At 68.3% G+C, this 57671-nt stretch carries 46 protein-coding genes, 3 rRNA genes and 4 pseudogenes (2 of these 53 only partly in view); 19 read left to right on the top strand and 34 right to left on the bottom strand.

Translation table 11 applies throughout. The features are described from left to right. Positions 1–1098: the 3' portion of an arginine--tRNA ligase gene (argS, locus tag HUV60_RS14130; protein WP_257850907.1), read on the top strand. It extends 678 nt beyond the left edge of the window; the window shows 1098 of its 1776 coding nt (coding positions 679–1776); its start codon lies off the left edge, out of view; the stop codon is at positions 1096–1098. A gap of 109 nt (positions 1099–1207) precedes the next feature. Here the strand turns inward: argS and HUV60_RS14135 are convergent, their stop codons facing one another. Further along, entirely contained in the window at positions 1208–1660 is a 453-nt protein-coding gene (locus HUV60_RS14135) for a peptidoglycan-binding domain-containing protein (protein ID WP_042175845.1), read from the bottom strand. 281 nt (positions 1661–1941) lie between these two features. Between HUV60_RS14135 and HUV60_RS14140 the strand changes: the two genes are divergently transcribed. Further along, on the top strand, positions 1942–2778 hold the full coding sequence (locus HUV60_RS14140; protein WP_257850906.1) for a peptidoglycan-binding protein: 837 nt from the start codon (positions 1942–1944) through the stop codon (positions 2776–2778). Further along, complete coding sequence (locus HUV60_RS14145) at positions 2775–3731, top strand: helix-turn-helix domain-containing protein (protein ID WP_078878609.1); 957 nt, start codon at positions 2775–2777, stop codon at positions 3729–3731. Before HUV60_RS14140 ends, HUV60_RS14145 begins: the two co-directional genes overlap by 4 nt. Positions 3732–3763: 32 nt before the next feature. Here the strand turns inward: HUV60_RS14145 and HUV60_RS14150 are convergent, their stop codons facing one another. The 4 genes and pseudogenes from HUV60_RS14150 to istA all read right to left on the bottom strand — a co-directional run bounded on the left by HUV60_RS14150 (position 3764) and on the right by istA (position 9290). Next, on the bottom strand, positions 3764–4903 hold the full coding sequence (locus HUV60_RS14150) for a glutathione-independent formaldehyde dehydrogenase (RefSeq protein ID WP_257850905.1): 1140 nt from the start codon (positions 4901–4903) through the stop codon (positions 3764–3766). 407 nt (positions 4904–5310) lie between these two features. Continuing rightward, positions 5311–6339 (bottom strand): annotated as a pseudogene (locus tag HUV60_RS14155) (ISAs1 family transposase); the annotation flags it as partial. Between the two features lie 633 nt (positions 6340–6972). Next, on the bottom strand, positions 6973–7764 hold the full coding sequence (gene istB, locus HUV60_RS14160; RefSeq protein ID WP_037722867.1) for an IS21-like element helper ATPase IstB: 792 nt from the start codon (positions 7762–7764) through the stop codon (positions 6973–6975). Continuing rightward, a complete protein-coding gene (istA, locus tag HUV60_RS14165; protein ID WP_257850903.1) occupies positions 7764–9290 on the bottom strand; it encodes an IS21 family transposase in 1527 nt (508 codons plus the stop codon). Before istA ends, istB begins: the two co-directional genes overlap by 1 nt. Positions 9291–9971: 681 nt before the next feature. Here istA and HUV60_RS14170 point away from each other — a divergent pair. The 3 genes from HUV60_RS14170 to HUV60_RS14180 all read left to right on the top strand — a co-directional run bounded on the left by HUV60_RS14170 (position 9972) and on the right by HUV60_RS14180 (position 12138). Beyond that, on the top strand, positions 9972–10100 hold the full coding sequence (locus HUV60_RS14170; protein ID WP_257850902.1) for a hypothetical protein: 129 nt from the start codon (positions 9972–9974) through the stop codon (positions 10098–10100). Between the two features lie 74 nt (positions 10101–10174). After that, on the top strand, positions 10175–10918 hold the full coding sequence (locus HUV60_RS14175) for an ATP-binding cassette domain-containing protein (RefSeq protein ID WP_257850901.1): 744 nt from the start codon (positions 10175–10177) through the stop codon (positions 10916–10918). A 26-nt stretch (positions 10919–10944) separates the two neighbouring features. Next, complete coding sequence (locus HUV60_RS14180) at positions 10945–12138, top strand: DUF7224 domain-containing protein (protein ID WP_257850900.1); 1194 nt, start codon at positions 10945–10947, stop codon at positions 12136–12138. A gap of 876 nt (positions 12139–13014) precedes the next feature. On the opposite strand, the gene HUV60_RS14185 is transcribed toward HUV60_RS14180, so the two are convergent. From HUV60_RS14185 to HUV60_RS14215, 7 genes and pseudogenes are all read right to left on the bottom strand, one after another. After that, entirely contained in the window at positions 13015–14547 is a 1533-nt protein-coding gene (locus HUV60_RS14185) for an ISKra4 family transposase (RefSeq protein ID WP_269441184.1), read from the bottom strand. Next, the gene (locus HUV60_RS14190) at positions 14544–15032 is read right to left on the bottom strand and encodes a hypothetical protein (RefSeq protein WP_257850898.1); all 489 of its coding nucleotides are present in this window, start codon (positions 15030–15032) and stop codon (positions 14544–14546) included. The genes HUV60_RS14185 and HUV60_RS14190 overlap by 4 nt, the downstream gene beginning before the upstream one ends. Before the next feature lie 133 nt (positions 15033–15165). Continuing rightward, positions 15166–15787 (bottom strand): annotated as a pseudogene (locus HUV60_RS14195) (transposase family protein). 105 nt (positions 15788–15892) lie between these two features. Beyond that, the gene (locus HUV60_RS14200; protein WP_257850897.1) at positions 15893–16312 is read right to left on the bottom strand and encodes a hypothetical protein; all 420 of its coding nucleotides are present in this window, start codon (positions 16310–16312) and stop codon (positions 15893–15895) included. Between the two features lie 819 nt (positions 16313–17131). Next, positions 17132–17377: a helix-turn-helix domain-containing protein gene (locus HUV60_RS14205; protein WP_257850896.1), complete on the bottom strand. Its 246-nt coding sequence runs from the start codon at positions 17375–17377 to the stop codon at positions 17132–17134. After that, complete coding sequence (locus HUV60_RS14210; RefSeq protein ID WP_257850895.1) at positions 17377–18006, bottom strand: hypothetical protein; 630 nt, start codon at positions 18004–18006, stop codon at positions 17377–17379. The genes HUV60_RS14205 and HUV60_RS14210 overlap by 1 nt, the downstream gene beginning before the upstream one ends. 321 nt (positions 18007–18327) lie before the next feature. Next, positions 18328–18909 (bottom strand): hypothetical protein, encoded by a 582-nt coding sequence (locus HUV60_RS14215; protein ID WP_257850894.1) that lies wholly within the window; start codon positions 18907–18909, stop codon positions 18328–18330. A 473-nt stretch (positions 18910–19382) separates the two neighbouring features. Here HUV60_RS14215 and HUV60_RS14220 point away from each other — a divergent pair, with 473 nt between their 5' ends. Then, the gene (locus HUV60_RS14220) at positions 19383–20678 is read left to right on the top strand and encodes an ISAs1 family transposase (protein WP_257850893.1); all 1296 of its coding nucleotides are present in this window, start codon (positions 19383–19385) and stop codon (positions 20676–20678) included. On the opposite strand, the pseudogene HUV60_RS14225 reads toward HUV60_RS14220, so the two are convergent. After that, positions 20671–21510, bottom strand: a pseudogene (locus tag HUV60_RS14225) (HARBI1 family protein). The gene HUV60_RS14220 and the pseudogene HUV60_RS14225 sit on opposite strands and share 8 nt — an antisense overlap. A 68-nt stretch (positions 21511–21578) precedes the next feature. Here HUV60_RS14225 and HUV60_RS14230 point away from each other — a divergent pair. Next, positions 21579–22172, top strand: coding sequence for an ISAs1 family transposase (locus HUV60_RS14230; RefSeq protein ID WP_257850892.1), 594 nt, complete (start codon positions 21579–21581; stop codon positions 22170–22172). Further along, positions 22169–22381 (top strand): hypothetical protein, encoded by a 213-nt coding sequence (locus tag HUV60_RS14235; RefSeq protein ID WP_257850891.1) that lies wholly within the window; start codon positions 22169–22171, stop codon positions 22379–22381. Before HUV60_RS14230 ends, HUV60_RS14235 begins: the two co-directional genes overlap by 4 nt. 81 nt (positions 22382–22462) lie before the next feature. On the opposite strand, the gene hemB is transcribed toward HUV60_RS14235, so the two are convergent. After that, positions 22463–23455: a porphobilinogen synthase gene (gene hemB, locus HUV60_RS14240; RefSeq protein WP_257850890.1), complete on the bottom strand. Its 993-nt coding sequence runs from the start codon at positions 23453–23455 to the stop codon at positions 22463–22465. A 946-nt stretch (positions 23456–24401) separates the two neighbouring features. Here hemB and helR point away from each other — a divergent pair. From helR to HUV60_RS14260, 3 genes are all read left to right on the top strand, one after another. Then, positions 24402–26579 (top strand): RNA polymerase recycling motor ATPase HelR, encoded by a 2178-nt coding sequence (gene helR / locus HUV60_RS14245; RefSeq protein ID WP_257850889.1) that lies wholly within the window; start codon positions 24402–24404, stop codon positions 26577–26579. Between the two features lie 375 nt (positions 26580–26954). Beyond that, on the top strand, positions 26955–27134 hold the full coding sequence (locus HUV60_RS14255) for a DUF397 domain-containing protein (protein ID WP_443047293.1): 180 nt from the start codon (positions 26955–26957) through the stop codon (positions 27132–27134). 71 nt (positions 27135–27205) lie between these two features. Then, positions 27206–28372, top strand: coding sequence for a pyridoxal phosphate-dependent aminotransferase (locus HUV60_RS14260; RefSeq protein WP_257850888.1), 1167 nt, complete (start codon positions 27206–27208; stop codon positions 28370–28372). Between the two features lie 181 nt (positions 28373–28553). Here HUV60_RS14260 and HUV60_RS14265 read toward each other — a convergent pair whose 3' ends face one another. Then, complete coding sequence (locus HUV60_RS14265) at positions 28554–29156, bottom strand: TetR/AcrR family transcriptional regulator (RefSeq protein WP_062192678.1); 603 nt, start codon at positions 29154–29156, stop codon at positions 28554–28556. A gap of 87 nt (positions 29157–29243) precedes the next feature. Between HUV60_RS14265 and HUV60_RS14270 the strand changes: the two genes are divergently transcribed. After that, positions 29244–29975: an SDR family NAD(P)-dependent oxidoreductase gene (locus HUV60_RS14270; protein WP_257850886.1), complete on the top strand. Its 732-nt coding sequence runs from the start codon at positions 29244–29246 to the stop codon at positions 29973–29975. Positions 29976–30028: 53 nt separating this feature from the next. Next, complete coding sequence (locus HUV60_RS14275) at positions 30029–30487, top strand: nuclear transport factor 2 family protein (RefSeq protein WP_257850885.1); 459 nt, start codon at positions 30029–30031, stop codon at positions 30485–30487. Positions 30488–31042: 555 nt separating this feature from the next. On the opposite strand, the gene HUV60_RS14280 is transcribed toward HUV60_RS14275, so the two are convergent. The 5 genes from HUV60_RS14280 to HUV60_RS14300 form a co-directional block, all read right to left on the bottom strand. Continuing rightward, the gene (locus HUV60_RS14280) at positions 31043–32758 is read right to left on the bottom strand and encodes a bifunctional uroporphyrinogen-III C-methyltransferase/uroporphyrinogen-III synthase (RefSeq protein WP_257850884.1); all 1716 of its coding nucleotides are present in this window, start codon (positions 32756–32758) and stop codon (positions 31043–31045) included. Further along, positions 32755–33753, bottom strand: coding sequence for a hydroxymethylbilane synthase (gene hemC / locus HUV60_RS14285; RefSeq protein WP_257850883.1), 999 nt, complete (start codon positions 33751–33753; stop codon positions 32755–32757). The genes HUV60_RS14280 and hemC overlap by 4 nt, the downstream gene beginning before the upstream one ends. Then, positions 33750–35525 (bottom strand): glutamyl-tRNA reductase, encoded by a 1776-nt coding sequence (locus tag HUV60_RS14290; protein WP_257850882.1) that lies wholly within the window; start codon positions 35523–35525, stop codon positions 33750–33752. The genes hemC and HUV60_RS14290 overlap by 4 nt, the downstream gene beginning before the upstream one ends. Beyond that, a complete protein-coding gene (locus tag HUV60_RS14295; RefSeq protein WP_257850881.1) occupies positions 35522–36316 on the bottom strand; it encodes a redox-sensing transcriptional repressor Rex in 795 nt (264 codons plus the stop codon). Before HUV60_RS14295 ends, HUV60_RS14290 begins: the two co-directional genes overlap by 4 nt. A gap of 301 nt (positions 36317–36617) precedes the next feature. Then, positions 36618–36896, bottom strand: a complete 279-nt coding sequence (locus tag HUV60_RS14300; protein ID WP_257850880.1) for a glutaredoxin family protein — start codon at positions 36894–36896, stop codon at positions 36618–36620. 211 nt (positions 36897–37107) lie between these two features. Between HUV60_RS14300 and HUV60_RS14305 the strand changes: the two genes are divergently transcribed. The 3 genes from HUV60_RS14305 (at position 37108) to HUV60_RS14315 (ending at position 40763) form a co-directional block, all read left to right on the top strand. Next, the gene (locus tag HUV60_RS14305) at positions 37108–38019 is read left to right on the top strand and encodes an HAD family hydrolase (RefSeq protein ID WP_257850879.1); all 912 of its coding nucleotides are present in this window, start codon (positions 37108–37110) and stop codon (positions 38017–38019) included. Positions 38020–38444: 425 nt separating this feature from the next. After that, on the top strand, positions 38445–39278 hold the full coding sequence (locus HUV60_RS14310; protein WP_257850878.1) for an ECF subfamily RNA polymerase sigma factor, BldN family: 834 nt from the start codon (positions 38445–38447) through the stop codon (positions 39276–39278). A gap of 231 nt (positions 39279–39509) precedes the next feature. Then, positions 39510–40763, top strand: a complete 1254-nt coding sequence (locus HUV60_RS14315; protein ID WP_257850877.1) for a DUF5667 domain-containing protein — start codon at positions 39510–39512, stop codon at positions 40761–40763. A gap of 85 nt (positions 40764–40848) precedes the next feature. Here HUV60_RS14315 and HUV60_RS14320 read toward each other — a convergent pair whose 3' ends face one another. The 11 genes from HUV60_RS14320 to HUV60_RS14370 form a co-directional block, all read right to left on the bottom strand. Beyond that, positions 40849–42006 carry a lysophospholipid acyltransferase family protein gene (locus HUV60_RS14320; protein WP_257850876.1) on the bottom strand — a complete coding sequence of 386 codons (1158 nt, stop codon included), beginning with the start codon at positions 42004–42006 and terminating at the stop codon, positions 40849–40851. Positions 42007–42019: 13 nt separating this feature from the next. After that, positions 42020–43087: an NAD-dependent epimerase/dehydratase family protein gene (locus HUV60_RS14325; RefSeq protein ID WP_257850875.1), complete on the bottom strand. Its 1068-nt coding sequence runs from the start codon at positions 43085–43087 to the stop codon at positions 42020–42022. A 116-nt stretch (positions 43088–43203) separates the two neighbouring features. Continuing rightward, on the bottom strand, positions 43204–43302 hold the full coding sequence (locus tag HUV60_RS14330; RefSeq protein WP_003948845.1) for a 30S ribosomal protein bS22: 99 nt from the start codon (positions 43300–43302) through the stop codon (positions 43204–43206). 155 nt (positions 43303–43457) lie between these two features. Beyond that, positions 43458–43670 (bottom strand): helix-turn-helix domain-containing protein, encoded by a 213-nt coding sequence (locus HUV60_RS14335; protein ID WP_062193679.1) that lies wholly within the window; start codon positions 43668–43670, stop codon positions 43458–43460. Between the two features lie 129 nt (positions 43671–43799). Continuing rightward, positions 43800–44585 (bottom strand): phosphatase, encoded by a 786-nt coding sequence (locus HUV60_RS14340; protein WP_257851730.1) that lies wholly within the window; start codon positions 44583–44585, stop codon positions 43800–43802. A gap of 239 nt (positions 44586–44824) precedes the next feature. After that, positions 44825–45997: an acetoin utilization protein AcuC gene (locus tag HUV60_RS14345; RefSeq protein ID WP_257850874.1), complete on the bottom strand. Its 1173-nt coding sequence runs from the start codon at positions 45995–45997 to the stop codon at positions 44825–44827. Beyond that, positions 45948–47183, bottom strand: a complete 1236-nt coding sequence (locus tag HUV60_RS14350) for an MFS transporter (RefSeq protein WP_257850873.1) — start codon at positions 47181–47183, stop codon at positions 45948–45950. The genes HUV60_RS14345 and HUV60_RS14350 overlap by 50 nt, the downstream gene beginning before the upstream one ends. A 60-nt stretch (positions 47184–47243) precedes the next feature. Further along, positions 47244–47894, bottom strand: coding sequence for an HAD family hydrolase (locus HUV60_RS14355; protein ID WP_257850872.1), 651 nt, complete (start codon positions 47892–47894; stop codon positions 47244–47246). 62 nt (positions 47895–47956) lie between these two features. After that, positions 47957–48073: ribosomal RNA gene (gene rrf / locus HUV60_RS14360) — 5S ribosomal RNA — on the bottom strand. 97 nt (positions 48074–48170) lie between these two features. Beyond that, positions 48171–51293: ribosomal RNA gene (locus HUV60_RS14365) — 23S ribosomal RNA — on the bottom strand. Positions 51294–51603: 310 nt separating this feature from the next. Continuing rightward, positions 51604–53131 (bottom strand): 16S ribosomal RNA (locus tag HUV60_RS14370). The 16S, 23S and 5S rRNA genes sit together here, the layout of an rRNA operon. An 883-nt stretch (positions 53132–54014) precedes the next feature. On the opposite strand from HUV60_RS14370, the pseudogene trpS reads away from it, so the two are divergent. After that, positions 54015–55034, top strand: a pseudogene (trpS, locus tag HUV60_RS14375) (tryptophan--tRNA ligase); the annotation flags it as partial. 122 nt (positions 55035–55156) lie between these two features. Then, positions 55157–55744: a cysteine hydrolase family protein gene (locus tag HUV60_RS14380; RefSeq protein WP_257850871.1), complete on the top strand. Its 588-nt coding sequence runs from the start codon at positions 55157–55159 to the stop codon at positions 55742–55744. Between the two features lie 80 nt (positions 55745–55824). On the opposite strand, the gene proC is transcribed toward HUV60_RS14380, so the two are convergent. From proC to HUV60_RS14395, 3 genes are all read right to left on the bottom strand, one after another. Further along, a complete protein-coding gene (gene proC / locus HUV60_RS14385) occupies positions 55825–56637 on the bottom strand; it encodes a pyrroline-5-carboxylate reductase (protein WP_257850870.1) in 813 nt (270 codons plus the stop codon). Positions 56638–56768: 131 nt separating this feature from the next. Further along, the gene (locus HUV60_RS14390) at positions 56769–57560 is read right to left on the bottom strand and encodes an ABC transporter permease (protein ID WP_257850868.1); all 792 of its coding nucleotides are present in this window, start codon (positions 57558–57560) and stop codon (positions 56769–56771) included. Then, positions 57557–57671, bottom strand: partial view of an ABC transporter ATP-binding protein gene (locus HUV60_RS14395; protein ID WP_257850867.1) — the final stretch only. The gene runs 743 nt beyond the window's last position; only the last 115 of its 858 coding nucleotides appear in the window; its start codon lies beyond the right edge, outside the window; its stop codon occupies positions 57557–57559. Before HUV60_RS14395 ends, HUV60_RS14390 begins: the two co-directional genes overlap by 4 nt.

A 57671-nucleotide genomic window follows, 5' to 3' on the forward strand; every position in this document is an offset into this window, starting at 1 on the left:
CGCCGGGTGGTCGACCTCCAGGCGGGCGATCCGCAGACGCTCGCCATCTGGCAGAAGTTCGTCGACGAGTCGAAGATCTACTTCTTCTCCGTCTTCGACAAGCTGGACATGGAGATCCAGGACGCGGACATCGTCGGCGAGTCCGGCTACAACGACATGCTCGCCGAGACCTGCCGCCTGCTGGAGGAGTCGGGCGTCGCGGTCCGCTCCGAGGGCGCGCTGTGCGTGTTCTTCGAGGACGTCCTGGGCCCGGACGGCAAGCAGGTCCCGCTGATCGTGCAGAAGTCGGACGGCGGCTACGGCTACGCGGCGACCGACCTGTCGGCGATCCGCGACCGTGTCTTCCACCTGAAGGCCGACACCCTGCTGTACGTGGTGGACGCCCGGCAGGCGCTGCACTTCAAGATGGTCTTCGAGACCGCGCGCCGGGCCGGCTGGCTCGGGGACGGTGTGACGGCGCTCCAGCTGGCGTTCGGCACGATCCTCGGCAAGGACGGCAAGCCGTTCAAGACCCGCGAGGGCGAGACGGTGAAGCTGGTCGACCTGCTGGACGAGGCGATCGACCGCGCCTCGGCGGTGGTCCGGGAGAAGGCACAGGACCTGTCCGGGGAGGAGATCGCCGAGCGGGGCACCCAGGTGGGCGTCGGCGCGGTGAAGTACGCGGACCTGTCGACGTCGGCGAACCGGGACTACAAGTTCGACCTCGACCAGATGGTCTCGCTGAACGGCGACACGTCGGTGTACCTCCAGTACGCCTACGCCCGCATCCAGTCGATCCTGCGCAAGGCCCCCGAGGGCGTACACCCGTCGGCGCACCCGGAGTTGGCGCTGCACGCGGCCGAGCGGGCGCTGGGCCTGCACGTCGACGCGTTCGCGGAGACGGTGGCGGACGCGGCCCGCGAGTACGCCCCGCACAAGCTGGCCGCGTACCTGTACCAGCTGGCGTCCCTGTACACGTCGTTCTACGACAAGTGCCCGGTGCTGAAGGCCGGGTCGCCGGACCAGGTGGCCAACCGCCTGTTCCTGTGCGACGTCACGGCCCGCACGCTGCACCGGGGCATGGCCCTGCTGGGCATCAGGACGCCCGAGCGGCTCTGATCGCCCCTGACCGGAACGGTCGCACGCACGGGTCCGTGGCCCGTCCTCTCCCCCGAAGAGAGGACGGGCCACAGCCGTTCAGCCGGTCAACCGGCCGACCGGCTTCCGGTCAGCTGGAGTTGGCGTTGGCGAACCGCTTGAACGCGGCCTGGGTCCCCGAGCCGGCGATGCCGTCGATGGCGCCGGTGTAGCCCCAGTGTGCCTTCAGCAGTCGCTGCAGCGCCTTCACCGTGTTGGGTCCGACGATCCCGTCGATCGCGTCGTTGTAACCCCAGTACGCCCTGAGACCGCGCTGGAAGGCCTTCCAGCTGTTGGTGCCGAGCTGGCCGTCCCTCGCCCCGGTGTAGCCCCAGTACGTCCGCAGCCAGTCCTGGACCTTCTTGGCCTCCGCCGTGCTCAGACCGAGGTTGACCACCGCGAGCGGAGCGACCGCCTCGGCACTCGCCACGGCCTTGGTGTCCTGCGCCGGTGCCGCGAAGCTGGTGCCCGCGGTGGCCAGGCCACCGGCGGCTATCCCCACGGCCGTGGTGACGCTGACGAGTGCCTTCGTCATGGCTCGCATTCGTTTCCCCCTTCGAATGGGCGGCGCCGACCGGAGCGGCCGGCTCGGCAACGACACTGCCGGACCGGTGCCGGGCCCGGCCATGATTGCCTCAGAAGTGACGACGGCACGGGACGCCCCCTCCTGCGACCTGCGGGGATGTGCTCCGCCGGGAAGGTGCCGCGGGAGGGGCCGTGGCCGAATCGGTGCGGGTGCGGGAACCGCCTCCCCGGGCACACCGTTGATGCTGTTGCACAATGCGACGGGGGACCGGAACCGAGCACACGTGTGCGGGGGGGGACATGTCGCGCTGGAAGGCCCTGCCCGCTGAACTCGACCCGAGCGCACGCAACCTGGTGGTGCGTTTACGGTGGCTGAAGGACCACAGCGGACTGAGCCTGCGCCAGCTCGCGTCGAAGAGCGGATACAGCGCCTCGTCGTGGGAGCGCTACCTCGGCGGCAGATCGCTGCCGCCGAGAGGGGCCGTGGAGGCACTCGCCTCGATCAACGGCGAGGAGCCGTCCCGGCTGCTCGCCGCGTGGGAGGTCGCCGCCGAGGCCTGGAACGGACGCACGGCAACGGCACCTCCGGCTTCGACTGCGGATACGGCTCCGGCTCCGGCTCCGGCGGCGGCGGCGGCGGAACCGATCACGGCCGTGCCCGCGGAGCCCCCCGGGCCGACCGCCGGCCACACGGCTGATCCGGTGCGCGGGAGGGCCTTCCAGGTCGCGGTCGCCGCAGGTGTGGCGGCCCTCCTGCTGGCCGCGTCGGCGGCTGCGGTCCTGGTCGGCCGGATGGGCACGGACGGCGGCGCCGCGACGTCGCCCACGTCGTCGGCCGCGGCGGCGATGTCGTCACCGTCGGCCGTACCCGGGTACACCTGCCGGGTGGAGCGGGTCGACGGTCTCTGGTACGCGGGGCAGAGCGACACGAAGGAGGAGCTCCTGGCGAACGGCTACGCCGGGCCGGAGGTCGCCGAGGTGCAGTGCCTGCTGGAACGCGCGGGTTACGCGCCGGGGGACATCGACGGCATCTACGGCCCGTTGACCGAACGCGCCGTCACCCGCCTGCAACGGGACGCCGGTCTGGTCGTGGACGGCATCGTCGGCCCGCACACCTGGGGGGCCTTGCGGGGATGAGGTCGCCGAACGGTTCCGGAGACGCGCGGCGCACACCCCGTACGCCGAGTGCACCTGCTGGTACGCCGTCACCGGAGCGTGCCCGGCTGACCGCCGCCCTGCGGGACCTCAAGGAACGCGCGGGCCTGAGCCTGACCCGGCTGGAGGAACGCACGCCGTTCAGCAAGTCCTCCTGGGGCCGCTATCTCAAGGGCGAGACGCTGCCGCCCCGGGAGGCCGTGCGGGAGCTGTGCCGGCTGGCGGGGGAACCGGCCGCACGCTGCCTGGCCCTGTGGGAGCTCGCGGAGTCGGAGAGCAGCGGCCGGGCGGCCCAGGCCCGTGCCCCGGCGCCGGCCGCACCACCGGAACCCGGCCCGGCACCGCCCGCACCCCCGGCGCCCGCCCCGGCCGACCCGTCGCGGCCTGCGGACGGACCGGAGCCCCGCAGAGGTCCCCGGCGCATCGCGTCCGTCATCGCGGCCGTGCTGGCGGTGGCCGCCGCAGGCATGACCGCCACCGTCCTCCTCCTGCCGTCCGACCGGGCACCCGACGAAGCCCGGGCACCGCTCACGGCCGGAACGGGCAGCGGCACGGGAACCGCGACCGGGACCGCCCCACCCCCGCCCCGCTGCCGGGGGGCCGCCTGCGAGGGCAGGGACCCGGTGAACATGCTCTGCGGCTTCCCCCCGGACACCCTCATCGAGCACCGCACCGCCTCCGGCGCCCACCTGCAGGTGCGGTACAGCTCCGAGTGCGGAACGAGCTGGGGCCGTGTCTGGGGCACCCGGGTGGGCGACCGCGTCGAGCTGACCGCGGCCGGCCCGACCCGCTCCGCCGAGGTCACGGATGCCCTGGACGCGAAGGCGTACGTCTACACGCCCATGACGAGATCCCGCCCGGGCACCGTCGTACGAGCCTGCTTCCGCTCCGCGACGGCCCCGGGACGGGAGTGCTTCGAGGCCACGGTCCGCTGATCACGCTTCCGAAGGGCCGCAGGCCCGGACGGTCAGGGGTGCAGCACGACCTTCGTGTAGCCCTCGATCCGCTTGTCGAACTTGTCGTAGGCCGACGACGCCTGGTCCAGGCCCAGTTCGTGGGAGACGACGAAGCTGGGCTTCGCCCTGCCCTCGATGATCATGTCGCGCAGTTGCCGGTTGTAGCGCTTCACGTTGCACTGGCCCGTCCCGATCCGCAGGCCCTTCTCGAAGAGCTTGCCGATCGCGACGAGGAGCATGCCCTGCTTGGCCTGCTCGTCCGGTGCTCCCGGGTCGGCCGGGACGTAGAGTCCGGGCACGCCGAGCGCTCCGGTCGGCCTGACCGTGCCGACGAGCGCGTTGAGCACGGTCGCCGGTTCCTCGTGCGTGTCCCCCGGTGTCGTCGCCGTCGCCTGGTAGCCGACGGCGTCCACGCCCTTGTCCGTGCCGGCGCCCCCGGTCTGCTCCTTGATCTGCTCGACCGGGTCGCCCTTGGAGAAGTCGACCGGCACCGCGCCGATCTCCTCGGCCTTCTGCAGCCGCTCGGCGACCCGGTCCACGACGAACACCTTCTTCGCGCCGCGCAGCAGAGCCGAGTAGGCGGCCATGAGCCCGACCGGGCCCGCCCCGTACACCGCGACGCTCTCACCGGGGCTGACCTGGGCGAGCTCACAGCCGTGGTAGCCGGTGGGAAAGATGTCGGCGAGCAGGATGAAATCGCTCTCGTACTCCTTTCCCTGAGGTAGTTTCAGGCAGTTGAAGTCCGCGTAGGGAACGCGCAGGTATTCGGCCTGGCCGCCCTGCCAGGGCCCCATGGAGACATAGCCGTAGGCGCCGCCGGCGAAGCCGGGATTGACGGTCGTGCAGTATCCGGTGAATCCCGCGGCGCAGTTGGTGCAGAACCCGCAGGCGACGTTGAAGGGCATGACCACGCGGTCGCCCTCCTCGATCGCGGTGACGCCCTGACCGACCTCCTCGACGATTCCCATGTTCTCGTGGCCGAAGACGATGCCGGGCTCGGCGCCGGTCCGTCCCTCGTACATGTGCAGGTCGGAGCCGCATATCGCGGTGGAGGTGATCCGTACGATCACGTCGTTCGGGTGCTGGATGCGGGGCTTCTCCGCATCCTCGACCTCGACGCTGAACGGCCCCTTGTAAACGACGGCTTTCATGATCGCGCCCTTCGTTCGACAACGCACGTCCGATCACACGCCCGCCCCGATTTCCCGGCGTGACCTATTCCTCATGGTTCTTCGGTCCACACCATCAGGCAAGTCGGTAATCTCACCGTGAACGCAGTTCGGTGCGGAGCGGTGCAAAAATCCGTGCCGCGTCGGCACATCATGAGGGTGAGCGAGAAGTGTCAGCACAACGACTGGGGACCCTGCCAGGGCTTCGGCGTAGTCACGTGACGTCCGGTTCGTGATCATCCGAGACCGAGGAGTGTGAGGGGGCGGCGAGGGTCGCGGGCGTTGCGGCGGAGGCCGGCCGCGATGTTCTTCACTCCGGCCATGCGGAGGACTCCGATGGCGAGGTTGCGCCATGTGGCCATCACGCGGGGCGCGTTGCCGGTCCGCAGTTGGGAGGCGTCCTCGGCGAAGGTGGTGTCGCGGACATGGTGCAGGGCCTCGATCTTCCAATGGTCGCGGACGAGTTCGGCGAGCTGGGCAGCGGTGGCCTGCTCGGCGGTCAGGCTGGTGACGGCGTAGACCGTCTTGACGGTGGTCTTGCCGGTCTTGCGGTCGGTGCGCCGACGCTTGATCTGGACGGCCTGGCGGGCTCCGGGGAAGAGGAGGCTGTTCACGGTGGCGGCCTTGATCCGACGGATCTCCGAGCGGCCGTGGGCGATGCCCCGGGTGCGTCCCTGAAGCGGGATGTCCTTCCAGGGAAGGGACTTCAGCTGGCGGCGCAGCTTCTTCTGGTTGCCCTTGACGATCACGATGTAGTGGGCACCCCGGCCGAGGAGGTAGTCGGCGTGCTCGCGCTGGGTGTGCATGGCGTCGCTGGTGACGACGACGCCGACCAGGTCGGCAACGGTATCCAGCAGCGGCTGGAAGCAGGTGATCTCGTTCGTCTTCTCGCCGACGTCCAGCTGGCCCAGGACCAGACCGGTGGTGTGCTCCAGTGCAGCGAACGGATGGATCTTGCGGCCCTTCGCCTTGGCCGCGCCGCGCAGGCTCTTGCCGTCCACTGCGAGGCCGCGCAATCCGGTCACCTTCGGGCGGCGGTCGGCGAGCCAGCTCCCGACAGCCAGGTCCAGCGCGTCGCCGTCGATGCGGGCCAGCAGCCGGCGGACCGTGGTCTCTGCGGGCAGGACCCGCCTGGGCAGAAGCGGATCGGGGTCGGCACCGACCTGTTCCAGCACGTAGCCGGGGGCATCGGCGATCCATTCGCCGACCGCCAGCAGCGAGGTCGCACCGGCCAGCACCGCGCACGCCGTGAGAGTGAGTACGACAGCCAGGCGGTGGCGCACCCCACGCGGATCGCGCGGGTCCGGCACCTCGGCCAGCCGCTCCAGTAGGCCCGGGACCTCCTCGGGGCCGACCTGCGGATTCTCACGCAGTTGGTCAAGGGCAGGCGGGATCAGAGATGATGCGTCGGCAGGCACGGTCTTCCACTTGGATCACGGGGCGTAGAGAACTCCATGATCTTGGAAGCCGTGCCTGTCACGTTCCGAGAGCACCGCTGAGCAGGCAGTTCGCCACGAACCGGGCGTCACGCGACTACGCCGAAGCCCTGTCCGCGCCGGCCCTCAGTTCACGCCTGACCAGTGAAAACCACACATAGACTCCGGGCAGAGAACAACCTCTGAGGTGTCCTTCGCCCCATCCGTCTCAGGTGCGAATCGGAAGCGTGACTCGGTGCGGGGATCGGCGCCGCCGTCATCGATCAGATGACCTGAAGGAAGACGATCACTATCAGACATGTTCGGCGCTCAACTTTTGCGTCCAGGACGGATTACTGCTTCACGAGCTCTTTCGAGTCCCCAGCGGGTCAGCAGATCCGACATTTCATCCTGCTATGACGAATAAGTCAGGGTGCGTACCGCCCAGAGGTCGGGAGTGGGACCCGATCACGGTCGCTGATCGCGTGAGGTCGCCCCTGGGGGGCCATTGATGCCAGCGCACGTGTCAACGGCCATGTCGTTCTCCCCGTAGGCGGCCAGGAGTTCGCCCCGCTGGCGGCCATCGAGATGTCCCCGGTGGCGGCCAGATAATTCCCCGCCCTCGGGTCGGTCGGGTCAGCTGAAGGGCTTCACCCCCTGTCCGCTGGTGGCCTGGGTGAGCCGGTAGCTGTCACCCTGGGTGACGACGATGTGAGCGTGGTGCATGAGCCGGTCGACCGTCGCGGTGGCCAGGGTCTTGGGCATGATCTCGTCGAATCCGGAGGGGTGGAGGTTGCTGCTGACGGCGACCGAGCGTCGTTCGTAGGCGGCATCGACCAGGCGGTAGAAGCCCTCTGCGGCGTCCGGCGAGACCGGCAGCAGTCCGATGTCGTCGACGATGATCAGATCCGAACGGATGATCTTCGCGAGGGCTCGGGCGATCGAGTCGTCCGCGCGGTGCCGGCGGACCAGGACTCCGAGATCCTCGATGGTGAACCAGGAGACGGTCAGCCCGGCCTCGACCGCGGTCTGGCCGAGGGCCTCGGTGAAGTGGCTCTTGCCCGTGCCGGAGGGCCCGCAGATGCAAAAGTTCTCCCGCCGCCCGATCCATTCCAGGGACTTGAGGGCGTCCTGGGTGGGTCGGGGGATGGCGGACTTGGTCTCGTCCCAGTCGCCGAAGGTCTTGCCGGTGGGGAAGCCGGCCCGCTTGCGGCGGGTGTGAAGGTTGGCCCGGTCCCGGCCGGCGGCTTCCTCGGCCAGCAGGACGCGGACGACCTCGGCCGGGTCCCAGCGTTGGGCCTTGGCAGTGGGGATCAGATCGGCCAACACCCGCCGCAGGTGCGGGAGTTTGAGCCGCTTCGTCAGCTCGATGGCCTCGGCAAGCGGGTCGCCGTTGGTGCCGGGAACGGTGCGAAGTGGGGTGGCCATCAGGCGAGGTCGCTTTCGTCGTACTCGGAGACGTCGGAGATGGGCTGGGTGGGCAGGCCGAAGGAGGACCAGGCGGAGGTGCCGGGCTGCAGGGAGTGTTCCTCGCTGCGGCGGACGGGTTCGGTGTGCTCGCGGGTGGCCTGGTAGTCGACGATGGACAACAGGTCCTTGTCCGCGAAGCGTGCGGTGCCCAGGGCCCGGTCGACTTCGGCCACCGAGTAGAGCTTGGACAGGGCGACGGCCTCGGCCATCTTCGCCTTGATGCGGCGGACCCCGGTTGCCCCTGCTTCGACCAGCCAGGACGCTGCCCCGGGACCGAGCTGGAGGAAGGCAGCCTCCTCTGCTGACGTGGCCTTCGGGGTGCGGTCGTTGTCCTTGTTCTCCCGCGGCGGGGAGTGAGCGTCGTCCAGGACCGGGGAGCCCGGCTGGCCGCGGCGGTGACGGGCGGCCTCGCGGGCCGAGCCGTCCTCGCCAACCGCGGTGACGATCAGCTCGTCGCCGTGGAACCGGGCCCAAACCCGGTTGTCGATCAGCTCGTGCGGAACGGAGTAGCGGACCCCTTCGACCGAGATCGTGGACTCCCAGTTCACCCGCCGGGTGGTGCCGAACGCGGCAGTGAACGACCTCCTCGGCAGCGGGTGCAGCCGCTGACGTTCCTCGGCGAGCCGCTCGACCGGCTTGCGCCGAGTCGCCCGGTGGGTGCGGGAGTTGACCTCGTCGCAGAACGCCCGGCAGGCCGCCTCCAACTCGCCGAAGGTCTTGTAGTGCTCGCGCAGGTTGACGTCCTTCGGCACCAGGTCGGCCTTCGCGATCCGGACCGTCGCCTCGGAACCGCCCTTCGTCTCCGGGTCCGCGGGCAGACACGTGCGTATGGTCGTGCCGTAGTGCCGGGCGACCTCGACGATCTCCGGGTTGCGGACCGCGATCCCGGCGACGTGATCGGTAGTGACCGTCTTCTCGTTGTCCGTCAGGACGTAGGCCGGCACCCCGCCGATCCGGCGGAACGTCGCGTCCAGACACGAGGTGACCGTCGGCAGCGTCTTGTCCCAGATCGGGATCACGATCCGGAACCGAGACCAGGCCAGCCAGGCGCACCACAAGATGGTCTTGCGGCCGGCTATGGTCGGCCCGTCGCCGAAGTCGTACTGAATCCACAGCCCCGGCTCGGTCACCCATGGCCGATAGACCCGCCGCCGACCGGCCCTGAACTGGGCTTTCGCCTCGGCAACGGTGCGGCGGGTGGTGCGTTCCCCGCCGGTGAAGCCCATCGCGACGATCCTCTTGTGCACCACGTCCGCGCGGATCTTGCCGTGCGAACGGACCACCAGTTCCTCGATCTTCGGCAGATAGTCGTCGATCGCGCGGGCCCGGTGACGGCGCTGGTCGGGGTGCTGGCCGGCGGCCCGCATCTTCACATAGCGGGCCACCGTGTGGTGGTCGACGCCGGTCAGTTCGGCCGCAGCGCGGTAACTGCCCGTGAGGTCGTACGCCTCAAGGATCTCCATGATCTCCCTGCTGTTCTTCACCCGCCCGAGCCTCGCCGAGCGGGATGCGTCCAATGCGAGCGGGGAGATATCTGGCCGTACGTGGGGAATCCCGTGGCCATCAGTGGGGCGGTAAGTGGCCGCCTATGGGGAGCTTGTCATGGCCGCCGTCACGCACGTAAGGCTGTAACCCTCGGCGCCGAAATGATGATGCTTCGGCGTACAGATGTTCCTCTGGGTAGCCGTGCTGAAGCTCGTGCGTAGCGCGGCAGGCGTGGAATGCACAGAGGGCCAATTATGCATATTACCTCGCAAACTACTCCTCGCTGACAGGATGCCTGATCTTCGCGATCAATCATTGCTGCGTCGCGTTAGGGAACGTACGGTCCAGGCCGTCACAGAGTCTTCACAGCGTCCTTGCGTGAAGGGTCTGGCTGTACGTGCGTCTACGAGCGAAGGAATGGCATGAGGGTGAAGTTGAATCGGGTAGGAGTCGTGATCGCAGCCGCTGCTGCTGCAACGTTCACCTTGGCTCCGCCGGCTTCTGCCGAAGGAAGCTGGAGCAGTTACATATCCAATTGGAGGGGAGGGGATGAGTCCCGCCGCTGGACGGACAACCACAGCGACGGGTCGAGCACGACGGTGAGCTTCTCCGGCTGCAGCTTCGGAGGACCCAGCAGCGCGACTCTCGAGCTCGACCACGTCAGAGACTTCCTTCCGGACGTGAGCCACGGCACGCGGAGCAACTCCTGCAACACGGTGTCCTGGGGTGAGGTGGGGAAGGCGGAGTTCTACTTCATCTACATCGGCTCTACTAGGCTCAGCGTCAACAGCGTCGTCACCCGCTACTGACAGCGTCCGTACCGACAGTGGCCCCTCGGCTACCCGGGGGGCCACGCCTCTCAGGAAAGTTACAGAAGGCCAGAATGACCATCCATGTCTCGCGCTGTTGCTTCGGCTACCGGCGCCGGGGACTCGTCCTGCAAGACCTGACGCTTGACCTGCCGTCAGGGTGCGTTGTGCTTCTCGGGCCGAACGGCGCCGGTAAGTCGACGTTGCTGGGACTCCTCGCATCCGCACTCATTCCAAGCGCAGGTAGCGTGACGCTCGGTGACCTGGATACCCGCAGACGGGGCGATCTGAAGCGGTACCGGCAGCAGGTTGGCTGGCTGCCGCAGCAGGTGACTCCGGTACCGGGGCTGCGTGTCAGAGAGCAGGCTGCGTATGCCGGATGGCTGAAGGGCCTGTCGCGGCGGGATGCATGGGACAGATCGCTGGGCGCGATCAAACAGGTAGGACTGGATGAGCTGGCCGACCGTTCTGCCGCGCAGCTGTCTGGGGGGCAGCTGCGTCGCCTGGGTATTGCTCAGACGATGGTGCATTCGGCGCGAGTGGTCCTGATGGATGAACCAACCGCCGGCCTCGACCCCACGCAGCGCAAGGTGTTCCGCGGCCTCCTGGACGACCTGAAGGACCAGGCGAGCTTCGTCGTTTCCACCCACCAGACCGAAGACCTGGAAGACAGCTACGACTCGGTCCTGCTCCTCGACCGAGGAAACATCCTCTTCCAGGGGCCGACCGTGTCTTTCCTCGACCTTGCTCCGGGCCAGGTGGCATCCGGACGCCGGGCTGAAGCTGCCTATGCCGGTTTGGTGAAGGGGGAGGTGTAAGCGTGCCTTGGAGCACCGTACTGCGAGTGTCGATCGCGCCTCGCATCGGCCTTCTGCTGATCATCTGGCTGCTTGCCTACCGCGACAGTGTCACCGAGCTGGTGACCCGCGGGTATTGGGACTCAGTTGCCGGTCAAAGCTCGTCTCTCCTGGTGTGGACAGCACCGGCCGTGGCTGCCTGCGGCGCTTGGGAGGGGATGCGCGTTAGGCAGGCACGGACTCTGCAAGGGGCGCCGGCGCGGACGTTCACGGGGGTATCTCTCGCTGCACTCTCGCCCACCCTCGTCCTGGGAGTACTCGCGGTCGCGCTGTCCCTCGGCATGCTCCTGCCGCAGACTGCAGGCAGCCCCAATTGGACTACGGTGGCGATCCTCGCTCTGGAGCTGCTGGTCGTGGCGGCGCACATCGTCGTCGGATATGTCCTCGGGCTCACCCTGCCCCGGTTGCTGGCCGTGCCTGTTGCACTGGTGGGCAGCTTCGTGTGGATGGCCTACCCGGCGGCGATGAACGTCTTCTGGGTGCGCCAACTAAACGGTACGAACCTGGCCGAGTGCTGTCAGCTGGACCAAGTGGCCGCTCCCCGCAGCATTGTCGCCCCGGCCCTCGCCTCAATCGGACTGCTCGCAGCTGCCTGGCTGGTGACGGTACGGGGACGGCGACTGCGACCCCTCGCTCCCGTTGTCCTGACCGTCGCTGTAGCGATCTCGGCTTGGATGGTCCATCCCCTCGGTTACAGCGCCGCCGAATCCCGCTCCACAGCATCCCGCACCTGCTCAGCAACCCACCCGCAGGTCTGCCTCTGGCCCGAACAGCGCGACAACGCAAAGGACATCAACACGTGGGCAACGGACGCCCACAGGCGTCTGACTGTCGCAGGCGTCACGACAACTGCTCAACTGGCGCCCCGATCGACCACACCGACCTCCGACGAAGTCCGAGCCCTTCTCGCTCTGAGCGCCCTGCCCAAGGACATCCCAGCCTGCGCCCAAACCGGTGAGTGGCCAGGGAGCCGCGCCTACGGCCCACTGAGTGTCTGGCTCACCATCACCGCAGGCGCGGACCCCCAGACTGTCGCGTCCCGATATGCGCCCCCCGAAGTCGATGTCGCCAAACGCGTTCTCGAACAGACTCCACACGACCAACGGGTCTGGTTCCAGCAGAACGTCGAAACACTCACTCGGTGTGATAAGCAGCCCGTCCTTGACACACGGCACCTCTGAGTCCGCTGCGACGAGCCAACCGACAGAGAGAAACGTCCATGGACTGGTGGATCCAGGTTCGTCGAGTACCCGCAATCTGTGCCGCCCTGGTGGCCTGCCTGGTACTCGGCGCCGTCGCCGACTCCATCCAGGTGCCCGTACCGATCGTAGTAGGAGGAGTCTCCTTCTCCTTTCCCCTCCCCTTCCTGCTGCCACTGGCACCGGTGTGCCTCATCCTTCACGGACAGTCCCGCGGAGGAAGCTCCACCGAAGCAACCGCCGTACGCCCTGTCGGCCTATGGGACGCCGGACTCATGACGGCCTGCACACTCGTGATGCTCGCCGGAGGCTGGCTCATCTCCTCGACGTCCGGTCACATCCTCGCAGCAGGCATGGCCCGAAACTTCCTGGGCTACCTCGGACTCGCCCTCCTGCTACGCCTCCTCACCAGCCCTCGCATCGTTGCCGCGATCGTCACCGTCTTCCCCATCGCGTGCGCAGCGTTCGGAGTGCAACACGGAGTACCTGCACGGTGGGCATGGCCCTTGCACGAGCCCACCTACCTACCAGCGTTCATCGCAGCCATCGCCGTGGGAACTACCGGACTGGCCGCATCTGTTCTCCCTCTTACCGCTGGTCGCCTGGCTCGGCTCTCGCGGTAGTGATGTGGTGGAGCACTCCGCAAGCCGTAATGCCCACGGCATGCAGTCAGGGCTTCGGCGTAGTCGCGTGACGCCCGGTTCGTGGCGAACTGCCTGCTCAGCGGTGCTCTCGGAACGTGACAGGCACGGCTTCCAAGATCATGGAGTTCTCTACGCCCCGTGATCCAAGTGGAAGACCGTGCCTGCCGACGCATCATCTCTGATGGGTGTGCATCTTTTGAGGGTGTCTGTGTGATCAGGCGGTGAGTATGAGGGTGTTGCGGTAGCGAGCCTGGTGGTTGCGGGTGTACTCCTGTTGTTCGTGCCAGGCCCAGTAGGTGTCGAAGTCGCCGTTGGTGCGCAGGGCGCGGAGTTTCAGGACGGCTTCGGCTCCGGCCAGGCCCCAGCGGGCCCCGGTGATGTCGAGGCGGTCTTTTACCAGGTGGCGGCATGCGCCTTCGATGATCCCGGTCGCGATGGGCCAGCCGGCGGCCAGCGCGGTGTCGTAGCGCAGGTAGTCGGCTTTGTTGGTGAGGTGGGCCACGGCGTCGTCGATGCTCTTGTTCTGGCCCGGGGCGATCCCTGCGTCGGTGGCGGCCGTTGTGATCGTCTCGGCTGCGGTCAGGGCGTCTCCGGCCAGGATGGTGCGGGCGGTGCGGGCGACCCATGCCTCGATGTCCTTGCTGCCGCCGGGGTGCAGGGCGTGGGCGGCGCTCCACAGGTATTCCAGGACGTGGATGATGTCGATCACGATGTGCACCTGCACGTCGCGGGCGGCGGCCTGCTCGTTGATCAGATCGATCTGGTGGGGTGCGCCGTCCACGAGGGCCACCCAGGTGCGCCGGTGGTCGGGGTCTCGGTGTTCGGCCTGGTCGAACACGGCGGTGATGACCTGGGAGCAGGTGTCGTTGACCGATCCGGTCAGCCACTTGGAGCGGGCCCTGGGTCCTTTGCTCCGGCGGGTGGTGTCCTGCTCGCCGGTGTCGGGGTCGGCGATGATGTCGTCGGCGGTGCGTACCGCGGGTTCGGCGTCGTAGACGGTTCCGAGGGTGGCCATGCGCTTTCGGCCGTTCTTCTCCCCGGCTGACAGGCGTTTGTGCAGCTTGTTGCCGCCTTTGGCCGCGGCGGCTCTCGCGGTGGCCTCCCGCAGGGCCTCCGGCCTTATCACCACGCCCTTGCCGTCGGCCGACATCACCAGCAGCGTGGCGTCCGTGCACGGCTCGGGCGCGAGGGCGGCATAGAAGTCGTCGATGTCCGCGGCGGCGGCGACGGTGAGCTCGCCGGCCTGCCGCGGGCCGATCCCGGCGCCGGTCAGGGTGTTGACGCGCTCGACCGCTTCGGCGAACGAGCCCCGGGACGCCTCGATGGCGACCTGTTTGGCCAGGCCGTGCGAATGCATCCCGGCCGGCAGGTTCAGCGCCGCATCGGCCGGGTGCAGATCCGGCACGGCGTCGCCGCGGTAGGCGATCCGGCCGACGGTCACCTTCCCGAACACCGTGGACAGGATCCGCCGCCGGCCCCGCTCGATCCTGGTGCGCTCCCGGCCGGCGGCGTCCACGACCTGCTCGATGCGCTGCTCGGTCAGCTCCCGCAGCCGCAGATGGTCCTGATACAGCTGCCGCGTCACCTCCCGCATGTCCGCGCCCAGCACCTCCTCCAGCTGCGAGTGCGTCAACGAACCGGTCTCCACGGACTGCATCCGGGCACTGACCTGCTCGAACAAGCCCCGCGAGGCGGCGAACGCGGCCTCCGCCGCCGCCAGATCCCCGCCGAGCACGCCGCCGCTCACCGGGCACCGGCCCGACAGGCCAGCCCGAACAACCCCGGCTCCACCTCGGCCAGGATCCCCCGCCCGACCAGCTTCTTCAGCTTGCCACGCATGCCCTCGGTGTGGTTCGCCTCCGTGCTCAACCCCACCCCGACGCACACGTCCTTGCAGCGCAACGGCCCGGACGCCTCGGCGAACACGATCAGGATCCGCCGATACGGCTCGGAGGTCACCGTCGTGTCCCCGGCCGCCTCGGCGGCCAACAGCACCGGCACCAGTTCCGCCAACTGCGGCAGCACCGCCCCCTCCGTATCCAGCACCACCCCCGGCGGCACCGCCGGGCCGACCGGTGAGGACAACACCTCCTCCACCGTCTCCCGCGTGATCCGCAGTCGCACCAACTGCTCCTCGGCCGTAGCCAACTCCGCGGTCAACACCTCCAGCCGCGCCCGCACCTCGGCCGCGGACACCCGGACCTCGTCTTCCCCGGCCTGCAAGGCAGCCATCAACGACGGCACAGATGCCACCCACCCTCGCTCAACGCCCGCCCACCACAGCCGGACTCGACACCACGAGGCTAGGAACCAGCAACCCCCGACCGAGACCTGAACCCTGACGAATCACCCCAACGACGCACCCTCACAAGATATGCACCCATTCGAGTTGGAGCAGGACGAGGGCTGCGGCGGCGATCTTCGTGATGCGGCTGGGGTCGAGGCTGACCCGGCGTAGGGCCTTGAAGGTGGTCTTGAGCAGGGAGTTGGCGCGCTCGCAGACGCCGTGGATGCCGCGGATGACCTTGTTGTACGTCTGTTGCTCCTCGGTCAGCTCGCCTCCGGCGGGCTTCTTGTACGGGTGGCGGAAGCCGTCGCCGGCGTTCTCGTAGCCGAGGTCGACCAGGGTCGGCATGTCCAGTTCGGCCGCGATGCGGTTGAGTGCCTCGACCAGCCCGTGGTGGCGGGCGCAGGTGGTGTCGTGTTCCCGGCCCGGCCGTACGGGCGAGACCCAGATCGGCCAGTCCTTCGTGGAGGTAGCGGTAGGAGGTGGAGACCGACAGGCCGTTGTCGGGGGCGAGTTGGGCCAGTCGGGTGCCGTCGAGGAACCAGCGCAGCACGAGCACGGCCTGCTTGAAGCAGCCCAGCGCGCGTCGCCCCTTGCGGGTCCTGGCCACGATTCGGTGGTCGCGCAGGAGACCGGCCAGGTGCTCGGCGGTGGACCGCCTCACATCGAGCACGGCGGTGTATGTGACACTGGTCGGCACGTGAGGCCCCTCGGTCGGATCTTTCTGTCGCAAGATGTTCCTACCAGGGGCCTTACGCCTGCCCGGACTTGGGGGATACCGCGGACCGCGCGACGCGCCTCCCGCTCACGGACGGTGGCCGACGGTTACTGGGAACAGCTCACTGAGCCGCACCAGGTCCCGGGCCACGACCGCGGCCTTGTCAGGCTTCCCGCCACCGCACTCCGGTCCGCGGGTCTCGCGGTCCCGGCGACGCTTTTCGTCCATGACCCGCTTCAGAGCGTCGTGCACCTCCGCCTTCTTCTCCACCAGGTCCCGAAGAGCCTGATCACGCTCCTGGGGTGCAAGAGAGGCGAGATAGTCCGTCAAGGACGTGTTACTGGAGGGGTCCAGCAAGTCCTGCAAGGCAGGACCGATGCCCAGCGCTCGGCGGTACTGAGGCGCGCTGATGCGGCCGATCCCGGCCGCGCGCGCTTCGTGCAGCAGCGTGCGCAGGGTGCTGTAGTCCTCGTCGTACGGCTTGCCGGAGGGGGCCAGGCGGGGCACCTTCGCGAAGCGCTGTGTAGCTGACGTGGACGCCGCAATCGGCCACGAGCTGCCGCACGGGCGGGGTGCACATGCGGGCGGTGTGCCGGTACTGCCGGGCCGTCTTGGGGTTCAGGCCGATCTCGTCGCAGTACTGGTCGAAAGCGCAGTCCTGGCCGCCCGGGGTTGTGACGGCCAGCAGCTTGTCGCCGATGACGAGGCGGTTCTCGCAGCCCTCGTTCATCAGCCGGCGACCCTCGCGCACGTCCTGGTCTGTGTAGCTCATACGGATACCTCATTGAACCGACGGGATGAGCGCACAGAGTAATCGGGTGAATGCGCACCGTCTGATCTTCCAAGATGCCTTGGGACGTGCCGTGTTGACGCTCACCGGGGCTGATCAGGGCGGTTGGGGCGTCAGCCGGGGCAGAGCCGCACCCGTGCCGGTGAACGCCTCGATGTCGAGGTGGAGCCCGGCGGGAGCCCACCCGCCGAGGGAAACAACGGCGGGCAGCTCTTCCCGGCGCGAGAGCGCATCCGGCCGATGGCCGCAGTGCCGTCAACCGAGCGGCCCGGGATGCCTCTGCCAGTGGGCGCCCGGGCTCGACATATGCCGTTTCGGAAGACGCGTCATGGATAAGGCGCCCGGATTCAGCGCTTACTGAGCCATCGGACGGCGGCGACAGCGAGACAGATCACGGCAATGACAATTGCTACCACGACGATCTTCATTCCGGTGTCCATCAACCCGATCATTCTGACTCCTCGGTCGCGCTTCTGTGAAAATTATGTACGCGCCCGGCAGGTCAACTGGCCGGTGTGGCGTAGCTTCGAGGTCCTCTATCCTGATTCGGCAGCGCCCTCGCCATCGGTGCGGTAGGTGATCAGGTCACCTGGTTGACAATCCAGTACCCGGCAGATTCCAGCGAGTGTCGTAAAGCGGATCGCCTTCGCACGACCATTCTTGAGAATGGACAAATTTGCGTTGGTGATGCCAACGCGAGCCGCGAGTTCAGTGAGCGTCATATCGCGTTCCGCGAGGAGATGTTCAAGATGCACCTGGATGGCGCCCCCCTCGGCGGGCATCAGACGGTCCCTTCGATGTCCTCGCGCATGGCGACGCCAACACGCATGATGCGGGCAAACGCGAGTAGACCCAGGGCTGTCACGACCGCCAGACCGGGGAGTTTTGCGGTATTCAGCACAGATTCAGCCGAGAGTGGGATGCTTTCGGCGAGCGTGGACAGCAGGGCGGCCTGCGCAATGGCCTGAGTGAGCGCCGCGGCAATACTGCCCAGTAGCAGCCACCAGCCGAGTACTTGCAGCTTGGAAGCAGTTCGCGCGGTATAGATGCCGACGCGCGTCGCCGAGTGAAGCAGACGGTTTAGCAAAATCAGCCCGCCGGCCAGTAGGATAAGAGACGGAGTTCGACTGAGCACCCCGAGCAACCGCTGGTAGTTGTTGCTCTGTTCAGCACAGTACTGCGGTATCGCATTGACATGCGCCCCGTCCCTGGCCTGGAACAGGGCATCCGTGGAGCCTGAACTGCCAGCAGTCCAGTCAGCGGTAACACAATGCCCGATGCCGCTCCAGAAAGGCACGTCGTTATTGAGTAGGCTCAAGGCAAAGCTGACCAGGAGAAGGCCAACCATTAGACGGAGAGCGGTCGAGACCACCACGGGGAGAGACTTGAGAAGTCTCTTGTCTTCGGCCACTGCATCAACCTCCACTATCGTTTTTCGATACTATCGATAAACGATGCGTCTTCGCAAGAGGGTGGAGATGTCGGGTCGCGAGGGTGCGCCACCCCGTGCTGGCGACAGGAAATAATGTGCATTTTGTGGCACAAACGCGCCAATTCGACCCGACGGAAGTGGAGTGCTGGCACCGAAGAAGCAGCAGCGCAGACGCCGGGAGCGGCGCCCCTGTCCAGCCCAGCTGAGAAGCTGGATGGACGGAGACGCCGTACCTATCGACTACGAATCCCGGCTGGCTCCACGCCGCGGCCCGTGCCGCCGGCCTCGCCTTCCGGGGCGTTAGACCCGCTTGAGGTACCCGCCCTTGAAGTCATCCTGGTCGGCCCAGACGCGGTGACGGCAGGCCCAGTTGCCGTACAGGGCGAACTCAGCCTGCCAGACCGTCTCCGAGTGGGCATTATTGCCCGGGTCTGCGGAAATCCAATTCTTGATCGGGCTGTGAGAAAACGACGTAGCCGGCACCCAGTTCGTGTGGCTCACCCAACCGCCATAGACCTTTGTGGTCCTAGTTGCGGTCGTGTGGTAGTTGACCCCAAGCTTCACTGTCGTGACCTTGACGCCAAAGATCGTGTCGGAAACGCTATGCCAGGCACTCTTGTCGCCCGCCGATGCCATTGCACCAAAACCCGAGGAGGGATTCGTCGAGGAATTCTGTTCCTCCTTTTCGATGACGATGTCCCCGTCGGCCAGCACGGTCTTCTTCGCGACCTCAGGGCTGTTCACTGCTCCCATGAAGGCCTTGAAGTGGTCCGGCTTGTTGAGATAGTCCAGGAACTTCTCCTGCTTCACCTCGGACAGAGCCTTGAACTGGTCGATCGTCTCGGCTGCACCGGGCTCCTTCTTGGCTTCCAGCCAAGCCACGTACGACTCCGGAGTGGAGGGGATTTACCCCTCAGCGGCAACGGCCTGACCGGGCATGCCCGCCAGCGTCATCGCACCCAGCGTCGCCCCCATGAGCCCGACGAAACTTCTCTGAGTGGTATTGCGCATTTGGTTCCCCTCAAATAATTCAATGCCGGAATGGGTGCAAGAGGATGGCTGCCCCAAAGTGGAACAGATTGGATCGCCTCCCCCCAACTCCCCTGCTGTGAGTCGCTGTTGACTCGGAGCGACTTCACGCAATGAGCCCTTCCCAGTAATGGATCATGACGTTGCGTGATCGTTCAGATGGTGCGGTCGTATTCGAGTTGGAGCAGGACGAGGGCCAGGGCCCCGGCGAGTGCCTGGATCATCCCGTTCTGGGATGTTGATCTCGGTGGTGGGTCCCGGAAGCAGGTGAACACGGCACCTGTGGATCATGGAGTTCTCTACGCTTCAAGATCCACGAAGGTGCCGTGTTCGTTCCTCCATCATCCCCTGTCGCTGCCCCCGCTTGCGCAGTGCCCCGCCTGGAAGCCCTCGGCGAGGGGGCCGCCAAGGATCAAGTCCGCTGCCTGGTGACCGAGTTCGAGTCGGTCACCGATCCGAGAGGGGCTTGCGGGGTGCGGTACCGGCTCTCCTCGCTGCTGGCCCTGGTGGTCTGCGCGATGACACCCGCCGGCCACGACTCGATCACCGCGGCGGCGGAGTGGTGCCGACGCGCGACGCCGGAGGAACTGGCCGCCTTCGGCCTGCCCTACCACCCGCTCCTCGGCCGCTACCGGGTGCCGAGCGAGAAGACCCTGCGCAGCGTCCTGGGACGCCTGGATCCAGGTGAGATCTGTGCGGCGGCCTACGACTACCTTTGGCCCCTGCTGTCCGCACAGCCCCGTCGGCCGGAACCGGTCATGCCCGACGGCGGCACCGAGCGCGAACAGCGCCGGGCCCACCGGACAGCCGCCCACGCCGATCCGGTACGCATCCGGCGGCGGGCGATCGCGGTGGACGGCAAGTGCCTGCGCGGCGCGAGGCGCCCGGACGGCAGCCGGGTCTTCGTCCTGTCCGCCGTCCGTCACGGCGACGGTGTCACGCTCGCCTCCCGCGAGATCGGCGCGAAGACCAACGAAATCCCCGAGTTCGCACCCCTCCTCGACCAGATCGACGACGCGGACCTCGCGGGGACGATCGTCACCGCCGATGCACTCCATGCCCCACGCGACCACGCCACCTACCTGCACGAACGCGGCGCCCACTACCTGCTGACCATCAAGAACAACCAACGCGCACAAGCCCGTCAGCTCCACGCCCTGCCCTGGAAGAAGATCCCCGTGATCCACCGTGACGACGCCCGGGGCCACGGCCGACACGAGCAGCGGCTCGTGCAGGTCGTCACCGTCGACGGCCTGCTCTTCCCCCACGCGGCCCAGGTCCTGCGCATCCAGCGCAGACGCCGCCTCTACGGCGCGAAGAAGTGGTCCAGTGAGACCGTCTACGCGATCACCGACCTGCCCGCCGAGGAAGCGAACGCCGCCGAGATCGCGTCCTGGGCTCGCGGGCACTGGACCGTGGAAAACACCGTCCACTGGTGCCGAGATGTCACCTTCAACGAGGACAAGTCCCAGGTCAGGACCCACAACACGCCCGCCGTACTCGCAGCCCTCCGCGACCTGATCCGCAGCACACTCAAGCTCGCCGGCTACGTCAACACCGCCGCCGGACGACGAGCCCACACCGAACGCCCCCGCGTCCTCACCCTCTACGGCATCACATGATCAAACCGGACGATCCAGGCACTCGCCGGGGCCCTGGGACGAGGGCTGCGGCGGCGATCTTCGTGATACGGCTGGGGTCGAGGCTGACCCTGCGCAGGGCCTTGAAGGTCGTCTTGAGCAGGGAGTTGGCGCGCTCGCAGACGCCGTGGATGCCGCGGATGACCTTGTTGTACGTCTGTTGCTCCTCGGTCAGCTCGCCTCCGGCGGGCTTCTTGAAGGGATGGCGGAAGCCGTCGCCGGCGTTCTCGTAGCCGAGGTCGACCAGGGTCGGCATGTCCAGTTCGGCCGCGATGCGGTTGAGTGCCTCGACCAGCCCGTGGTGGCGGGCGCAGGTGGTGTCGTGTTCCCGGCCCGGCCGTACGGGCGAGACCCAGATCGGCCAGCCGTCCGGGGTGGCGATGACCTGCACGTTCCCGCCATGGTGCTTGTGTTTTCCGGACCACCAGAGGTCTGCGCCGTTGGGGCCCGGGGCGGCGACGCGGTCCGTGCGGATGACCGTACCGTCGAGGTTCAGATGCGTCAGCCCGGCTGCCTTCGCACGCTCCAGCGCGGTGGACAGGTCCGGTGCGCCGGCGGCCAGGACGGCCAGTCCTTCGTGGAGGTAGCGGTAGGAGGTGGAGACCGACAGGCCGTTGTCGCGGGCGAGTTGGGCCAGTCGGGTGCCGTCGAGGAATCAGCGCAGCACGAGCACGGCCTGCTTGAAGCAGCCCAGCGCGCGTCGCCCCTTGCGGGTCCTGGCCACGATTCGGTGGTCGCGCAGGAGACCGGCCAGGTGCTCGGCGGTGGACCGCCTCACATCGAGCACGGCGGTGTATGTGACACTGGTCGGCACGTGAGACCCCTCGGTCGGATCTTTCTGTCGCAAGATGTTCCTACCAGGGGCCTTACGCCTGCCCGGACTTGGGGGATACCGCGGACCGCGCGACGCGCCTCCCGCTCACGGACGGTGGCCGACGGTTACTGGGAACAGCTCACTACATCGTGATCGTCAAGGGCAACCAGAAGAAGCTGCGCCGCCAGCTGAAGTCCCTTCCCTGGAAGGACATCCCGCTTCAGGGACGCACCCGGGGCATCGCCCACGGCCGCTCGGAGATCCGTCGGATCAAGGCCGCCACCGTGAACAGCCTCCTCTTCCCCGGAGCCCGCCAGGCCGTCCAGATCAAGCGTCGGCGCACCGACCGCAAGACCGGCAAGACCACCGTCAAGACGGTCTACGCCGTCACCAGCCTGACCGCCGAGCAGGCCACCGCTGCCCAGCTCGCCGAACTCGTCCGCGACCATTGGAAGATCGAGGCCCTGCACCATGTCCGCGACACCACCTTCGCCGAGGACGCCTCCCAACTGCGGACCGGCAACGCGCCCCGCGTGATGGCCACATGGCGCAACCTCGCCATCGGAGTCCTCCGCATGGCCGGAGTGAAGAACATCGCGGCCGGCCTCCGCCGCAACGCCCGCGACCCTCGCCGCCCCCTCACACTCCTCGGTCTCGGATGATCACGAACCGGACGTCACGTGACTACGCCGAAGCCCTGGGGACCCTGCTGGTCTCCGTGCCGGGCCTGTCCGGCACCACTTATCCGCCGGGAACGACCGTGACCGTCCGTGGCCGGGGCGCGACCGTCGACGCCTTCGTCAACGGCTGGCTCCCGCTGTCGTGGTGGGAGTTCTCCGACGGCCTCCGCAAGGACATCGCCGACCGCTGACACCACCGCCCGGCCGCCCCCGCCGGGGCGGGGGCGGGGGCGAGGGCGAGACGGACCCGGGCTGCTGAAGCGTTGCCGGAGTCAGCGCAGGGTGCGGGCCACCTCGACCGCCCAGTAGGTGAGGATGTTCTGCGCACCGGCCCGCTTGATGCCGGTGAGCGACTCGAGGACGGCCCGGTCGCGGTCGATCCAGCCCTTCTCGGCGGCGGCCTCGATCATCGCGTACTCACCGGAGATCTGGTACGCGGCGACGGGCACGTCCACGGCGTCGGCGACCCTGGCGAGGATGTCGAGGTAGGGGCCGGCCGGCTTGACCATCACCATGTCGGCGCCCTCGGCGAGGTCGAGGGCCAGCTCCCGCAGGGACTCACGGGCGTTGGCCGGGTCCTGCTGGTACGTCTTGCGGTCGCCCTTGAGCGAGGAACCGACGGCCTCGCGGAAGGGGCCGTAGAAAGCGGAGGCGTACTTGGCGGTGTAGGCGAGGATCGCGACGTCCTCGCGGCCGATCTGGTCGAGGGCGTCACGGACGACGCCGATCTGCCCGTCCATCATCCCGCTGGGCCCGACGACGTGGGCACCCGCGTCGGCCTGGACCTGCGCCATCTCGGCGTACCGCTCAAGGGTGGCGTCGTTGTCGACGCGGCCCCGGTCGTCCAGGACTCCGCAGTGCCCGTGGTCCGTCGTCTCGTCGAGGCACAGGTCGGACATGACGAGCAGGTCGTCCCCGACCTCGGCCCGCACGTCCCGCAGGGCGACCTGGAGGATCCCGTCCGGATCGGTGCCGGGGGTGCCGAGGGCGTCCTTCTTGGACTCCTCGGGCACGCCGAACAGCATGATCCCGGAGATCCCGGCCGCCACGGCCTCCGCGGCCGCCTTCTTCAGGGTGTCCCGGGTGTGCTGCACCACGCCCGGCATCGCCTCGATCGGCACCGGCTCACCGATCCCCTCGCGCACGAAGGCGGGCAGGATGAGGTCGGCGGGGTGCAGCCGGGTCTCGGCGACCATCCGGCGCATGGCGGGGGTGGTCCGCAGACGCCGGGGCCGGGTGCCGGGAAAAGATCCGTACGTCGTCATACCGCCCACGCTACGCCCGCCCGCCCGCTGCTTTTACCGACGGCCGGTCGGCCCGGCCGAGGCGACGGAGTCGTCCAGCGTGCCGGACCCCCTCGGCCGGGAAAACGTATCCCTCGGGCCCGCCGCACAGGCCGGCCCGCGGACGCCGGCAGGCCGGCGGCTGCCACGACGGAACCGGTCACCAGGGCGACAGCGGTCAGACGGCGAGCGGTGCAAGAAGCGGAAGAAGCGGAAGAAGCGGAAGAAGCAGACACGTGGTCCCTTTCGTGTTCGTGCGCCGGCCCACCCCGCCGCGTACGGACGGGCGGCGCTCTCCGAGTGGTACGTCCCGGCCGGCCGCCGAGGTCCCACACCCTGCCGCCGTAACATTTCTTTTCATATGAATTCACTCCACCGCGAATCCAATGCGGACATGTCCGCAGCAGTCGACTGCCAGATGCGCACATATCATTCGCATACGGAGTTCGAATCGATGCGTCACACATCGCCCCCTGGCCCGCCCGGGTCCGTCGCGGCGCAGCCAAGGTCGCGCCCTGGCGCGCCACCACACACGCCACCCTGGCGTTCACCCGGAAGTGGGTAACAGGCCCGGTGGGGCACGGGGAGGGTGGAGGCATTCCCTCCACCCGGTTCCGCAGGGACAGGAGCGGCGCGCGTCGCCGGACCGTCCCCGGGCCGCGGCCCGGCGCCGAAGAGCGCGCCTTGTCCCGGGACGTCGAGTGAGCGCGGGAGGACGTGAACCCAGGAAGCACGCCCGAGGCACCGCGCCATGGCGAGGGGGGCTGCCCACCCGCGGTGACGGTCGAGGCGACAACGGGGACGGCGAGGAGACGCTGTGAGAGGAACGCGAAAGGCAAGGAGGCGAACCCACTCCTTGCCACTTTCAACGTATAGCGCACCGGGGGGCTTGCGGCAAGGCCCCCGGGATGGCGCAGAATCGCTCCTCGTGAAGCCGACTAACCACCCGACCGTCAGCCCTACCAGCGTGTTCGACCTCCCCGAGCGGCTTGCGGCCAAGGCCGACCCGAAGCTGGTCGCCGGCGACGAGGCACACTTCGCAGCCATCGCGGAGAGTCTCGAGGAGGCGATCGCCGAGCTGTCCGACCGTCGCGCCGCCACCCTCAGGGCGCCCGGCGGCGTCGGCCGGGAGGCGATGGACCGGGACCTGGAGGTGCACCGGCTGACCGCCCGCCTGCGCGCCCTGCGCCGTTTCGGTCTGGACCTGTGCCTGGGGCACATCGTGAGCGCCGACGACCCCGAGCCGGTGTACATCGGACGGCTCGGCCTCACCGACAGCACGGGCCGCCGCCTGCTGATCGACTGGCGCTCCCCCGCCGCCGAGCCGTTCTTCGCGGCGACGCACGCCGACCCGATGGGGTTGGCGAGCCGCCGCAGGTACCGCTGGACCGGCGGCCGGATCAGCGACTACTGGGACGAGGTGTTCACCGCCGACGGTCTCGAGGGGCACGCCGCCGCGCTCGACGACCACTCCGCCTTCGTCGCCAGTCTGGGCGGCGACCGGTCGGACCGGATGCGGGACGTGCTCGGCACCATCCAGGCCGACCAGGACGCCATCATCCGCGCGGGCTCGCGCGGCGCCCTGGTCGTCGACGGCGGCCCGGGTACGGGCAAGACCGTCGTCGCCCTGCACCGCTCCGCGTACCTGCTCTACTCCGACCCCCGCCTGGGCCACCGTCGCGGCGGCGTGCTGTTCGTCGGCCCGCACCAGCCGTACCTGGCGTACGTCGCCGACGTCCTGCCCAGCCTCGGCGAGGAGGGCGTGCAGACCTGCACGCTGCGCGACCTCGTCCCCGAGGGGCCCGCGGCAGCCGTCGAGAGCGACCCGGAGGTGGCCCGCCTGAAGGCGTCCGCGGACATGGTGGGGGCGATCGAGACGGCCGTACGGTTCTACGAGGACCCGCCCGCCCGGGGCATGGCGGTGACCACCCCCTGGTCGACCGTCCCGCTGACCGCCGACGACTGGGCGGAGGCCTTCCAGGCCCCGGAGCCCGGCACCCCGCACAACGAGGCACGCGAACACATCTGGGACGAGCTGGTCACGATCCTCCGGGACAAGCACGGCGGCGAAGCCCCGCCGGACCGCCTCTTCCAGCGGGCCCTGCGCGGCAACCACGAACTGGTCGCCGCCCTCAACAACGCCTGGCCGCTCCTCGAACCCACCGACGTCGTCTCCGACCTGTGGTCGGTCCCCGCGTACCTGCGCATGTGCGCCCCCTGGCTCGGCCCCGACGAGGTCGGACGCCTGCGCCGCGAGGGCGCGGACGCCCAGGCCTGGACGGTGTCCGACCTGCCGCTCCTCGACGCGGCCCGGCAGCGGCTCGGCGACCCGACGTCGTCCCTGCGCAAGCGCCGCCACGACGCCTCGGTCGCCGCCCAGCGCGAGCGCATGGCCGGCGTCATCGACAACGTCATCGCCTCCGACGACGACGGCGAGGGCGCGGTGACCATGCTGCACGGCCAGGACCTGCGGGACAGCCTGATCGACGAGAGCGCCCTGCCCACCCCCGAACCGGACGCGCTCGCCGGCCCGTTCGCACACGTCGTCGTGGACGAGGCCCAGGAACTCACCGACGCCCAGTGGCAGATGCTGCTCCTGCGCTGCCCGTCCCGGAGCTTCACCATCGTCGGGGACCGCGCCCAGGCCAGGCACGGCTTCACGGAGTCGTGGCAGGAACGGCTCCGGCGCATCGGCCTCGACCGGATCGACGTCGCCTCCCTGAACATCAACTACCGCACGCCGCAGGAGGTGATGACGGAAGCCGAGCCGGTCATCCGGGCCGCCCTCCCCGACGCCAACGTCCCGGCCTCCGTCCGCGCGGGCGGCCTCCCCGTCGTCCACGGCCCGGTCTCCGACCTCGACTCGGTCCTCGACACCTGGCTCGCCGCCCACGAGGACGGCAACGGAATCGCCTGCGTCATCGGCGACCCCACGTTCCGAGGCACCTCCCGCATCCGCTCCCTGACCCCGGAACTCGCCAAGGGCCTCGAATTCGACCTGGTCGTCCTCGTGGCCCCGGACAACTTCGGCAGGGGCATCGAGGGAGCGGTCGACCGCTACGTGGCGATGACCCGGGCGACCCGGCAACTGGTCGTCCTCACCTGATGCCTTGACGGGTTGCACGGGGAGGCACGCGCTCAGGCCGCGCATGCGCCCTCACTCATCAGTGGCTTGGTCGTCCTCCTGGGGCGTTTTCCGTATGTCAGCACCGGTCGCGGTGTCGCGGGTGCGGTACGCCCGTGAACGGGATGACCGGTGACGACCGCCGCCTTCCGCCCGTCCTCGCCGGCATGGCCCGCACCGGGTTCGACCACGCCGACGGTGACGGGACCGACTTCGAGCCCTGCGACGCGTTCGACACAGCCGAGGAAGCCACCGACCGGCTACGCCGATGGACCGGGAACCCGACACGGAGCCGACGGCAAGCTGGAGTGGATAAAGAGCAGCTACAGCTCGGACGACGGTCCTTCCCGCGTCGAAGTGGCCTGGAGGAGGAGCAGCTACAGCGGCGCTGACACCCCCTCCTGCATCGAGGTGGCCACCGTCCCCGACAGCATCCTCGTCCGCGACTCCAAGAATCCGGACGGCCCCCGCCTCGCCCTCGCCCCTACCACCCGGGTCAAGACGTTTTCGCCTACCTGTTGGACGCTGGCCGCGTGAACGCCTTGCCGGGCATCGGCCAGGATGGTCTCCGAAGGATCGACGGATACCCGGGTAAGGACGGTGGAGACATGAGCGGCAGGCCGCTGCTGAACCGCAGGCTGGACGGACTCGGGACGACGATCTTCGCGGAGATGTCGGCGCTCGCGACCGCTACTGGCGCGATCAACCTGGGCCAGGGTTTCCCGGACACGGACGGGCCGGAGTCAGTACGGGAAGCGGCCGTACGAGCGCTACGGGACGGGCGCGGCAATCAGTACCCGCCGGGACCAGGCATCCCGGAGCTGCGCCAGGCGATCGCCGACCACCAGCGCCGCTTCTACGACCTGAGCCTCGACCCCGATACGGAAGTCCTGGTCACCGCAGGGGCAACCGAGGCGATCGCCGCAGCCATGCTCGCCCTCCTCGAACCGGGAGACGAGGTGATCGCCTTCGAGCCCTTCTACGACTCCTACGCGGCCTGTATCGCCATGGCCGGCGCGAAGCGCGTACCGCTCACCCTGCGCGCCCCGTCCTTCCGCCCGGACCTGGACGAGCTGCGCGCCAGGATCACCCCGCGGACCCGCCTCCTTCTCCTCAACACCCCCCACAACCCGACCGGAACGGTCCTCACCGCCGAAGAGCAGAGCGCCATCGCCGCACTCGCCGTCGAACACGACCTGCTCGTGGTCACCGACGAGGTGTACGAGCACCTGGTCTACGAGGGTACGCACCGCCCCATCGCGGCCCTGCCGGGCATGCGTGAGCGCACTGTCTCCATCTCCTCCGCCGGCAAGAGCTTCTCCTTCACCGGTTGGAAGGTTGGCTGGGTCATGGCTGACGGCCCGCTCGTCTCCGCCGTCCGGACGGCCAAGCAGTACCTGACGTACGTCAGTGCGGGTCCCTTCCAGTACGCGATCGCCGAAGCACTGCGCCTGCCGGACGCGTACTTCGACAGCTTCCGCGCCGACCTCCGCCGCAAGCGCGACCTGCTCGGCGACGGCCTGCGCGCGGCCGGGTTCGAGGTCTACCAGCCCCAGGGCACGTACTTCATCACCACCGGCATCACGCCCTTCGGTGAGAAGGACGCCTACGCCTTCTGCCGCGCCCTCCCGGAACGCTGCGGCGTCGTCGCCATCCCCAACTCCGCCTTCTGCGACGACCCCGACGCCGGCCGCAGCCAGGTGCGCTTCACCTTCTGCAAGAGGGACGACGTTCTCGACGAGGCTGCCAGTCGGCTGCGACATCTGGCGTCCTGAACGGCCGCGCCGCGCGCAGGGCGTGTTCTCCGGTCTGAGTGAGCCCTCGGGGGCGACATCGTCTGAACCGTTCCGGGTCAGGTAGGCGCTTCCTCTACCAGGCAGGTGCTTCCTCTACCAGGCAGGTGCTCAACCGCTCACGTAGCGGTCCCTCGCCCTCGAGCGGCAACGGTGAGGAGACTCAGTGGACGGTGCGGGGCAGTACGGCAAGGGCTGTCCGGGCGATATCGGTCAGCGTCTCCTCGCTCGCTCCGGCCTTGCCCAGCGCTTCAATGCCGCGCAGCACGGCGAGCACCAGAACAGCCAGCTTTCCCGGATCCGCGTCCGCGGCGATGTCGCCATTGCGCTGACAGGCTGCGATGTCGTCCTCCAGTAGCGCCTGCAGTGCCCCCATGGCCGCGCGAGCCCGCTTGGCCACCGTCTCGTCGTGTTCGGCCAGCTCGGCGGCGCCCTTGGCCAACAGACATCCGCGGCGGGCGGGGTCTGCGGCAGTCGCCGCCACCACCGCGTACACGTGGGCGGACAGCCGCGCGTGGGCGTCCGCGTCGGTGCCGGTGCCGCGCAACTGCCGGCTCGCAGCGTCGACGACGGAGGTGCAGTAGGCGTCGAACACGCGGTGGAACAGTTCCTGCTTTCCGCCGAACGCGCCGTACAGGCTGCCTTTGCCGAGCCCCGTCGCCTCGGCGATGTCTTCCATGCGCGTGGCGGCGTACCCACCCGACCAGAACCGTTCCCGGGCAGTGTCCAGTACCTGCTGCTCGTCGAACTTCCTAGGTCGTGCCATGGGGACAGCCTACCGGTTCTTGACTGGTTCGTCCATAACGACTAGCGTTATGGACGAACCAGTCAAGAATTGAGGAGTGGGCGCGTGATGACCGAAGTACTCGCAGACAGGGTCGCGGTGGTCACCGGAGCCGACAGCGGCATTGGGCTTGCCATCTCCGGGCGGTTCGCCGCGGAGGGGGCACGAGTGTTCCTGGCCGGTCGCCGTCAGGAGCCGCTCGACGCGGCCGTCACTGAGATCGGGCCAGCGGCCACCGGTGTCAGGACCGATGTTTCGGTACAGACGGACCTCGATGACCTTTACTCGGTCGTGCGCGAGGAGGCGGGCCGCATCGACGTGCTCGTCGCCAACACCGGCAGCGCTGTCCCTCAGCGTCTCGGTGAGATCACAGAGGAAGCCATCGACGCCACCTTCGGTACGAACGTGAAGGGCACGATCTTCACCGTGCAGAAGGCGCTGCCCCTGCTGTCGGACGGCGCCTCGATCGTAGTGACAGGGTCGGCCAATGCGCTCTCCCCCGGAACGGGCCTGGCAACTTACGGCGCGTCGAAGGCAGCAGTACGCAACCTGGTGCGCAGCTGGGCGCTCAGCGCACAGGAACGGAAGTTCCGGGTGAACGTGCTGAGCCCCGGCCCGACCGGGACCCCGCGCCTGGTCGGCGTCCTGGGACCGGACCACCGGCTCGCCTCGGAGGTGCCGCTCGGCAGGATCGGCCGACCGGACGAGATCGCCGCCGTGGCGACGTTCCTGGCCTCGGACGCTTCCAGCTTCGTCAACGGCGCCGAATGGTTCGTCGACGGAGGCCTGGCGCAGGTCTGACCGCGTCCCTCAACCAGCACGAGAGCGCACCACACCACGTACCAGGAGGAAAAGTGAACGCCAACAGCGATATCGAGAAGCGTCGCGAAGAGATTGCCATCAACTACTTCCGCATGGTGGACGCCGGCAACCCTGCGGTCGTCGACGTCTTCACGGAAGATGCTCACATGTTTTACCCGAAGTTCGGCATCGCGAGGGGGAAGGCGCAGATCGGAGCGTTCGCCCAGGGTCTCGGCCGGGGAATCGCGTCGCTCAGGCACGAGATCGAGGGCTTCACCGTGTTGACGTCCGGGAACTACGTGATCGTCGAGGGCGTGGAAAGGGGAACAACGACGTCAGGCGTGGACTTCCCTGACGGCGTTTCCTCCTTCGGGCTGTTCTGCAATGTGTTCGAGTTCGAGGGTGAACTCATCAAGAGGGTCCACATCTACGTGGACCCGGACTTCGCCAACACGCACGTCGAGGGTGTGGCTTGGGGCAAGTCGGTGCAGGACAGCATCGCCAGCCGGTAGTCGGCCTCCTCCAGCACGGGCTGAAGGTTCTCGACGATCTCGGCGGCCGGTACCTCGGGCGCGGGCAGGTTGTCCGCGTCGTCGAGGCCCGGGGCACGGAGCCGGGTGATGTCGAGGTCGGCCTTGTCGCGGGCGATCGGTTCCTCGCACGTGTACGCCTTGAAGCGTTTCCTCCCGACCCGCTTCGGAGGATGGCGTCCCGCGGAGCGGTGTAACGGATCTTGGCTGGGAAGCGCGCCGTTTCCGTGCCCTCGCGTGCATCGACCACCGGTGAACGCTCCCTGGGAACGGGGCAGGCCACCGTGCGACTGTCCTTGGCAGTGCCTGGTCCGTGATCCCTGAGTCCAATCACCCGTCGAGGCTGCGCCCAGGGACACAACCGTCGCTCGGACAGAGCAGTTGAGCCCGCAGCCCCAGGCGTCGGCGCGCGCCCGCGGGGCATGGTGAGACGTCCCCCGGGCAGACACGGAGGTCCCGGGCCGGAGAGACGACGCCGTGCCCCGGGAACCGCCGAACGGCGACCCCCCGGGGCACGGCATACCGACGAACAGAGCGCTACGTCGTCGACCGGCGCCTACGCGCCCCCGGGCGCCGTTCGCTCGGCCGGGTCACCGGGTCGCCGGCCTCCAGCGCGGCCGTGCGGCGCCGCGCGCCGAAGTCGGCCAGGGCCTCCGCCAGCTTGTGCACCGACGGCTCCGGGGCCATGACGTCGACCCGCAGCCCGTGTTCCTCGGCCGTCTTCGCCGTCGCCGGGCCGATACAGGCGATGACCGTCACGTTGTGCGGCTTGCCCGCGATGCCGACCAGGTTCCGGACCGTCGACGACGAGGTGAAGAGCACCGCGTCGAAGCCGCCGCCCTTGATCGCCTCACGGGTCTCCGCCGGCGGCGGCGAGGCGCGCACCGTACGGTAGGCGGTGACGTCGTCGACCTCCCAGCCCAGGTCGATGAGACCGGCCACCAGTGTCTCGGTGGCGATGTCGGCACGCGGCAGGAAGACGCGGTCGATCGGGTCGAAGACCGGGTCGTAGGGCGGCCAGTCCTCCAGGAGCCCCGCCGCCGACTGCTCGCCGCTGGGCACCAGGTCGGGCTTGACGCCGAAGGCGATCAGCGCGTTGGCGGTCTGTTCGCCGACCGCGGCGACCTTGATCCCGGCGAAGGCGCGGGCGTCGAGACCGTACTCCTCGAACTTCTCCCGCACCGCCTTGACCGCGTTGACGGAGGTGAAGGCGATCCACTCGTAGCGGCCCGTGACCAGGCCCTTGACCGCCCGATCCATCTGCTGCGGGGTACGAGGCGGTTCGACGGCGATGGTCGGCACCTCGTGCGGCACCGCGCCGTAGGACCGCAGCTGGTCGGAGAGCGACGCCGCCTGCTCCTTCGTGCGCGGCACGAGCACCTTCCAGCCGAACATCGGCTTGGACTCGAACCACGCCAGCCGGTCGCGCTGGGCGGGGGCGAAACGCTCACCGACCACGGCTATGACCGGCCGGCCGCCCTCGGGCGACGGCAACGCCTTCGCCTGCTTCAGCGTCTGCGCGATCGTGCCGAGCGTCGCCGTCCAGGTGCGCTGCCGGGTCGTCGTACCGGCGACGGTCACCGTCAGCGGGGTGTCGGGCTTGCGACCGGCGGACACCAGTTCGCCCGCCGCCGCGGCCACCGAGTCGAGCGTCGCGGAGACGACCACCGTGCCGTCCGACACCCCGACCTCGGTCCAGCAGCGTTCGGACGCGGTGCGCGCGTCCACGAACCGTACGTCCGCGCCCTGCGCGTCCCGCAGGGGCACACCGGCGTACGCGGGCACACCGACCGCCGCCGCGACACCGGGGACGACCTCGAAGGTCACCCCGGCCGCCACGCACGCCAGCATCTCCTCGGCGGCGTACGCGTCGAGGCCGGGATCACCGGCCACCGCACGGACGACCCGCCTGCCGCCCCGCGCGGCCTCCATGACAAGATGTGCCGCATCCCGCACCGCGGGTGCGCCTACGGTTGGTGACGCGCCGTCAACGACCGTGAGCTGAGGCGTGCCTGTGCCCGGAGCGGACGCCGCGGAGGAACCCGCCGAGTCCGTGTCCGTGGGCACCTCGGCGACGCCCTGCCTGGCATGTCGGCGTACGACGTCGAGCACCTCGTGCTCGGCGACGAGAACGTCCGCGTTCGCCAGCGCCTCCACGGCGCGCAGAGTCAGCAGTCCCGGATCCCCGGGTCCGGCACCGAGGAAGGTGACGCACCCGTGTTCCGGAGGGGGTGGAAGGGTGGTGGGGCTCACAGTGCTCGCTCCCCCATCAGACCGGCCGCGCCCTGCGCGAGCATCCCGGTGGCGAGTTCGCGACCGAGCGCCATCGCCGCCTCATGCGTCTCGGGCACGGGACCGGTGGTGGACAACTGCACCAACGTGGTGCCGTCGGTCGTGCCGACGACGCCCCGCAGGCGCATTTCCTTGACAATCGACCCGTCCGTCTGGGGGTCCCCCCGGTCTCGAGCGAAGCCGAGAACTGGGGGGAGGTCGGCGAGCGCCCCCACAGGGGCGGTGCAGCCGGCCTCCAGGGCGGCGAGCAGTGACCGCTCGGCCGTCACGGCGGCCCGCGTGAACGGATCGTCGAGCTCGGCGAGCGCCGCGGTCAGCTCCGTGTCGCGCACGGAACACTCGACCGCCAGGGCCCCCTGGCCGGGGGCGGGCAAAACCGTGTCGACCGACAGGAAGTCGGTCACCTCGTCGCTGCGCCCGACCCGGTTCAGCCCGGCAGCGGCCAGCACGACGGCGTCCAGCTCACCGCTGGTGACGTACCCGATCCGGGTGTCGACGTTGCCGCGTATCGGCACCGTCTCGAACTCCAGGCCGTGGGCGACCGCGTACGCGTTCAGCTGGGCCACCCGGCGCGCCGCGCCGGTGCCGATGCGGGCGCCGCGCGGAAGGTCCGTGAGCTTGAGCGCGTCGCGCCCTATGAGCACGTCCCGCGGGTCCTCGCGCTCCGGTACCGCGGCCAGGACCAGCTCGTCGTGCGGCGCGGTCGGCAGGTCCTTCAGCGAGTGCACCGCGAAGTCCACCTCGCCGCGCACCAGGGCATCGCGCAGCGCGGCCACGAAGACGCCCGTACCGCCGATCTGCGAGAGGTGCTCGCGCGACGTGTCACCGTACGTGGTGATCGGGACGAGCTCGACAGGCCGTCCGGTCACCTGGCTCACGGCATCCGCCACCTGCCCGGACTGGGCCATGGCGAGCTTGCTCCGCCTGGTCCCGAGCCTCAGTGCCTTTCCAGTCATGCCGGCCCTCGGTTCTCTGCGATGTTCGCGATGGTCGCGTTCTTCGCGCTCTTCTCGGTGCTTTCCTCGGCTCGGGAGACGGAGGCCACCGTCTCGGGGTCGAGGTCGAACAGGGTGCGCAACGCGTCCGCGTACCCGGCGCCGCCGGGTTCGGCCGCGAGCTGTTTGACCCGCACGGTCGGCGCGTGCAGCAGCTTGTCGACCACCCGCCGCACGGTCTGGGTGATCTCCGCGCGGTGCTTGTCGTCCAGGCCGGGCAGCCGGCTCTCGAGACGGGCGATCTCACCGGCCACCACATCCGCGGCCATGGTGCGCAGCGCGACCACGGTCGGCGTGATGTGCGCGGCCCGCTGTGCCGCCCCGAACGCCGCCACCTCGTCGGAGACAATACGCCGGACCTGGTCCACATCGGCAGCCATCGGAGCGTCCGCGGACGCCTCCGCCAGCGCCTCGATGTCCACCAGCCGCACCCCGGCGAGGCGGTGCGCGGCGGCATCGACGTCGCGTGGCATCGCGAGGTCGAGCAGGTACAGCACGGGCTCCGGGCGCGGCGGCTCGGCCACCGGCTCCGGACGGCGCCGCTCGGGGATCCGGCCGACGCTCGCCGCGGTCGCGGCCAGCGCGCCGATCAGCTCGGCGTCCACCTGGTCAGCGCCGTCAGCGTCAGCGCCGCGCCGGCCTGCCTGGCGGCGGTCGACGGCGCCGCCCGCGGCCCACGCCGCGTGCTGCTCCAGCGTCGACGCGTCCATGCCGGCGACGGCCGCCTCGCCCATCACGGAGAAGCCGGGCGGCACGGAGGCCAGGTCCAGCGGGCAGTCCTCGTCGGTACCGATGCCCACGGGAGGCAAGGCCGCCGTCCGCGCCTCCGGCACCCCGCCTCGTACGGCGGCGTCCGGCAGCTCGCCGCGCCCGGTCCCCGGCTGTGCCCCGGCCCGGCCCTCGACACCGGCGGCGATCGCCTCGGCGGTGAGGACGAGCCCGGTCGCGCCCGTGCAGGAGACGACCACGTCGGCACGTGTCAGCTCGAACGGCACCGACCCCATCGGTACCGCGCGGACCGGCACGTCCGTGTCGTCGCCCTCCGTCAGGATCTCGACGAGGCGGTCGGCGCGGTCGGCGGTGCGGTTGGCGACCACGATCTCACGGACACCGGTCCGCGCGAGCGTGGCCGCGGCCAGCGACGACATCGAACCGGCGCCTATGACCAGGGCCTTCTTTCCCTGCGCCCAGGTCTCGACGGGTGCGCCGAGGGCCAACTGCTCCAGGCCGAAGGTGACCAGGGACTGCCCGGCGCGGTCGATGCCGGTCTCCGAGTGCGCCCGCTTGCCGACCCGGAGCGCCTGCTGGAACAGGTCGTTCATCAGCCGGCCGGCGGTGTGCAGTGTCTGCGCACGCGCCAGCGAGTCCTTGATCTGGCCGAGGACCTGCCCCTCACCGACCACCATCGAGTCCAGTCCGCAGGCCACCGAGAACAGGTGGTGGACGGCGCGGTCCTCGTAGTGCACATAGAGATGGGGAGTGAGCTCCTCCAGGCCGACCCCGCTGTGCTGGGCCAGCAGCGTGGACAGCTCGGCGACACCGGCGTGGAACTTGTCCACGTCGGCGTACAGCTCGATGCGGTTGCAGGTGGCGAGCACCGCGGCCTCGGCGGCCGGTTCGGCGGCGACCGTGTCCTGCAGCAGCTTGGTCTGCGCGTCCATGCTCAGCGAGGCCCGGTCCAGCACACTGACCGGCGCGCTGCGGTGGCTCAGTCCGACGACGAGGAGACTCATGTCGGCATCACGGCGGGTACGTCCCCGTCGGGTCCCTGGTCGACGGCGGGCTCCTGGTCCGCGGCGGCACCCCGGCGCGCGACAACGGGCGGCTGGGCGGAGGCGACGACGGCCCCCGAGGCGGCCAGCTCGCCGGCCTTGCGCTGCTCGTGGAAGGCGAGGATCTGCAGTTCGATGGAGAGGTCCACCTTGCGTACGTCGACGCCGTCCGGGACGGACAGCACGGTCGGCGCGAAGTTCAGGATGGAGGTGACCCCCGCGGCCACCAGACGCTCGCAGACCTGCTGGGCGGCACCGGCCGGCGTCGCGATCACACCGATCGACACACCCTCGTCCTCGACGATCTGCTCCAGTTCGTCGGTGTGCTGCACGGGTATCCCGGCGACGGGCTTTCCGGCCATCGCGGGGTCGGCGTCTATGAGCGCGGCGACCCTGAATCCGCGGGAGGCGAACCCGCCGTAGTTGGCGAGCGCGGCACCGAGGTTACCGATACCGACGATCACAACCGGCCAGTCCTGGGTCAGGCCGAGTTCGCGGGAGATCTGGTACACGAGATACTCGACGTCGTAGCCCACACCCCGGGTCCCGTAGGAGCCCAGGTAGGAGAAGTCCTTGCGCAGCTTCGCGGAGTTGACGCCCGCGGCAGCCGCCAGTTCCTCCGAGGAAACCGTGGGCACCGAGCGCTCGGAGAGCGCGGTGAGGGCGCGGAGGTACAGCGGAAGCCTGGCGACGGTGGCCTCGGGAATTCCTCGGCTACGGGTCGCCGGTCGGTGAGTTCGGCCAGTTGCCACGGTGCTCCTGCGGGTAGAGCGGGGCTTCAGGCGGTCATACGTCCCCGGACCGCCCCGTCGCATGCAGGCTATGTCTTTGTGAACGCGTGCACAAAGATGGTGTCCGTTTTGTCCACCCAAAGTGACCGGGGTCACGCACTCCCGGCACACTCGCACGGAACCGGTGCACGAACACCCTGGCTCCCTTTGTTCCGGGGGCAAAACCGCACACCCTCCTCCAGGTATCCCACCCCCGAGACCTGGTCGCCATCGATCCCAAGCGACTTTCCGGCTGTTTTGCACTGGCCGGTCAGTCACACCCTCAGTCGGCCAGGGCCCTGCGGAGGCGTCCCTCGTCGACACGCCAGAACGTGTGCTGACGGCCGTCGACGAGGACGACGGGAATCTGCTCCCAGTACCGCTCGTGCAGTTCCGGGTCCTGAGTGACGTCCTTCCCCTCCCACGCCACCCCGAGGTCACCGCACACCTTCTCCACCACGGCCTGGGCGTCGTCGCACAGATGACAGCCGGGCTTGCCCACGAGGGTGACGAGACGATCCTGCGAAGCCTTGCGGCGGAAGAGCGGACTCATGTCGGCCATTCTCACCCCGTGACGGGGCAGGGGAACCCCCTGCGACCCCTGGGAGGCGGAACGGCGTACGAAGCGGTGCGCGAAACGGCCTGCGGTCCGGCCCCCGAAGAGCGGTCCCCCTGGGCCGGGAGGGCCGCTTTAACCACACGGACGTGCAGAGTTCACGGTGTTCGAACCTCTCGGCTCCGGAACAGCCGGACGGACTGGCTATGCTCACGCCATGGCCGCTCTCGGATGGCTCACTCCCCGTAGACGCTCTGCCACGGCGCGGAGCGTATTGGCAGGCGAGGCCTCGGCGGAGGCAGCACGCAAGTCCACCCAGGAAGTTTCCGACCGTGAACCGGAGTTCCCGGTTCACGGCGACGAGCGGGCTGCCGCGTTCTTCGACCTGGACAACACCGTGATGCAGGGCGCGGCCCTGTTCCACTTCGGCAAGGGCCTGTACAAGCGGAAGTTCTTCGAGAAGCGCGACCTCGCCCGGTTCGCGTGGCAGCAGGCGTGGTTCCGGCTGGCCGGCGTCGAGGACCCCGAGCACATGCAGGACGCACGCGACTCCGCACTCTCCATCGTCAAGGGCCACCGGGTCTCCGAGCTGAAGTCCATCGGCGAGGAGATCTACGACGAGTACATGGCCGAGCGGATCTGGCCGGGCACGCGGGCGCTGGCGCAGGCGCACCTGGACGCGGGCCAGCGGGTGTGGCTGGTCACGGCCGCGCCGGTGGAGATCGCCCAGGTGATCGCGCGCCGGCTGGGCCTGACCGGAGCGCTCGGGACGGTGGCCGAGTCCATCGGTGGCGTGTACACCGGCAAACTGGTGGGCGAGCCGCTGCACGGCCCGGCCAAGGCCGAGGCCGTCCGCGCGCTGGCGACCGCGGAGAACCTGGACCTGAACCGGTGCGCGGCGTACAGCGACTCACACAACGACATCCCGATGCTCTCGCTGGTCGGGCACCCGTACGCGATCAACCCGGACTCCAAGCTGCGCAAGCACGCCCGCACCGAGGACTGGCGTCTGCGGGACTACCGCACGGGACGCAAGGCGGCGAAGGTCGGCATCCCCGCGGCGGCCGGCGTGGGCGCGGTGGCCGGCGGCACGGCCGCGGCCATCGCGATGCACCGACGGCGACGCTGACTCCGGCCTCTCCCTGCCGCACCTGCCGCACCTGCCGCCCGGTCAACTCCGCGGCGACGGACACCCGTACGGCCACCGGTCCGATCAGCGGGGAGCAGAAGTGGCACCCCGCCCGCGAACCCGGGCAATCCGACTGCCTCACCCCGCATCCCCATTGTCCAGTCCTCTTGGCTGCACACGGCCACAGCACGTCCCGCACCGAACCGGAATGCGAAGAATTTCGGTCAACATTCGGTCACCATCGGGCACCTGAACGAACATCAACAGGCCACCGAAACGACGTAACCGACGATTTCAGCAACTCGGCGTAGCAGTACCTGCACGAAGCGTTATTCTCCTCAGACGCAAACCGGTACCCCTCCGTCGCCACGACGGGTGAAAGGTTCCGCACTGCACGTGATGGAAGCTCTGCCTCTGGGAGTCCCGTGTACCCACACGTCGGGGTTGACGACCCGGGCCTGACCGCACTGCGCACAGCAGTCACGGCGGCCCGGGAGCTGCTGCGCGGCTGCGTCCCCACCGCGTACGCCGCCCCCGCGTACGCCGTCCCCGCATTCGCCACCGCACCCGCCGGCCCCTGCCCCACCGCCGCCGACGCGCCCGTCGGCCCCTGCTACGCCCTCGCCGACGACAGCGCCGCGGCGGGAAGACACCGAGGCGGACGGCCGTCCGGCGGCGCGGCCACCACCCGCCGTCCCGCCGCGGACAGTGACAGCGCCAGGATGCTGGAGCTCGTGGAACGCGCCCAGGCGGGCGAGGCCGACGCCTTCGGACGGCTCTACGACCAGTACAGCGACACCGTGTACCGCTTCATCTACCACCGGGTGGGCGGCAAGACGACCGCCGAGGACCTCACCAGCGAGACCTTCCTGCGGGCGCTGCGCCGCATCGGCACCTTCACCTGGCAGGGACGCGACTTCGGCGCCTGGCTCGTCACCATCGCCCGCAATCTCGTCGCCGACCACTTCAAGTCCAGCCGCTTCCGCCTCGAGGTCACCACCGGGGAGATGCTCGACGCCAACGAGGTCGCACGCTCCCCCGAGGACTCCGTCCTCGAGTACCTGTCCAATACCGCCCTCCTCGACGCCGTACGACGTCTCAACCCCCAACAGCGCGAATGCGTCACGCTCCGATTCCTCCAGGGCCTCTCCGTCGCGGAGACCGCCCGCGTGATGGGCAAGAACGAAGGAGCGATCAAGACCCTCCAGTACCGGGCCGTCCGCACCCTCGCGCGGCTTCTCCCCGAGGACACGCGCTAGCATCACCACCAGCGACAGGAAACATGCCCTGGGTGCCACACCGTCGGCTTCCCGAACCGGCTCTTCGACGTGCGTAACCCATGCACCGTACCGCTCGTTGTGCGGGATACAGGCTCCCTGTGGTCGATCCCCGACCGACTCCGATCACCCGATCGTGTGGACATGGTCAGGGGGTGGAACCCTCAGGACCCCCTGGGGAGTCGACCGTCATGACGAGAGGAGGTGCCGCCAGTGATCGCGAACGTATCGGCACACCGGCGGGCGAACGCCTTCGCCCAGGCCCTGGAGGAGCAGTCCGATCGGGGCACGGCGGCCGAACAGTCCAAAGGATCGGCCCCGGCTCCGGCGGCTGCGGAGACGGAACAGGCGCGGCTGCTCACGCTGGCCGCCGGTCTCGGCGAGCTGCCCAGGCCGGAGCTGGACCCCGAGGTCAAGGTCGTCCAGCGGGCCCGACTGGTGGCCGCGTTCGAGGCCATGCTCCAAGAAGGCACCGCCGAGGGCGAGGCAGCGGATCCGTCCGTACCCGACCAGCGTTCACGCCGTGCCCGGGGCGCACACCGGGCAACCCCGCTGGGGAAGCTGAGACCGCGCTCACGTCTGGCCAAGGGCCTCACCGCGGGCGGACTCGGCGTCACCGTGGCCGCGGGCGCCTTCGGCGGAGTCGCCGCCGCCAGCTCCGACGCCCTGCCCGGCGACTCGCTCTACGGTCTCAAGCGCGGCATGGAGGACGTCAAGCTCGGCCTGGCCGACGGCAACGACGAACGGGGCCGCGTCTTCCTCGACCACGCCTCCACCCGCCTCAGCGAGGCCCGTCGGCTGATGGAGCGTGGCCGCAGCGGCGACCTCGATCACGAGTCCCTCGGCGAGATCCGCCGCACCCTGTCCGGCATGCGGCACGACGCGTCCGAGGGCCATCGGCTGCTGCGCAACGCGTACCGGCACGACCCGGACTCCCTGGGCCCCATGCAGGCCCTCTCCTCCTTCTCGCACGCGCACCGGCAGGTCTGGGGATCCCTCCGCGACCGGCTGCCGCCGCAGCTCGGTGACGTCAGCGAGCAGGTCTCGTCGGTGTTCGACGCCATAGACGAGGACGTCGCCCCCCTGCAGTCCCTGCTTCCCACCTCCCCTGCCCGCAAGGGCGGGGGCGACGGCAGCGAGAGGCACGGCGGCTCCGGGTCCACGCCGAGCGCCCCCTCCGGCACGGACAGCTCCAGGACACCCGGCACCGGCACCGACGGCTCCGCCGACGAGGACGGCACCGGCAGCGGCGCCCCCGGCGGGTCCGCCGACTCCGGCGACAAGGACGAGGGCCTGATCGACGGCAGCACCGGCGGGCTGCTCGACCCGCCGGAGGAGAGCGCCGGCACCTCGCCGCCTGCCGACGGCGGCGGAGCGACCGCGCCGGCCTCGCCCGACGTCACGCTCCCGCCCCTCCTTCCCGGCCTGCTGCCGGGGCTGGGCATCGGCGGCGAGGACGTGGAGTAGGTCGCGGCGGAGCGACCGCGTGGATTGGCGGGTCCCCCAGTGGCCGGGGCCTGCCCCTTCACGTGCACACTACGGACGGGCCTCCCTAGAAGAACACCGAGCGTCGCTGCACCAGCAGCTTGTAGAGGGTGTGCTGGATCTGTTCCCGGACCTGGTCGGTCAGGTTGAACATCAGCATCGGGTCCTCGGCCGCCTCCGGCGGGTAGCTCTCCGTGTGGATCGGCTCGCCGAACTGGATGGTCCACTTCGTCGGCAGCGGGATCACGCCGAGCGGGCCCAGCCACGGGAAGGTCGGAGTCAGCGGAAAGTACGGGAACCCGAGCAGCCGCGCGATGGTCTTCCCGTTGCCGATCATCGGGTAGATCTCCTCGGCCCCGACGATCGAGCACGGGATGATCGGTGTCCGCGCGCGCAGCGCCGTGGACACGAAGCCGCCGCGGCCGAAGCGCTGCAGCTTGTAGCGGTCGGCGAAGGGCTTACCGAGGCCCTTGAAGCCCTCCGGCATCACCCCCACCAGTTCCCCCTTCTCCAGCAGCTGTGCCGCGTCCTCGGCGCAGGCCAGGGTGTGACCGAGCTTGCGGGCGAGTTCGTTGACCACCGGCAGCATGAACACCAGGTCCGCCGCGAGCAGCCGCAGATGCCGGTCGTCGGGGTGGTTGTCGTGGACGGCGACCTGCATCATCAGACCGTCCAGCGGCAGCGTCCCGGAATGGTTGGCGACGATCAGGGCGCCGCCCTCGGAGGGGATGTTCTCGATGCCCTTCACCTCGACCCGGAAGTACTTCTCGTACACCGGACGCAGCAGGGACATGAGGACCTGGTCGGTGAGCTCCTCGTCATAGCCGAAGTCGTCGACCGCGTAGTCACCGGTGAGCCGGCGGCGCAGGAAGGCCAGCCCGCTCGCGACCCGCTGCTCCAGGCCGCCGCCCTCGTCCCCGGAACCGGGTTCCGCACCGGTGTCGGGGACGGCACCGGACGCGGCGCCGCCGCCGTCATGCTCTGCGCGGAGTTCACGAGGCTCGCGGGCTTCACGGGGCTTGCGGGTCTCAGGGGACACCGGGGCGTCGTCCCCGGCGGACGCCCGCCCCGGCAGGGGCTGGACGTCGCGCATCCCGGCGGCCCCCGCCCCCTGGCGCCGGTTTCCCGCACCCCGGCGGCGCGACGGGCGCTGCGCGGCGCCCCCGGCACCCCCGCCCCCACGGGAGCGGTCGTCGTCGAACGGAATGACCTTGGCGTCCGCCATCGTGCTGCGCTCCTCAGTTGACGCTCTGCTTCGGGGAGTGACCGCTGTCCGTGCCCGGCAGGGGCAGCGCGGCGATCCGGTCGACGGCCCCCGCGAGGGCCTCCGGCGGAAGCAGCCCGGGGCCACGGCTGCGCACGAAGTCCGCGAACGTTTCTGCTGTCGTGTACTTCGCCGTGAAGCCCAGCGTCTCGCGCATCTGGTCCGTCGCCACCACCCGGCCGTGTGTGAGCAGCCGGATCTGCTCTGGTGAGAAGTCCGACATCCCCAGCGTACGCACCAGCGTGCCCGCCCAGGTGACCGCCGGGAGGAGCAGGGGCACGGTCGGCCGGCCGAGCCGCCTCGAACACTGCGACAGCGTCAGGACTCCGTCCCCGGCGATGTTGAAGGTGCCGCTGTTGAGCGTGCCGCGCCGGGGCTCGTACGAGGCGAGGCGCAGGACGTCGATCACATCGTCCTCGTGCACGAACTGCAGCCGCGGGTCGTAGCCGAACACGGTCGGCAGGACCGGCAGCGAGAAGTACTCGGCGAGCGGGCTGTCCGCGGCGGGGCCCAGGATGTTGGCGAACCTGAGCACGCACACGGCGACGTCCGGGCGGCGGCGCGCGAAGCCGCGCACATAGCCCTCGACCTCGACGGTGTCCTTCGCGAAGCCGCCGCTGGGCAGGGACTTGGCCGAGGTCGTCTCGGTGAAGACCGCCGGATCGCGGGGCGCGGAGCCGTAGACGTTCGTACTGGACTTCACGACCAGCCGCTCGACGCTCGGAGACTTCTGACAGGCACCGAGCAGCTGCATGGTGCCGATGACGTTGGTCTCCTTGAGCGCCGTCCGGCTGCCGCTGCCGAGCGGTGTGCCCGTGACGTCGAGGTGCACGACGGTGTCGGCGCCGGCCTCGGCGAGCACACGCGCGACGGTGGGCTGCCGGATGTCGGTCTGGACGAAGTCGGCGCCCCCCAGGTGGTGCGCGGGCCGGACCGCGTCCACGGCGACGACCCGGTCCACGTCCGGGTCACGCAGGATCCGCCGGACGAAACGGCCTCCCAGCGGGCGGGCCACTCCGGTCACGAGCACGACTTTCCCCAAGACCAGCGCCTTCCTCTTGCCTTCGCCTTGCCTTCGCCACGCGCCCGACCCAGGTGATGACAGTGGCCCCCCACCGATGCGGTGGGGGGCCACTGAACACGCTTCCGCGTCGTCGCTTACTTCTTGTTGCGACGCTGAACGCGCGTGCGCTTGAGCAGCTTGCGGTGCTTCTTCTTGGCCATCCGCTTGCGCCGCTTCTTGATAACAGAGCCCACGACTACCCTCGCTCACTTCTCATCACTCGGTGTTTGGGCGCCATGGGCCCACACGACCTACAAGGGGCTAGCCTACCCGCCCGAGCGCTGAGGTCGTAACCGAGGTGACCGGGGAGGCCCGCGAGTGCCCTTGTGCGGATCTCCCCGGCTAGCCGTCAGGCGGTTTCCACCCCCACATAGCTCTCGCGGAGGTACTCGTGAACCGCTTGCTCCGGGACGCGGAAGGACCGCCCCACCCGGATCGCGGGCAGATGACCGCTGTGCACCAGTCGGTACACGGTCATCTTCGACACTCGCATCACCGAGGCGACTTCCGCCACGGTAAGGAACCGAACCTCGTTCAGAGGCCTCTCGCCAGCTGCAGCCATGACACACCTGAACCTTCCGCACTCGACGGCCACCGGCTTCCCCTTCCGGTGACTCTTCGTCGTTGCGTGCTCACTCCCCAATGTAGGGGCGGGTGATGCGAATGGGGAAGAGGTGTACCCATCGGCGGCCTACTGTGACAGACACGCCCGATTGAGTACGTAGCGGGTCAGCGGCAGGTAGTAAGCAGACCGCACACCGTCATCAAGGGGAACGACCGCCGAGAGGCACCCCTCAGCCTCCCCCACGAACGGGGCGGGGTCGTTCACATCGGCCAGGGCGATGGTCTCGAACCCCAGCTGACCTGCCCCGCAGGCCCAGCCGTGGTCTCCGATCACCAGCCCGGGAAGCGGCCTGCCGGCCTCGGCGGCCGCGGCGAGCGCGGTCCGAACCGGGAGCGGGGAGTGCGTGTGTGCGCCGGGCTCACCACCGGAGCGCCCGGGAGGCGCATCCCGGACCAGGGCGACTCCTCGTACGTAGTCGAGGTGGTGTGTACGTAGACCGAACCGGGTCGTTATGTCGACACAGCGACCCTGCGCCGGGGTGAGGACGTCACATCCCGCCGCCGACAGAGCGTCTGCCAGTGCGGCGTAGAAGCCGAGCAGCCGGTGCGGGTGACCGGTGCCGAGCAGCACGGGCGCACCGCTCCGGGCGGCGGCCGCGATCCGTTCCGCATAGGCGTCCAGGGCAACCAGGGTCCGCTCCGGGGTGATCACATCATGCCCGGAAACGTGACGAGGATCGGCCGAGACCCCACACCTGGCCGCCATCAGCTCGATCAGTTCCCGTTGCCCCCACGCCCCTTTCGGGTCGAGTCCGATCAGCACGCGCGGGTCCCCGGCGGCGAAGAGCCGGTAGCTCCGCAGACTCTCCTCCCGCGTGGTGGCCACGGTCCCGGACAACCGGGCGGCCAGCAGATGCGCACGAAGCCCTGCGACGCTCGGAACGGAGGACGGGACGGCAGGTGGGCCGGTGGGAGGGACGCCGGGCAGAGGTGCGGGGGGGTCGGTCGTGGTCGGCACGGCAGCGATGGTGCGCGATCGGACCCCGCGCCGCCCGGAAATCCGGAAAACACCGCACGGTCGGCGTAACCGCACAGGAACGACGTCGCCACACGGGGGCAGGGAAGGCCCGTGCCCCGTACCGCGCGGCCGTGCTAGGGCAGCAGCCCCCGCAGCGGGAAGACCGCGCGCCGGGTCGCCAGTACCGCCTGGTCGAGACGGTCCGCCGGGTCGTAGCCGTCCTCCCAGGAGGCCCAGGACACGGGCCACCGGCCATCGGTCATCCGCACCGGCCCCAGCTGCCGGGTCCGGGCGTACACCTCCTGCCGCCAGCTCTCGGGGATCATCGTCGCCGGATCCACCGGCTTTCCTGCCGCGATCCCCACCAGATGCGTCCAGGACCGCGGAACGACCTCCACCACCGCGTAGCCGCCGCCGCCCAGCGCCACCCAGCGCCCGTCGGCGTGCTCGTGCGCCAGCTCGTGGCACGCCACCTGCACCGCGCGCTGCGCGTCCAGCGACACCGCCAGGTGTGCCAGCGGATCCTCGAAGTGCGTGTCCGCCCCGTGCTGCGTCACCAGTACCTGCGGCCGGAAGTCCGCCAGCAGCTCCGGCACCACGGCGTGGAACGCCCGGAGCCAGCCCTCGTCCCCGGTCCCGGCCGGCAGGGCGACGTTGACCGCGCTGCCCTGCGCGCTGTCCGCCCCGGTCTCCTCCGGCCACCCGGTCTGTGGGAACAGCGTCCGGGGATGCTCGTGCAGCGACACCGTGAGGACCCGCGGGTCCTCCCAGAACGCCGCCTGCACCCCGTCCCCGTGATGCACGTCGACGTCGACGTACGCGACGCGTTCGACGCCCAGCTCCAGCAGCCGGGCGACGGCCAGCGCCGCGTCGTTGTACACGCAGAACCCCGAGGCCGCTCCCGGCAACGCGTGGTGCAGCCCGCCCGCGAAGTTCACCGCGTGCAGCGTCTCCCCGCGCCACACCGCCTCGGCCGCGCCCACCGACTGCCCCGCGATCAGCGCCGACGCCTCGTGCATCCCCGCGAAGGCGGGATCGTCCGTCGTCCCCAGTCCGTACGACTGGTCCGCGGACGCCGGGTCCGCCGACGCCGCCCGCACCGCGCCGATGTAGTCCTCGCGGTGCACCAGCCGCAGCGTCGACCGACCGGCCGTCTTCGCCGCGACCACCGCCACCTCCCGGTCCAGCCCCAGGGCTGTCACCAGACTCCGGGTCAGCACGAGCCGGACGGGGTCCATCGGATGGTCCCGCCCGAAGTCATAACCCGTTACTTTCTCGTCCCACATCAGCTGTGTGCGGCCGCTCATGCCCGCCACCGTATCGGGCCGGTTCAGGAGCGAACGACCTGGCGTACACGAGTGTCACCAGCACCAACACCATCGGCACCAGCATCGCCCCGCGATAGCTCCAGACGTCCCCGAGCGCCCCGACCAGCAGGGAACCGATCAGGAACCCCACGTAGTTGAAGACGTTGAGCCGTGCGACGGCCGCGTCCGACGCCCCGGGGAACAGCCGCCCCGCCGCCGCGAAGGTCTGCGGCACCAGCACACAGAGCCCCAGCCCCAGCAGCGTGAACCCCAGCATCCCCACCCCCTCACCCGGCGCCCCCGCGACCACGGCGAACCCCGCCGCCGCCACCAGCGCCCCGGCCCGCACCACCGCCACGGCACCGAAGTGCCGCACCCCGAAGTCCCCGATCGTCCGCCCCAGCAGCGTGGTGGCCATGTAGACGTTGTACGGAACGGTCGCCGTCTGTTCCGAGCTCCCCAGCACGTCCTGGAGGTACTTCGCGCTCCAGTTCGAGACCGTTGAGTCCCCGATGTACGCCACCGTCATCACCAGACACAGCGGCAGCAGCAGTTTGAAGACGACCGGCCCGGACCCGCTCCCGCTCTCCGCAGCCGGCCCGGAACCCTCGCCCTTGCCCTCGTGCTGCTCCTGGTCCACGTACCGCCGGCTCCCGATCAGCGCCGCCGGCATCAGCACCAGCACGACCGGCAGATACGACACCCACAGCTCCAACTGCCAGTGCGCCCCCACCCACGCGAGCGACGCCCCGGCGATCCCGCCCAGACTGTAGGCGGCGTGGAAACTCAGCATGATGCTGCGCCCGTAAGCCCGTTGGAGACTCACCCCGAGCATGTTCATCGAGGCGTCCAACGCCCCCACGGCCAGCCCGAACACGGTCAGCGCCACGGCCAGCCCGGCCATGTGCTCCCCCGCCCCGACCCCGAGCAGCGCCAGCAGCACGACCGGCTGCGACCACCGCAGAACGCAGCTCGGCGGCACCCCCTTCGCCAGGCGCTCCGTCACCACACTCCCGATACCGGCGAGTACGGGAACCATGGTGAGGAAGGCGGGCAGCAGCGCGTCGGAGACCCCGTACCGGTCCTGGATGGCCGGGATCCGCGTCACGAGCAGAGCGAAGGCGACTCCCTGCACCAGGAAGGCGAACGCCAGTGAGGCCCTGCCGCGCCGCAGCACATCAGTCATGGCGGCGAGCGTAGGGCCCCGGTGTACTGGTGGGTAGATCCTGCCGAAGGCGAGCTGTGCTCAGTTCTTCCCCAGGAGCCCCGGCAACTCTCCCGGATGCGAGAAGAGTCGTGTGGCGCCCGCCAGCTTCTCGGCCGGCGTCATCGAGGTGAACCCGTACACGTCCATCCCGGCCGCGACCGCCGCCTGGACGCCCAGTGGACTGTCCTCGACCACGACACACCGCTCCGGCACGACCCCCATCCGCTCCGCCGCGTGCAGGAACAGGTCCGGCGCCGGCTTGCCCCGCCCCACATCCTGGGAGCTGAAGATCCGCTCGTCCTCGAACCACCGGTCGAGCCCGGTGGTCCGGTGCCCCACCCGGATCCGTTCATGGCTCCCGGACGAGGCCACGCAGTACGGCACCCCGTCGGCCGTCAGCGTCTCCAGCACTTCGACAGCACCGGCCACCGGCCTCAACTCCCGCTCGAACGCGGCGAAGACGCGGCCATGGAACACATCGTCGAAGTCTTCCGGCAACCGCTGCCCGGTCCGCTCCTCCACCAGATCGTGCACCCGATGCATGGCGGACCCCATGTAGTCACGGATGGAGTCCTCGTACGACGTCGGATACCCGAGCTCGGTGAGGTAGCCGGCCAGAAGCCGGTTGGAAATGGGCTCGCTGTCGACGAGGACACCGTCGTTGTCGAAAATAACCAGGTCATAGCGCATGACTCCGACCCTAAACGCGGGAAGCCCCGTGCCGAAGGGCACGGGGCTTCCCGTCAAAGATTGTTCGGCGGCGTCCTACTCTCCCACAGGGTCCCCCCTGCAGTACCATCGGCGCGGTAGGGCTTAGCTTCCGGGTTCGGAATGTAACCGGGCGTTTCCCCTACGCTATGACCACCGAAACACTATGAAACAGACAACCGCACCGCCCACCACCGCATACCGGTGACGACGGGGTCGTTCGTGGTTTCAGAACCAACACAGTGGACGCGAGCAACTGAGGACAAGCCCTCGGCCTATTAGTACCGGTCAACTCCACACGTTGCCGTGCTTCCATATCCGGCCTATCAACCCAGTCGTCTACTGGGAGCCTTACCCTCTCCAGGAGGTGGGAGTCCTCATCTCGAAGCAGGCTTCCCGCTTAGATGCTTTCAGCGGTTATCCCTCCCGAACGTAGCCAACCAGCCATGCCCTTGGCAGGACAACTGGCACACCAGAGGTTCGTCCGTCCCGGTCCTCTCGTACTAGGGACAGCCCTTCTCAAGACTCCTACGCGCACAGCGGATAGGGACCGAACTGTCTCACGACGTTCTAAACCCAGCTCGCGTACCGCTTTAATGGGCGAACAGCCCAACCCTTGGGACCGACTCCAGCCCCAGGATGCGACGAGCCGACATCGAGGTGCCAAACCATCCCGTCGATATGGACTCTTGGGGAAGATCAGCCTGTTATCCCCGGGGTACCTTTTATCCGTTGAGCGACGGCGCTTCCACAAGCCACCGCCGGATCACTAGTCCCGACTTTCGTCCCTGCTCGACCCGTCGGTCTCACAGTCAAGCTCCCTTGTGCACTTACACTCAACACCTGATTACCAACCAGGCTGAGGGAACCTTTGGGCGCCTCCGTTACTCTTTAGGAGGCAACCGCCCCAGTTAAACTACCCATCAGACACTGTCCCTGATCCGGATCACGGACCCAGGTTAGACATCCAGCACGACCAGACTGGTATTTCAACGACGACTCCACCACCACTGGCGTGACAGCTTCACAGTCTCCCAGCTATCCTACACAAGCCGAACCGAACACCAATATCAAACTGTAGTAAAGGTCCCGGGGTCTTTCCGTCCTGCTGCGCGAAACGAGCATCTTTACTCGTAGTGCAATTTCACCGGGCCTATGGTTGAGACAGTCGAGAAGTCGTTACGCCATTCGTGCAGGTCGGAACTTACCCGACAAGGAATTTCGCTACCTTAGGATGGTTATAGTTACCACCGCCGTTTACTGGCGCTTAAGTTCTCAGCTTCGCCACCCCGAAGAATGACTAACCGGTCCCCTTAACGTTCCAGCACCGGGCAGGCGTCAGTCCGTATACATCGCCTTACGGCTTCGCACGGACCTGTGTTTTTAGTAAACAGTCGCTTCTCGCTGGTCTCTGCGGCCACACCCAGCTCAGAGGGAAAACCCCATCACCGGACATGGCCCCCCTTCTCCCGAAGTTACGGGGGCATTTTGCCGAGTTCCTTAACCATAGTTCACCCGAACGCCTCGGTATTCTCTACCTGACCACCTGAGTCGGTTTAGGGTACGGGCCGCCATAAAACTCGCTAGAGGCTTTTCTCGACAGCATAGGATCATCCACTTCACCACAATCGGCTCGGCATCAGGTCTCAGCCCCGTGTGCGACGGATTTACCTACCGCACGGCCTACACCCTTACCCCGGGACAACCACCGCCCGGGCTGGACTACCTTCCTGCGTCACCCCATCACTCACCTACTGACCGCTTGGACCGGCGGCTCCACCACTTTCCCTTCCCCGAAGGGTCCGGAACGGCTTCACGGCCTTAGCATCACGATGCTCGATGTTTGACGCTTCACAGCGGGTACCGGAATATCAACCGGTTATCCATCGACTACGCCTGTCGGCCTCGCCTTAGGTCCCGACTTACCCTGGGCAGATCAGCTTGACCCAGGAACCCTTAGTCAATCGGCGCACACGTTTCTCACGTGTGTATCGCTACTCATGCCTGCATTCTCACTCGTGAACCGTCCACAACTCGCTTCCGCGGCTGCTTCACCCGGCACACGACGCTCCCCTACCCATCACGATCCCCGTTGGGGGCACATATCGCAATGACACGACTTCGGCGGTACGCTTGAGCCCCGCTACATTGTCGGCGCGGAATCACTAGACCAGTGAGCTATTACGCACTCTTTCAAGGATGGCTGCTTCTAAGCCAACCTCCTGGTTGTCTGTGCGACTCCACATCCTTTCCCACTTAGCGTACGCTTGGGGGCCTTAGTCGATGCTCTGGGCTGTTTCCCTCTCGACCATGGAGCTTATCCCCCACAGTCTCACTGCCGCGCTCTCACTTACCGGCATTCGGAGTTTGGCTAAGGTCAGTAACCCGGTAGGGCCCATCGCCTATCCAGTGCTCTACCTCCGGCAAGAAACACACGACGCTGCACCTAAATGCATTTCGGGGAGAACCAGCTATCACGGAGTTTGATTGGCCTTTCACCCCTAACCACAGGTCATCCCCCAGGTTTTCAACCCTGGTGGGTTCGGTCCTCCACGAAGTCTTACCTCCGCTTCAACCTGCCCATGGCTAGATCACTCCGCTTCGGGTCTTGAGCATGCTACTGAAACGCCCTGTTCGGACTCGCTTTCGCTACGGCTTCCCCACCCGGGTTAACCTCGCAACACACCGCAAACTCGCAGGCTCATTCTTCAAAAGGCACGCAGTCACGACGCCGAGTGCACGCACTCGACGCGACGCTCCCACGGCTTGTAGGCACACGGTTTCAGGTACTATTTCACTCCGCTCCCGCGGTACTTTTCACCATTCCCTCACGGTACTATCCGCTATCGGTCACCAGGGAATATTTAGGCTTAGCGGGTGGTCCCGCCAGATTCACACGGGATTTCTCGGGCCCCGTGCTACTTGGGTGTCTCTCCAACGAGCCGCTGACGTTTCGACTACGGGGGTCTTACCCTCTACGCCGGACCTTTCGCATGTCCTTCGCCTACATCAACGGTTTCTGACTCGCCCTGTTGCCGGCAGACAACAGAAGAGAGATCCCACAACCCCGCATGCGCAACCCCTGCCGGGTCTCACACACATACGGTTTAGCCTCATCCGGTTTCGCTCGCCACTACTCCCGGAATCACGGTTGTTTTCTCTTCCTGCGGGTACTGAGATGTTTCACTTCCCCGCGTTCCCTCCACATACCCTATGTGTTCAGGTATGGGTGACAGCCCATGACGACTGCCGGGTTTCCCCATTCGGACACCCCCGGATCAAAGCCTGGTTGACGACTCCCCGGGGCCTATCGTGGCCTCCCACGTCCTTCATCGGTTCCTGGTGCCAAGGCATCCACCGTGCGCCCTTAAAAACTTGGCCACAGATGCTCGCGTCCACTGTGCAGTTCTCAAACAACGACCAACCACCCACCACCCCCGGCAACAACCGGAGTTCACTGGGGCCGGCATCCAGAGGGATCATTCCCTCAGACACCCAACAGCGTGCCCGGCCGGCCTCCGCCCGAAGATCATGCTTTCCCCACTCCGCAGAGCAGTACTCACACACCCCCGACCCGGAAAACCCGGCCGACTAATCAACGTTCCACCCATGAGCAACCAGCACCGGACACGCGCCGGTGTACTGGCCCTGGACCACCGGGCAAGCCCGGCAGCCTGGAAGTGCTCCTTAGAAAGGAGGTGATCCAGCCGCACCTTCCGGTACGGCTACCTTGTTACGACTTCGTCCCAATCGCCAGTCCCACCTTCGACAGCTCCCTCCCCACAAGGGGGTTGGGCCACCGGCTTCGGGTGTTACCGACTTTCGTGACGTGACGGGCGGTGTGTACAAGGCCCGGGAACGTATTCACCGCAGCAATGCTGATCTGCGATTACTAGCAACTCCGACTTCATGGGGTCGAGTTGCAGACCCCAATCCGAACTGAGACCGGCTTTTTGAGATTCGCTCCACCTCACGGCATCGCAGCTCATTGTACCGGCCATTGTAGCACGTGTGCAGCCCAAGACATAAGGGGCATGATGACTTGACGTCGTCCCCACCTTCCTCCGAGTTGACCCCGGCGGTCTCCTGTGAGTCCCCATCACCCCGAAGGGCATGCTGGCAACACAGAACAAGGGTTGCGCTCGTTGCGGGACTTAACCCAACATCTCACGACACGAGCTGACGACAGCCATGCACCACCTGTACACCGACCACAAGGGGGGCACTATCTCTAATGCTTTCCGGTGTATGTCAAGCCTTGGTAAGGTTCTTCGCGTTGCGTCGAATTAAGCCACATGCTCCGCTGCTTGTGCGGGCCCCCGTCAATTCCTTTGAGTTTTAGCCTTGCGGCCGTACTCCCCAGGCGGGGAACTTAATGCGTTAGCTGCGGCACCGACGACGTGGAATGTCGCCAACACCTAGTTCCCACCGTTTACGGCGTGGACTACCAGGGTATCTAATCCTGTTCGCTCCCCACGCTTTCGCTCCTCAGCGTCAGTAATGGCCCAGAGATCCGCCTTCGCCACCGGTGTTCCTCCTGATATCTGCGCATTTCACCGCTACACCAGGAATTCCGATCTCCCCTACCACACTCTAGCCTGCCCGTATCGACTGCAGACCCGGGGTTAAGCCCCGGGCTTTCACAATCGACGCGACAAGCCGCCTACGAGCTCTTTACGCCCAATAATTCCGGACAACGCTCGCGCCCTACGTATTACCGCGGCTGCTGGCACGTAGTTAGCCGGCGCTTCTTCTGCAGGTACCGTCACTTTCGCTTCTTCCCTGCTGAAAGAGGTTTACAACCCGAAGGCCGTCATCCCTCACGCGGCGTCGCTGCATCAGGCTTTCGCCCATTGTGCAATATTCCCCACTGCTGCCTCCCGTAGGAGTCTGGGCCGTGTCTCAGTCCCAGTGTGGCCGGTCGCCCTCTCAGGCCGGCTACCCGTCGTCGCCTTGGTGAGCCATTACCTCACCAACAAGCTGATAGGCCGCGGGCTCATCCCTCACCGCCGGAGCTTTTAACCCCCACTCATGCGAGTGGAAGTGTTATCCGGTATTAGACCCCGTTTCCAGGGCTTGTCCCAGAGTGAAGGGCAGATTGCCCACGTGTTACTCACCCGTTCGCCACTAATCCCCACCGAAGTGGTTCATCGTTCGACTTGCATGTGTTAAGCACGCCGCCAGCGTTCGTCCTGAGCCAGGATCAAACTCTCCGTGAATGCTCTCCCGTAACCGGGAAGGACACATCACGAGAGCGGAACAGTCGAGCGGAACAGGCCCGACCGTTCACAGCGTCCTCGCTGTGTTTTCTTCAAAGGAACCTCGTCCCGGCCGAACGGCCGAGGACGGGGTATCAACATATCTGGCGTTGATTTTTGGCACGCTGTTGAGTTCTCAAGGAACGGACGCTTCCTTCGTACTCACCCTCTCGGGCTTTCCTCCGGGCGCTTCCCTTCGGTCCTGCGTCCCCGACTCTACCAGATCTTTCCGATCCGATTTCCTCGGGCCTTCCGCTTTCCAGGCTCCCGCTTTCGCGTTCCCCTTTCCGGCGGATCCGACTCTATCAGATCTTTTTCTTCGACCTGACCCCCGGTCAGCGGGGTTCGCCTTTCCGGCCCTTGGGCCGTTCCGACGAAGTGAGACTCTAGCGGATTCCCGGCTCCCGAGCTAATCGGGGGCCTACGCCCTTTCGGATGCGGATTCCTCATTTCGCGAATACGCATACCAATGACATGACAGCAGACAGAGGACTGCCGTCGATCAGGTGCGGTACTCGCGGAATGACTGTCCGGGGCCGACCGGAGTCGGTGCTCACGTCGGACAACTCGGAGAACAGTACGGATCACGGCAGGACGTGTCAACTCGCTGCCGTGATCCTCACCCGGTCTCCCTCTTCAGGCGTAGCCTGTCCCGCATGACGACGACGCGTACGTACAGCCAGTTCTGGTGGGCCGCCTGACAGCGGCCGTCGTACGTATGCGCTCAACGGCCGCCGCTTCGGTGGCCGTTTTCGTTTCTCCCTCCAGGGCTTCGGCCCTCAGGACTCCGGGAACGGCCGGCCGGGGCGGCGGTCACGGCCGGGAGACGGAGACAGGAAGCGATACACGGGTTTTCAGCGGGATCAAACCGACCGGGCACCTGACGCTGGGAAACTACCTGGGGGCCATGCGGCGGTGGGCCGCGGTCGATCAGCACCGGGCGCACGCATTGTTCTGTGTCGTCGACCTGCACGCGCTGACCGTGGACCACGATCCGGCACGGGTGCGCAGACTGACCCGGCAGGCGACGACGCTGCTGCTGCTGCTGGCCACCGGGGTGGATCCGGAGCTGTGCACCGTGTTCGTGCAGAGCCATGTCGACGAGCACGCCCGTCTGTCGTACGTGCTGGAGTGCGTGGCGACCGACGGCGAGATGCGGCGGATGATCCAGTACAGGGAGAAGGCCGCGCTGGAACGGCGGCGGGGCGGCAGTGTGCGGTTGTCGCTGCTGACGTATCCCGTGCTGATGGCGGCGGACATCCTGGCGTACGGGACGGACGAGGTGCCGGTGGGGGACGACCAGGCACCGCACGTGGAACTCACGCGGGATCTGGCCGTGCGGTTCAACCAGCGGTACGGGCACGCCTTCGCCGTGCCCCGGGCCACGCACCCGGCGGTGGCCGCGCGGGTGATGAATCTGCGGGACCCCCTGTCGACGATGGGGAGGGGCGACGACGTCGGGCCGGGGACCGTCTGTCTGCTGGACGATCCGGACGTGGTGCGCAGGAAGGTCATGCGTGCCGTGACCGACAGCGGTACCGATGTCGTGTACGACCGCGAGGCACGGCCCGGGGTGGCGAATCTGCTCGAGATTCTCGCGGCGTGCTCGGGCGGGGACCCGGAGGCGCTCGGCGGTGCGTACGGGTCGTACGGGGCGTTGAAGAAGGACACCGCGGAGGCCGTGGTCGAGGTGCTGAGGCCGCTGCGGGAGAAGCACAAGGAACTGTGCGCGGGTCCCGGTTATGTGGAAGGGGTGTTGCGGGACGGCGCGGAAAGGGCTCGCTGTATGGCACGGCCCATCGTGGACGCCGCTTATCGGGCCATCGGCCTGCTCCCGGCGTCCGGTGTCGGGGCCGGGAGGTAGTCCCGGCCCCCGTGCCGGTGGCGGTGTCCGTGCCGGTCGGTCGGCTCCCTTGGCAGTAGGCCGTGGGTCGATGACCCCCGTACCCCTGGGAGGCGGGGTGCGGGGGTGGCACGATCGGGGGCATGGACATCGCGGAGAACGCGGCGCTGGTGGTCGTCGACGTGCAGCAGGGTTTCGAGGACCTCGGTTTCTGGGGACGGCGCAACCATCCCGGGGCGGACGAGAACATCGCCGCGCTGATCGACGTGTGGCAGGCGTCGGGACGGCCGGTGGTGTTCGTGCGGCACGACTCGGTCGTGCCGGGGTCACCCCTGCGGCCGGGGCAGCCGGGCAACGGGTTCAAGGAGTACGTGGAACAGCGGCGCGGGAGGGGAGGTGGGAGCGCCGAGTTGCTGGTGACCAAGAGCGTGAACTCGGCGTTCCACGGCACCCCTGATCTCGGCGTCCGGCTGCGGGACGCGGGGATCTCCCAGGTGGTGCTGGTCGGGATCCAGACCAACATGTGTGTGGAGACGACGGCCCGGGTGGGCGGGAACCTCGGGTACGACGTGGTGGTCGTGTTCGACGCGACGTACACCTTCGACGTGGAGGGCCCGTTCGGCTGGCGGCGCAGCGCGGACGAGGCGGCACAGGCGTCGGCGGTGACGTTGCACGGGGGCGGGTTCGCACGGGTGGTGAGGTCGCAGGACGTACTCGCCGGAACGAGGTGAGTGACGGCGAGGGGCGGTGACCGACGGGGCGCCCGGTCGTGGGCGTCCCGGGCGGAGGCTGGCCGGAGCGGGGCCCGGTCTCAGTCCTTGGTGCCGGAGGCCAGTTCGCGGCTGCGGTCGCGGGCGGCTTCGAGGGCGGCGATGAGGGCGGCTCGTACGCCGTGGTTCTCGAGTTCGCGGATGGCGTTGACGGTGGTGCCGGCGGGGGACGTGACGTTCTCGCGGAGCCGTACGGGGTGCTCGCCGCTGTCGCGGAGCATGGTCGCGGCGCCGATCGCGGACTGGACGATCAGGTCGTGGGCCTTGTCACGGGGCAGGCCGAGCAGGATGCCGGCGTCCGTCATGGCTTCGACCAGGTAGTAGAAGTACGCCGGGCCGGAGCCGGAGAGGGCGGTGCAGGCGTCCTGCTGCGACTCCGGGACACGGAGCGTCTTGCCGACGGCGCCGAAGATCTCCTCGGTGTGGGCGAGGTGTTCCGGGGTGGCGTGGCTGCCGGCGGAGATGACCGACATGGCCTCGTCGACCAGGGCGGGGGTGTTCGTCATGACGCGGACGACCGGGGTGCCGGCGGCCAGGCGGTCCTCGTAGAAGGAGGTGGGGATGCCGGCGGCGCCGCTGATGACCAGGCGGTCGGCGGGGACATGCGGGGCCAGCTCGTCCAGGAGGGTGCCCATGTCCTGCGGTTTGACCGTGAGGATCAGGGTGTCGGCGGTCTTGGCGGCTTCGGGGTTGGAGACCGGGGTGACTCCGTGGCGGGCGCGGAGTTCGTCGGCCCGCTCCTGGCGGCGGGTGGTGACCAGGAGGTCGGCGGGGGCCCAGCCGGCGCGGATCATTCCGCTGAGCAGGGCCTCACCGATCTTGCCGGTGCCGAGGACTGCGACTTTCTGAGCCATGGCGGGGGATGACCTCCGGGGTGCGCGTCGTCCTGGTGCGTCGTCCTGGTCATCCTCGCACTCGGGGTGCGTGGGGGCGGAGTGATGTCCGGTGGGCGGACGGTGCGCGGACGTCGGCGCCCGGGGGCGCGTCAGGCCGTCCTGCGGCGGAGGGTTGCCGCACCGAGGGCGAGCACCAGCAGGGCGCAGCCGGCGACGATCAGGATGTCGCGGACGAAGGCGGCGGTCATGTCCGTGTGCCGCAGGACCTCGTTCATGCCGTCGACGGCGTAGGACATGGGGAGGACGTCGGAGAGGGTCTCCAGGACGGGGTGCATGTTCTCGCGTGCGGTGAAGAGGCCGCACAGCAGGAGCTGGGGGAAGATCACTGCCGGCATGAACTGCACCGCCTGGAATTCCGAGGCCGCGAAGGCCGAGACGAAGAGGCCGAGGGCTGTGCCGAGGAGTGCGTCGAGCAGGGCCACCAGGAGCAGCAGCCACGGGCTGCCGACGACGTCGAGCCCCAGGAACCAGACCGCCAGCGCGGTGGCCAGGGCGGACTGGACGATCGCGATCGCACCGAAGGCGAGGGCGTAGCCGACGATCAGGTCGCCCTTGCCGAGCGGCATGGCGAGGAGGCGTTCGAGGGTGCCGGAGGTGCGCTCGCGCAGGGTGGCGATCGAGGTGACCAGGAACATCGTGATCAGCGGGAAGATCCCGAGGAGCGAGGCGCCGATGTTGTCGAAGGTGCGCGGGCTGCCGTCGAAGACGTAGCGGAGCAGGAGCAGCATCAGGCAGGGGACGAGCAGCATCAGCGCGATCGTGCGCGGGTCGTGGCGGAGTTGGCGCAGGACCCGGGTTGCGGTGGAGAGGGTGCGCGAGAGGTTCAGGGCGCTCGTCGCAGCAGGAGGCGGGGGGAGCGTCGTCGTACGGGGGGTGCTCATCGTGAGGTCTCCTTCGTGCGGCTTGCTGCGACGGCCGCGTCCACCAGGTGCAGGAAGGCCGCCTCGACGGTGTCGGATCCGGTGCCGGTGCGCAGGGTGTCGGGGGTGTCG

This window comes from Streptomyces sp. KMM 9044 (genome assembly GCF_024701375.2).
Classification (GTDB): Bacteria; Actinomycetota; Actinomycetes; order Streptomycetales; family Streptomycetaceae; genus Streptomyces.

Bases quoted from the DNA above. Each gene is read 5' to 3' on its own strand.
- HUV60_RS14135 (WP_042175845.1), bottom strand. From the start codon at position 1,660: ATGCGAGCCATGACGAAGGCACTCGTCAGCGTCACCACGGCCGTGGGG.
- HUV60_RS14140 (WP_257850906.1), top strand. From the start codon at position 1,942: ATGTCGCGCTGGAAGGCCCTGCCCGCTGAACTCGACCCGAGCGCACGC.
- HUV60_RS14145 (WP_078878609.1), top strand. From the start codon at position 2,775: ATGAGGTCGCCGAACGGTTCCGGAGACGCGCGGCGCACACCCCGTACG.
- HUV60_RS14150 (WP_257850905.1), bottom strand. From the start codon at position 4,903: ATGAAAGCCGTCGTTTACAAGGGGCCGTTCAGCGTCGAGGTCGAGGAT.
- istB (WP_037722867.1), bottom strand. From the start codon at position 7,764: ATGGCCACCCCACTTCGCACCGTTCCCGGCACCAACGGCGACCCGCTT.
- HUV60_RS14175 (WP_257850901.1), top strand. From the start codon at position 10,175: ATGACCATCCATGTCTCGCGCTGTTGCTTCGGCTACCGGCGCCGGGGA.
- HUV60_RS14190 (WP_257850898.1), bottom strand. From the start codon at position 15,032: ATGGCTGCCTTGCAGGCCGGGGAAGACGAGGTCCGGGTGTCCGCGGCC.
- HUV60_RS14205 (WP_257850896.1), bottom strand. From the start codon at position 17,377: ATGCCCGCCGAGGGGGGCGCCATCCAGGTGCATCTTGAACATCTCCTC.
- HUV60_RS14235 (WP_257850891.1), top strand. From the start codon at position 22,169: ATGATCACGAACCGGACGTCACGTGACTACGCCGAAGCCCTGGGGACC.
- hemB (WP_257850890.1), bottom strand. From the start codon at position 23,455: ATGACGACGTACGGATCTTTTCCCGGCACCCGGCCCCGGCGTCTGCGG.
- HUV60_RS14260 (WP_257850888.1), top strand. From the start codon at position 27,206: ATGAGCGGCAGGCCGCTGCTGAACCGCAGGCTGGACGGACTCGGGACG.
- HUV60_RS14265 (WP_062192678.1), bottom strand. From the start codon at position 29,156: ATGGCACGACCTAGGAAGTTCGACGAGCAGCAGGTACTGGACACTGCC.
- HUV60_RS14270 (WP_257850886.1), top strand. From the start codon at position 29,244: ATGACCGAAGTACTCGCAGACAGGGTCGCGGTGGTCACCGGAGCCGAC.
- hemC (WP_257850883.1), bottom strand. From the start codon at position 33,753: ATGACTGGAAAGGCACTGAGGCTCGGGACCAGGCGGAGCAAGCTCGCC.
- HUV60_RS14290 (WP_257850882.1), bottom strand. From the start codon at position 35,525: ATGAGTCTCCTCGTCGTCGGACTGAGCCACCGCAGCGCGCCGGTCAGT.
- HUV60_RS14300 (WP_257850880.1), bottom strand. From the start codon at position 36,896: ATGGCCGACATGAGTCCGCTCTTCCGCCGCAAGGCTTCGCAGGATCGT.
- HUV60_RS14305 (WP_257850879.1), top strand. From the start codon at position 37,108: ATGGCCGCTCTCGGATGGCTCACTCCCCGTAGACGCTCTGCCACGGCG.
- HUV60_RS14320 (WP_257850876.1), bottom strand. From the start codon at position 42,006: ATGGCGGACGCCAAGGTCATTCCGTTCGACGACGACCGCTCCCGTGGG.
- HUV60_RS14335 (WP_062193679.1), bottom strand. From the start codon at position 43,670: ATGGCTGCAGCTGGCGAGAGGCCTCTGAACGAGGTTCGGTTCCTTACC.
- HUV60_RS14345 (WP_257850874.1), bottom strand. From the start codon at position 45,997: ATGAGCGGCCGCACACAGCTGATGTGGGACGAGAAAGTAACGGGTTAT.
- HUV60_RS14350 (WP_257850873.1), bottom strand. From the start codon at position 47,183: ATGACTGATGTGCTGCGGCGCGGCAGGGCCTCACTGGCGTTCGCCTTC.
- HUV60_RS14355 (WP_257850872.1), bottom strand. From the start codon at position 47,894: ATGCGCTATGACCTGGTTATTTTCGACAACGACGGTGTCCTCGTCGAC.
- HUV60_RS14380 (WP_257850871.1), top strand. From the start codon at position 55,157: ATGGACATCGCGGAGAACGCGGCGCTGGTGGTCGTCGACGTGCAGCAG.
- proC (WP_257850870.1), bottom strand. From the start codon at position 56,637: ATGGCTCAGAAAGTCGCAGTCCTCGGCACCGGCAAGATCGGTGAGGCC.
- HUV60_RS14390 (WP_257850868.1), bottom strand. From the start codon at position 57,560: ATGAGCACCCCCCGTACGACGACGCTCCCCCCGCCTCCTGCTGCGACG.